This window comes from Dysgonomonas sp. HDW5A, assembly GCF_011299555.1.
Classification (GTDB): Bacteria; Bacteroidota; Bacteroidia; order Bacteroidales; family Dysgonomonadaceae; genus Dysgonomonas_A.
In genome coordinates, this window is the sequence record NZ_CP049857.1 from 4,210,018 (window position 1) to 4,267,688 (window position 57,671).

Genomic DNA, 57,671 nt, shown 5'->3' on the forward strand with positions numbered 1-57,671 from the left:
ACTGATCAAATAAGTCATATAATTCCTGACTTGTAAGGCCGTTTTCGTACTTTTTCTCAATACGAGCGATTTCATTGGCTAGTCGCCAGTGCATATCTTCCGGCGAGTGCTCATAAATATTGCCGGCAGCATCTTTTAATGCGTACTTATTGACCCAAACCTTAGCGGCCAACTCATCTCCTTTAAAGTAAGCTAGAGCTGCTTCACAGGCTTCATCAAAAGTGTAGATTTTACGTTCCATTGTGAGGATATTCTTTAATTTGAAATTTTATTCTATTGTTCTTTATTTTTCAGCAATACAAAATTACCGAGTAATAACGAATGTTACAAATTTTAAAACAATTTGTTTTCAACAATGTTCAATGTTTTCCGAAATAAAAAACAATCAACTCATTTACAGACAATTAAAAAATTAACACTGTTGGAAAGTTTTCCAAAATAAAATTACAATAAATTTGCCTCTGTAATTATTTTTCATATCAAACACCCTACAGTTATAATAAAATTATCGGATTCGGCATAACAATTTATATTATTTCTAATGAAAAAAATTAAATAAAAAACCCTGTCCAAATAAATCGAACAGGGTCATATCATTTTAACAAAACAGATTCTATCAAAGTGTAAAATCTAAATTATACCGATTTTATTTCTTTTCCCACTTTGTATTACGCATATCTCCTGTTTCAGTAAAAGCTTTATGAAAAGCAAAACAGTTATACATATCAAAAGGAGTCTGTCCTGCAGGAGCATTTGCTATATATTCGCGCAACAAAGGTCTGTAATCAGGATGCGCACATTTCTCTATGATTTCGTGAGCACGTTCTAATGGAGACTTTCCTCGAAGATCAGCAACCCCATATTCTGAAATGATAATTTTCACAGAGTGTTCACTATGGTCTTCATGAGATACTAAAGGAACAAAAGCACTAATTTTACCATCTTTTGCGGTAGAAGGTGTCACAAATACCGAAACATAAGCTCCTCTTGTAAAGTCGCCCGATCCACCAATACCGTTCATCATTTTAGTCCCCATAACATGAGTTGAATTGATATTTCCAAAAATATCAGCCTCCAACGCTGTATTTATAGCAATGATACCTAAACGACGAACTATTTCCTGATTATTTGAAATTTCAGAAGGACGAAGAACAGTTCTTTCTTTAAAGAAGTCTAGATTTTTATATATTTTCTCAATACAAGGATTACTCACAGTTAAAGAGCATCCGCTTGCAAATTTAATACGACCCGATTCCATCAAATCGATAACTGCATCCTGAATAACCTCAGTGTAAACCTCAAAATCAGGAATTTCTTTACTCTCTCCCATTGCCGCCAATACAGCATTTGCAATATTACCTACACCTGATTGAATAGGAAGAAATGATTTAGGCATACGGCCTTCAGCCATCTCTTTGATAAAGAAGTTAGCTACATTATTACCAATCTGAGTAGTCACTTCATCCACAGGAGCAAACCCTCCACCTTCGTTAGGGGTATCAGATTTTACTACAATTATCTTACTTGGATCTACTTTTATATGATCTTTACCGATTCTATCACGAACCGCATAAATAGGAATCTCTCCACGCTGAGGAGGGTCTTGTAATTCTACAATATCATGCATTCCGCGCATTTCTTTCGGATTCCATGTATTCAGTTCTACAATCACCACTTTTGCAAGACGAGCCACTGTAGGAGAAATTCCAACTCCACAGGTTGGAACTATTTCGCCATTCTCAGTCACATCACAAGCCTCAATTACTGCGACATCAACACCACCCAAAAATCCATAACGAATTTCTTGTGCCAATGAAGAAAGGTGCATATCAAAATAGGGAACTTCTCCCGAATTAATTGCATTTCTTAAATCTTTATTTGTCTGATAAGGCGTACGGAATTTAATTGCATGTGCTCTTGCCAATGCTCCATCAAGCATATCTCCGGTTGAAGCACCTGTAAACATTCCAATCTTAAACGGATTACCCTTAGCATGCTCTTCTTCTGCAAATTTAGCTAAAGCAGTAGGTACAATCTTTGGACATCCGGCATGTGTAAAACCACTAAAACCGACATTGTCATCGTTCTTGATAAGGCGTGCCGCCTCATCTGCACTCATAAATTTTAATGCCATTTCTTTATATAATTGATTATAATTTGTTCCAAGTGATTAGTATTTTCTCTCGAAGATAAGTGTGTGAACAAAAGCTCTTCTAAAATCCTCCTTTGTATCCAACTGCAAATCAAAAGATTCTTCAACAGAATCTTCGTCTTTCAAAAAATGTTCATCATCTCTAAAATTTGTTTTAGATTGACGATCGATATGCTGCTGAATAGCCGACACACCTTCATCAGCAAAGGTATATCCGGCAGGACTCGGAGAGTATATATTTTGGTATTCGGAAGTATTTGAACTTTTATCTACTTGTTGAGGTCTTGAAAAAGGTGCAGGTACCGAAGAAATAATCGGACGTGCCGGCTGCGAAAGAGTCCTTTCTTTATTTTTTTTAGCTTCTTTCTGATAAGTTCGTACAATATTTACAATTACAATAACTGCAACTATTACATATACGATTACATTTTCCATACCAATAAATCTATATTCTGTTGAGCATTTTGTACCTCACAAAGGTACGAATTATGTATCTTAATTTACAACTTTTTATCAAAAACATTTTCTTTGTCGACAATCCCCTATAATTATCTCTTATAAACAAAAAGTGAAGAGATTAACCAAGATCAAAAATAAATAAAACTCCTATAAAAGAAACAACACCTTTCTTTGTGAGTATGAATAAATTCATCCAATCAGAACCTTTAAATCCATATAAATAAATTACCTTTACATATCAGACATAAATCTTCGCGTGCATTTTCACATCAATTTATAAAATTAGGCTCATCTAGTTTGAGCAATACACAATACATGCACTGCAAGATAAAGAGTTAATACAACCCAATTATTAGAATAAATAAAATGAAATTCAAAATCTTACTTTCATTCATCGCTGCACTATATATCTTTTCTTCGTGCATTAAAGATGAACCATTAAACAAAGAAGCTGATATCGAAACTTTTTCTTTACCTGATAGTATATTGGTAAATTCAGTTATCAGTAATAACAAAGTCACCCTTCTTATAAAGAACACCAATCTCAACAAAAAATTGGCACCCCTGATTACAGTTACCCCCGGAGCCACTATAACTCCGGCATCCGGAGCCACTGTTGACTTCACAAATGACGTTACTTATACGGTTGTTTCGGAAGATAAACAACACACAAAAGTGTATACTGTCAGTGTCACTTCGTCTCTCAGTCTAAAATTTGGCTTTGAAGACTGGTTTATGGAAGGTGGACTATGGAAATATCCGGCTTTATTAGACGACATGTGGAGTTCAGCCAATCAAGGAATTATGACTGCAAAGCTAGGCAAAGTAGACCTTTACCCAACCAGATCTACAACCGACTGTTTTAGTGGAAAATATGCAGCCTTACTTGAAACTCAAAGAGGGGGAACTTTCTTGGTGGCAGGTTATGTTCCGATATTTTCAGGATCATTATTCAGAGGAGCTTTTAAACTCAATATGGCAAGCCCTCCCCAGTCAGCTCTTTTCGGACAAATACATCCGAAGGAGAGTGGAATCCCTTTAAAAATGACAGGGTATTATAAATATACGCCGGGAGATACATTAATTAACCGACAAGGGATTGTACCAAACAAGAAAGACGAATTTTCTATATATGCAGTAATATATAAAGTAACAAAAGGAAGCGAAGGTCTTTCAGAATATCTGAATGGTGAAAATGTCCTCACCTCTGATAAGGTTATATCAAAAGCAATACTTGAAGACAGATCTCCTAAAGCTCAATTCACCAAATTTGATTTACCTTTCATATATACTGAAAATATGAATTACGATTTATACAATTATAAACTGGCAATTGTATTTGCATCAAGCAAAAATGGTGATTTCTATGAAGGTGCAGTAGGAAGCACTCTCATAGTAGATAATGTAGAGGTCATATGCGATCTAAACAATTGAGGTTTCTAAGACTTTCTAAACATTTTCGACAAGCATAAAACATCAATAAATATTTTTATTTATTAATATATATTTCATGAAATCACTACAATACAAATTAATAGTCTTGATGATAGTTTCTTCTATATTCACCCTATCAAGCCAAGAAAAGACGGATAATCGTTTCGAACATAAAATCATTGCCGGTTTCAATATTGGTGCCACTGCCCCCACCTCTATACCGGCAGAAATACGTTCTATAGATGCATGGTGGCCACAGTTTACGCCACAATTGGGCTATAATGTCACATATAAGCTCAATCAAAAATGGGGATTAGGCAGTGGTATATCTCTTGATTATAAAGGAATGGGAACAAGGGCAACCGTTAAATACATCTATACAAGTATCGTAATTGAAGATGGAAGTAATGATGCTCTTGAAGGCTACTTTGTCGGAAAAAATGAAACTGTTGTAAAACTGGCATATGCAACCATACCCCTGTATGCAACATTTAATATCAACCAGAGTTGGCAATTACGAGCAGGAGGTTATGCTTCGTATTTGTTTAGCGGTAAGTTTTCGGGAACAGCTTCCGATGGCTATATTCGTGTCAATGAACCTACAGGTGAGAAAGTCGAAATAACAAAAGCTAGTTTTGACTTCAACGACAAACTTCGAAACTTTGATTTTGGTCTTATATTAGGAGCCGAAAGAAAGATCAACGACAGATTTGGAATTTATAGTAATCTAAATTGGGGTTTAACATCTATCTTCCCTTCTGATTTTAGAGCCATAGATTTTAATATGTATAACATATATCTTACTATAGGGCTAACTTATAAGCTATAAAGAGAAATAACTTCACCAAATAGAAAAAAAACGTTCCGAATGATCGGAACGTTTTTTATTTGAACATCGTTAATCTATACTTTCATAATTACCATATCATTACAAGACTTTACGAATCAATATGACCATCATACTCTATAACTATCGATCTATTTTTACATTGATTTGTCTAAGGATATCATATAAATAAACTATTTTTGCTTTATATTTATATTTATATTTATATTTATAACATTAATAGATTATGAACAACGAATTAGGACTGGACTTTAAATCCACGACTGACAAAAAATTGTTCATCGAGACCTATGGTTGTCAGATGAACGTAGCAGACAGCGAAGTAGTAGCATCGGTAATGGAAATGGATGGCTACAAAATGACCGAAAAAATAGAAGAGGCAGATGCAATATTTGTAAATACTTGTTCTATACGCGACAACGCTGAACAAAAAGTCATTCAACGCCTCGAACAACTGAATGCTATAAAACGTAAGAAAAACAAAAATCTCATCATTGGGGTATTAGGTTGTATGGCCGAGCGGGCTAAGGAAGAGCTCCTAGACAAACATCATGCTGATATTGTAGTAGGACCTGATGCTTATCTCGACTTACCTAATTTGATAGGCGCTGCTGAGAGTGGAGAAAAAGCAATTAATGTACAACTATCTAAAACCGAAACTTATAAAGATGTAATACCTTTAAAGATCGGGGGAAATCATCTCTCGGGATTTATCTCCATTATGCGTGGATGCGATAAGATCTGTACTTATTGCATTGTTCCATATACCAGAGGACGCGAGCGCAGCAGAGAACCTCAAAGCATCCTTAATGAGTTAAATGATTTAAAGGCTAAAGGCTTTAAAGAAGCCACTTTATTGGGACAAAATGTAAACTCGTATAAGTTTACTCAAGAGGATGGAACAATCGTTGATTTTCCTGCACTTCTTGAACTTGTTGCCAAAGAAGCCCCCAATATGCGCATACGTTTCACCACATCCTATCCTACTGATATGACAGATGAAACTTTAGAGGTTATTGCTAAATACGATAATCTATGTAAGTTTATCCATCTGCCTGTACAATCAGGAAGCAACAAGATTTTGGGCGTAATGAAACGCAAATACGATAGAGAATGGTATTTAAATAGAATAGAAGCAATCAAACGCATTATACCTGGGTGTGGACTTTCTACCGACATTATGTGCGGATATCATTCTGAGACTGAAGAAGATCATCAGGAAACATTATCTTTGATGAGAGAAGTAGGTTTCGATTCTGCTTTTATGTTTAAATATTCGGAACGACCCGGTACATATGCTGCCAAGAAATTAGAAGATAATGTACCCGAAGAGGTTAAAGGAAGACGTCTACAGGAAATAATAGATTTACAGGTTGAGCTTTCACGAATAAGCAACACCAATGATATGGGCAAGGTATTTGAAGTTTTAATAGAAGGATTCTCAAAACGATCTAAAGAACAACTTTTTGGGAGATCATCGCAAAACAAAGTTGTTATTTTCGACAAAAACAATCACCGTATTGGTGAGCTTGTAAAAGTCAGAATAACAGGAAGCACCTCCGCGACACTCTTTGGTGATGTAGTCGAGTGATTAACAAAAGTTAATTACAGTCAGTAAAATCTGTTCTTTAATCAAAATAGTATTACTTTAGATTATCAATCTAAACAATAACAGAAATTTCTTGTTAATTATATAACAATACAAATAAAAAGTTACTAATAAAATAAATATTACAACTATGGGAAAATCAAATTCAAACTTATTGTTTTTAGCTATTGGTGCTGCCATTGGTGCTGCAGCGGGTTATGTTGCTGCATCAGATAAAAAAGAAGAATGGATGCACGAAATCAACAAATTGGTTGATAAAGTTAAAAACAATGTGAAAGGCTCGTGCTCTAAAGTTGAAGATGAATTGGAAGAGCTTATAGAGGATGAAGAATAACAACGAAGAATATCAAAACTTTAGTGAACTTATAGATGAGTCAAAAGCAGACTTATCAAGCTATATAGAAAAACGTCTGACACTAGTTAAACTCAAAGCTTTTGAGAAAATTGCCAGTGCGTCGTCATTTATTATATATGGCCTGATGATGAGTGTTTTTGTACTCATCTTGTTCATTCTCATTCTCGTTGGATTAGGATTTGTTATTGGTGAATTACTGAATAATTATGCAGCCGGGTTTGGAGTTCTGATACTTATTACATTAGTTGCTTTATTGGGTTTAATACTCAATGCTAAAAGAATTCGAAGAGCTTTTGTGAACATAACCTTACGTACAATCAAGAAAATAGAAGTGGATGAAGACTAAATTATCACCTTTACAAGAACTTCGATTAGAAAGAAGCCAACTAAAGAATGAATGTGCCGAATACGAACAAAAATTACATGGTAATTGGCAATATGCCAAAGGTCATTTCGGTCGATTAGCTGTAGGCACAGTTCTATCTTCAGCAAAAAATGGTATTGGTGACTTATTTTCTCTTGTAACAGGAAAGAAACAAAGTTCCGAGGAAGAAGAGGTCGAGGATAAGTCATCTTCAGTAGTTACTCAAATGCTTCTCGGTGCAGCTCCTTTTATTTGGGAGATGGTGCAACCTATGATTGTAGGAATGATTATGAAAAAAGTAAAGTCTCTCTTTGGAGGAGGTGAGAAAAAGAATAAAAAGATAAAGAAAGTGAAGAAAAAAGCCTCAGATTTGGATTAACCAATTTCTGAAGCTTTCTTTTTTATATCTAGTACCCCTTATATCTACCAAGACGATAAGAAACTATACCATCTTATATACTTTTATTTTGCCACTTGCCTCGAGTTAAATATAAATAGGACAAGACCATAAGAGTTCCCCAATATACATATTCAACAGTCCAGCATACTGCAACCGATGACTTATTGTGAATAACTACCACATACATAACTCCAACATAGAGAACAATCGTAATCATCTCAAAAATTAGTGCCCAACGAGTGTTACCCGTTCCAGATATCGAATTAAACAAAACAGTACCAAGACTACATATCGGTAAAGCACAAACCAATACTATTAATGGCATAATTGTTTCTTTCACCAAAGACATATCTTTATTAGAAGCAATTAGTCCGATCCAAAAATCAGCCTTTACCAGTGTAAATAGCCCCATAAGTACTACAATACCCAGGTTTAGCAAACAAATTCGTTTAATTAAAGGCCACACTTCACCATATTTACTCATCCCCATTGTATTACTTACCAATGTATTTGCAGTGGTAGATAATGCATTCATTGGTATAAAGTAGATCATGTAGAAAGTCCGTATGATATTAGTAATCGCCAAATCTCTCTCCCCATGATTCTCTATCGCTAAAAAAAAGATAAACCAAGTAGACATGGAGATTGCATACTGAGCCATTGTAAATACAGAGATATTAAGAATACGTTTAATTACAGAGAAACGAAACTTCATTTTATGAAAGCCATACTTTCCTAAATCAACAGTTTTAAATGTATATATTACAAAAAATATAATAGATGAGATTTCTGCAATAACAGATGCCATACCGGCTCCGGCTATACCTAACTGAGGAAATCCGAAATTTCCAAAAATAAGAACATAGTCAAATATTATATTCACAACCGTCATCACTACCGCATTTAGTGTCAGAACCGAAGTTCGTGCAATTCCCACATAAAAAGCCCGAAACATAATATTTACTGATGCAAAAAAGAATCCGAATGTTCGCCATTGCAAATACTCAGAAGCAGCTTCATAAACATGATGAGACTTAATCAGTGTTGGCAGTAACGTTTTTGAAAAAACATTAGAGAGTCCATACAACAAAGCGGCAAAAACCAAGAGAAACATCATCCCCTGAAGAACTATAGTTCCTATTTGATCATAGTTTTTCTCGCCATTTCTGCGTCCTATCATTATCTGAGCCCCTATACTGAACCCAAACCCCAGCATAAAAAATGCAATATAATATATACCTGCCAGACCAGCAGCACCAAATTCAACCTCTCCTACTCTACCCAGAAATATTGTATTGGTAATTTGCATGACATTCTGCGTCAGCAAACCTAGCATTATCGGAAGACTTACCTTCCAAATATCTTTATACGAATATGCCATAACTTCAATTCGGCTAATCTAAAATAAAAAGGGATGACTAAAATATATCATCCCAATTCTTATATAAATTATTAATTTTTTAATCTATTAATTTATTTGTTTTCGTATCGGGAAATATGATCCAAGGCTTGAACGTTTTAGCTTCTTCAAAATCCAAAATAGCATATGATATAATAATGATGATATCGCCAGGCTGCACACGTCTGGCAGCTGCACCATTCAGGCAAATTGTTCCTGTTCCTCGTTCTCCCTTTATGATATAAGTCTCGAAGCGTTCTCCATTATTGTTATTCACAATAGATACCTTTTCGCCTGCTATCATATTAGCTGCATCCATTAAATCTTCATCAATAGTAATACTGCCAATGTAGTTTAAACTAGCATCAGTTACAGTAACTCTATGAATCTTCGATTTTAAAACTTCTATTTTCATTTTTTTATTTATAAGGCTCCTGACCTTTTTATTATTTCTGCAAAGGTAAACAGATTATAGTTATGAGTAGTATATAATATTGTCTATTAAACGAACTTCGCCACAAAAAACTGTAATACAACCTACTGCATAATCGTTATCTTTCCAGCCTACGATTTGCTGTAAAGTATTTCCATCTACAATTTCGAAATATTCAACCTCTAAAAAGGGTATTTTATTAATACTTTCTACAACCCAAGTTCGAACTTCTTCAACTGTTTTCTGGTTATACAGTGCTTTACTTTCCGATAAAATTCGGTATATATTGACCGCTTCATTCTTTTGATCGTCAGTTAAGCGTTGATTACGGCTACTCATAGCCAAACCACTATCTTCACGCCTTATAGGCATCGGCACTATTTCGACCGGAATATTTAATTGGCGAACCATTTGTCTGATAATAGCCAATTGCTGAAAATCTTTTTCACCGAAATATGCTCTATCCGGTTTCACAATATCAAATAAACGACTCACGACTTGAGCAACACCGTTAAAATGTCCAGGACGGAACTTACCTTCCATCACTTTATCTAATTGTCCGAAATCGAATTGGCGATTATCAGGTTCAGGGTATATTTCCTGTACAGAAGGCACAAAAACGATATCTGCACCGGCTTCTTTTAAAATTTTAGTATCCTCTTCAATTGTTCGAGGATATTTTTCCAAATCAGTCAGATTATTGAATTGTGTCGGGTTTACAAAGATGCTGACTATGCAAACATCATTCTGCTCACAGCATTTTTTGACCAGAGAAATATGTCCTTGGTGTAAGGCACCCATAGTCGGAACAAATCCGATCGTTTTCTCTTCATTTTTACTTGTAGACACTGCCTTTTGCAGATCTTTAATAGTGTATAGAGTTATCATAAACCTTTACCTAAACTAGCCTTTAAAAAGATTGTGCAAAGCAACTAAATTTTTATGAGAAATAAAATTTTAGAAAGACTTCATTTTAGAAAAATTCATGTTTAACTAAACCGCCGCGAATTTTCAATCTTCGAAAATTGCTCAAAACCAATTTTTTTTTTATTATCTTTGTAATTTCATATAATTGAAGACAGCATAAAATGAGCATAAAAAGAGTTTTATTTATTACACAAGAAATTACCCCTTATCTTCCTGAATCTTTACTAGCAAATACTTGCAGATATCTACCTCAAGCAATACAAGAAAAAGGCAAAGAAATCAGGACTTTCATGCCTAAATTCGGAAACATAAACGAACGCCGTAATCAACTACATGAGGTTATACGTCTATCGGGAATGAACCTCATTATTGATGATACAGATCACCCGCTTATAATAAAGGTAGCATCGATACAAGCTGCACGTATGCAGGTATACTTCATCGACAATGATGATTTTTTCAGCAGAAAAAACACTATAATGGATGATGATGGAAAGGAGTTTCTGGATAATGATGAACGTAGTATATTCTATGTGAGAGGTGTACTTGAAACTATAAAAAAACTCCGTTGGATTCCAGATGTTATACATTGCCACGGATGGATGACTGCTTTGACTCCGTTATACATTAAAACTGCATTTGCTGATGACCCTTGTTTCAAAGATGCTAAAGTGGTTTATTCATTGTATAATGACGATTTTAAACAACCATTCTCTGATAAGTTCGGATCTAAACTAAAATTAGCCGGAATTACAGACAAATATACTAAGGACCTGACTACAGGTGAAGAGATTAATTACGTTAAGCTGACCAATTTCGCGATGAAATATGCTGACGGCGTTATTCAAACAGCAGAAACAGTTAATCCTGCCCTATTAGAATATATAAATAACAACAAAGTCAAATTTCTTCCATATCAAGGAAATGTAGATGAATCAGCAGATGCAATAAACAGCTTTTATGATACTTTGTAAGTATACAAATTCATAAAAATGTTGAAAATTGTTTTTTTGTTTTTGCAGCTACGTATTTTTTCTGATCTTTGGGCAACTAAAATGTAATTTAAAAGCAGAATGAAAGTAAAGTCCGTATTCGCCATAGTTTCTTGTTTTATAGCATTGGCTTTTGCATCTTGTGATGATGATCTGAACTCTATTGGAGGAACGATTCAACCACCCGCAGACAGTATCTCTGTATTGACCGATACATTAGCAATAAAGGCAAGAACCATATCGATGCAGGATTCGGTATATGCCCGAACCATAAATGGAGTATTAGGACAATATGAAGATAATTTGTTTGGAACAATAAAATCGGATTACTTATGTCAATTTTACTTTCCTGAAGGAGGTAAATTTCAGGACAATCTAGTAAAAATAGATTCCGTACAGTTTGCTATCGATTTTAATAGTTATAGTGGAGATACGCTTGCTCCAATGGGATTATCAGTATATGAAGCAACCAAGGCAATTCCCGAAAACTTCTATACAAATGCTGACCCAACAAAGTATATTGGAGATAAACCAATCCTCCTAGCCAGTGAAGCTTATACAATAAGTGGAGCAAAAGTTGTTTCAAAAACTACAAATCAACGTGAAATCATAGCCGACTTAGGTATTGATTTTGGAAAAAGAATATACAATGGCTGGAAAGATAAAAAATTTACGGATAATGCTTCTTTCAACAGCTTTTTCAAGGGAACATATGTTACTACAAACTTTGGATCGGGTAGTTTAATCAGAGTACTTTATACTTCAATTGATATTTATTATAAATACAACGATGTCTTAGGTAATCACAATAATACGGCCGATACTATAAGATCTGCTACGTTCTCATTGACAGTAACTCCCGAAGTAATGCAATTAAACCACATTAAGAATAAAAATCCTGATGAATTATTTGTTGAAGGAACAGGGGCTACATACTTAAAAACTCCGGCAGGGGTATATACTGAAGTAACTTTCCCAATCAATAAGATTAGGGCAAATATGGCTACCAAAAATTTTAAAACGATTAATACTGCCTTATTTACTTTAAAAGGTTATACTGAGAAAGAATCTACAGCTAAATATGAGTTGAGTAGACCAACGACCTTATTACTGATTAATAAAGATTCTGTAGATTCGTTTTTCAGCCAAAGAAAATTATATGATGGTAAAACAACAATTATAGGTACTAGAGGAAACAATAATATTTATAATTTTGCGAATATATCTTCTCTTATCAATACATACAAAGATATGAATTTGGATAAGGATCCTGTATTTGCTGTTATACCTGTTGAAGTAGCTTATAAAACAGATGCAAATGGAACAAGCTATCTGACAGGAGTATTTAACTATCTACAGCCTGCAACCAGTATAATCAGAAATGACCCGAAAAATATGAGATTAGAACTAGTATATAGTAAGTTTTAAAAATCATAGAGAATATTCCCCCAAACAGCTACCTTTCAATTCAAAGGATAGCATAACGAAAGTTAGCAAATGCTGTTACAAAGAAATAAGAGAAAACATGCAACGTACCTACTATTCCTGATTTATTTAGGGTACTTTGCTGTTGTCTCTTTATTTGTTCATATGCACGTGTATGAAGGGGTAATATACGTACACTCCCATCCATACCGAAAATCACAAGATATACCTAACAACTCTAATAAATTACCTTTAGAGACTCATCAGCATACAGCAGCTTCATTTTTCACTGCTAACCAATTATCAAACATTACATCGGGTGAAGCTGAATCGCTTAATTTTATAGATGTACTATTAGCTACTACGACTATATTTTATCTGGAATATAAAGTTAGTCCTCTAATAATTAACCCACTAAGACAATTCAGCCTGAGGGCTCCTCCATTAGCTTAACTATACTTTATCAGTATTTATTTTTTATAGACAGTAATATATCATTCTGACTATAAAATTCTCTGTGTTATTAATCTAAATAACACAAAAAAGAACATACACATATTTAATAAGATTCTATCTGATACTCTATTACTGAGTTTGGATAATAACCTCATTATTACAATAAGGTTAACTATATGAAAGCTGCTTTTCGAGTAGCCCGAAAACTGCTATTCTCTTCATTATAAAATGGCTATTATATCTATACATTAAAAAATGAAAATTATGAAATTACAATATATACTCACCATATTATTACTCACCATCTCTCTCTTACATTTACAGGCAGGTCCCGATCACATAGCACATATCTCAGGACAAGTAATAGATTCAGAAACAAAAGAACCCATTATAGATGCTATAATTTCGTTAGAAGGAACTCGTTCGCAGACATTATCAGATGATAATGGAAACTTCCAGATAAAGAATATCCACTCAGGAAAATATATAATGCACATACAAGCATTAGGATATAGTATAGAAAGAGAAGAAATAAATCTGGCTCCTTATACCACTAAAAAGATCGTAATAGAACTCAATTCTGAAAATCACGAACTGGCAGAAGTTTCTGTGACCGCATCTCTGTCAAGATTAAAAAGAGATGTATCCCCTATAGTTGTTTCGCAACTGACACCCAAAACATTTGAGGCAACTCAATCATTGACTCTTTCTCAGGGATTAAACTTCAGCCCCGGAGTACGTGTTGAAACGACTTGCCAGAATTGCGGTTCTCAGGAAGTAAGAATTAATGGGCTCGAAGGACATTATTCCGAGATATTAATCAATAGCCAACCTGTAGTGGGAGCGCTGACTAAGACATATGGATTAGATCAGATTCCGCTTAATATGGTAGATGAGATAAATATCATCCGAGGAGGTAACTCTGCACTATATGGCTCACATGCCATAGGTGGTGTGATAGATATTATCACTAAAGAACCAGAGAATAACTATTACGAAATAAAGTATAACCTCTCTCTTATTGATGGGAAGTCAGCTGACAATATGTTATTATTTAATACTTCACTCGTTGATAAAAACAAAACATCAGGCATCAGTGTATTCGGAAATATGAGAAGTAGAAACCCTTGGGATGCTAATGGTGATGGATTTTCTGAAATAGGTAAAAACAGAGCGTCTTCGTTAGGTTTTAGTTCATTTCTGAAACCCAATAAAGACAGTAAGGTTATAGCAGAATACCGATATACTTCGGAAGAACGGAGAGGTGGAGACAGTTTTGACAAACCACCTCATGAAGCAAATATAGCCGAATACAGCGACTTTAAGATACATTCGGGATCAGCAGACTACTCACAGTATTTTAATGACAATAAACACCGTTTAAATATACATGTATCTATCCAAGATGCTTATCGTGACAGTTATTTTGGAGCAGAGCAAGAGCCTAATGGATATGGCAAGACCACTGAGTTAACCTTGATCGGGAATGCTAAGTACGAAATGAATATAGATAATCTCTTATTTATGCCTGCTAAATTTATAAGCGGATATACCCAAAGTCATGATATGCTGCGGAATGAAATTCCGGGATATAATTATAAGCAAAACCAAAATATCAATATTGGAACTTTGTATTTTCAAAATGAATGGCAAAACGAAAAGTTGTCTATAGCTATTGGAGCACGATTAGAAAAACATTCTCTTGTAGAGAATGTAAATATTATGCCAAGAGTGAATGCGCGATATAAAATAGTAGGGAACGTCAATTTACGTGGAGGATATACCGTAGGATATAGAGCTCCTGAAATTACAGGGGGAGATTTAGATATACCGATACAAGGAGGAAAAGCTACTTTATTGAGCTTTGCCGACGATATAAAGCCGGAACGTTCGCGGAGTTTCTCTGGAGGATTCGACACTAAGTTTTACAACGAAAATTTCTACTCCTACTTTTTAGTTGAAGGATTTTTTACCCGAATCAATAATGCATTCATAGATCGTGTTATTGGAGAAAATGAGACAGGAAATACATTAGTACAAAGAGAAAATGCTAATAGAGCTACTATATCGGGGATTAATTTCGAAACTTCGATACAGCCTTCTGAATGGCTTCAAATAGATGGAGGATATACAATACAAAGGGGTAGATACAAATCTCCGGAAAGATGGTCGGATGATGAAACTGTAGAGCCGACTAAGGATATGCTAAGATCTCCTGAACAATATGGATTTATCTCAGCAATGGCTACTCCTCAATCTCCATTCTCTATTGCTGTTTCAGGAACCTACACAGGATCTATGTATGTACCACATCTTGCCGGATATATCGAAAATGATGAGCTAAAGAAAACACCTCAGTTTTTTGATATGACAACAAAGATTGCTTATTCTTTTAAGCTGAACGCATATAATAAGGTCGAAATAAGCTGTGGTGTACAAAATATTTTTAACAGTAGGCAACGTGATTTTGACAAAGGAGTAAATAGAGATGCGGATTATATATATGGTCCGTCACTACCAAGAACATACTTTATTGGGCTGAAATTAAGCTCATTCTAACAAATAATAGGGTTGCATCTCATTAATATAGCCTCTATAATTAACAGAAAGATATAAATATTACGCTGTTAATATAGACTAATGAGATGCAATTTTTATTGGGTTCTATAAATTTGATGTTATCTTTGTTCTACAGAATAATACTTTATTCTGTTAATAGAAATGCTTGATACTATAATAAAAGGAATATTCATAGGACTATTAGTCTCAGCACCTATGGGGCCCATAGGTGTCCTATGTATACAACGAACTTTGAATGAAGGTAGACTTCATGGATTTATATCGGGCTTAGGAGCCTCTTTATCTGACATAGTATATGCCATAATATCAGGACTGGGAATCAGTTTTGTAATGGATTTTGTGGAAGAGAATCACTACCCATTACAAATAGCAGGTAGTTTACTTCTTCTTATTGCCGGTTATTACATTTATCAATCTAACCCTGCGAAGAAGCTGTTCAGGCAAGATGAGAAAACATCGCCTTATTGGAAAAATCTAGTCTCTTCATTTTTTATAAATCTTACAAACATAGGTATCTTGTTCTTCTTTATAGCCATGTTTGCACGCTTTAACTTTATAGATCCTAACAACTCATCAAAGAATATAGTAGGCATTTTGTCTATTGGTCTAGGAACTGTTATCTGGTGGTTACTTATTTCTACTGTTGTCGATAAAGTACGCTCTAAATTTAACCCTAGAGGCCTTAAGATATTCAATAATATACTGGGAATCATTTTGGCTTCAATAGGTGTTGTCGGGTTAGTAACTGCTGCTTACACTTTATTTGAAAGAGTATAATATTAACATCGTTTATTTAGTCAGCCTCAGTTTTTTAATTATACAACAATAATAAAAAGGACAAGAAGCCTCAAAATAAAAAGAGTGAATACAAATTATATTCACTCTTTTATTATATATATAATAATTTATTCTGCCAAATTTACAATGATAAACTCATTATTATAGAAGGATAAATACCTAATATCAGGTTAAGAATTATAGCAATCGTAGCCACAAGCACATATCTTATCGGCACTTTCAATGCAATTTCGCTCGATGGTTCTTTTGTGAACATCACGTTAGCTGCTCCAAAGTAATAGAAGATCGCAATAATCGAATTAATGATACCAAATATTACCAGAATTAAATAACCTGCATCTATCATTTGGGTAAACATAAACAGTTTTGCAAAGAAACCTGCAAATACTGGTATACCTCCTAAAGAAACCAAGGCACATGTCAATATTCCTGCCATAAGAGGATTACGTCTGGCTAAGCCATGTAAGTTTTCAATATTTTCATGTCCTTTACCTTCGCTTACCGCCATAATTACAGCAAAAGCTGCAATACCAGCCAACGAATAAGCAGCTGCATAATATAAGAGACTATTTGTAGCATTAGTGCTAGTAGATAGTAAATCCATTATCATAAATCCCGCATGGGAAATCCCTGAATAAGCCATCATTCGCTTCAAACTCTTTTGGTTTAATGCAGTTATATTTCCAACTGTAAGAGATAATATAGAAAATACCACAATCGTTATTTGGACAGCAGGTGTCATTGCTACTCCAAATAGGACTACAACTTTATAAAGAGCTGCAATTGCGGCAACCTTAACCAAAGTACTCATTAATGCAGTAACCAGTGTAGGTGAACCCTCGTATACATCTGGTGCCCAAAAATGGAATGGAACTACCGAAGCTTTGAATAAAAGACCAACCAGAATCATTATAAATCCCATATTAAACCATATAGGAAGATTAGCACCTTCTAATGTTGATACTTGAACAATAGTTTCTATATCGAATGATCCTATTGCTCCATAAACCAAAGCTATACCAAATAGTATAAAGCTAGAAGCAAAAGCTCCCATAATGAAATACTTCATTCCGGCCTCGTTACTACTCACCCTTGTCGGATTACTGGAGGCTAATACATAAGCTGCTATAGATAACACTTCGATACCAATAAAAAACATCGAAAGATTACCGAATGAAACCATTGCAATTGCTCCTGCTAAAAGAAAAATCTTGAGAGACACATAATCTGCAATCTTCTCCATTTTATTCTTATAAAACTCAGGACTCATTGCAATAATTAAAGTTGCAAGAGTAATAAACAATATAGAAAAACCTCGAGAGTAACTAGTGCTTACAATCATATTATAACTATCGGCATAGAAAAACGATTCACCCGAATAGAATTCAGCAACAGTCATTCCCAATATACCCAATAACGCCAATAGGGTTACAGGGACAAGTATTTTTCTCAAATTTAAAATCTCTAATAAAAGACAAACAATGCCTAATGCAGAGACAGCTATCAATGTACTCATTATATATTTTAGCTAAACAGTTATCTATTTAAGGTTTCAAACCTTTTATTACTTTGGTTGTATAGTAACAAACCTATGATGATTTAGAACTATACATTTAAACTACCTATTGACATACATCAAGATCTCTTGCAGGCTTGGCGAAACCAAATCTACAATCGGTTTGGAATACAAACCAAAAAACAATAAAACAGCGGCCAAAGCGATAAATACAAGACCTTCGTTTACTGTTAAATCAGCAAATACTTTATTACGTGATTCTCCAAGCATCACAAGCTGATACATGTGCAACATGAAGAATGCACCTAAGAACATAGATGTACCTATAAAAATTGTATACCAGATACTTACTTGATACAAACCATACATAATTGTCAACTCACCTACAAAGTTAAAAGACAACGGTATAGCTATAGAAGCCATTATCATTAGGAAGAATGCGATTGTAAACTTCGGTGCCAAGCCTTTAATTCCTCCCATTTGACTGATCAAAGGAGTATTGAATCGTCTGTATATAACTTCTGATCCAAAGAATAGACCTACAACACCAAAACCGTGTGCAACCATTAACAATACTGCTCCCTGAATACCATCCATTGTTAACGCATATATTCCGGCGGCAATAAAACCAACGTGAGCTAAAGATGCGTAGGCAAAGAATCGTTTCAGATTATCTTGCTTAAGAGCTACAATAGAACCATAAATTACACCGATTATAGACAGAGTCAAAACAACTGACTGCATGCTATGAGCAGCATGAGGAGCAATAGGCAACTGCCAACGGATAGCACTATAGAGTGCCATTTTAGACATAAGAGCCCCCAAAAGCAATGTACCTACAAGAGGAGCTTTTTGATATACATTTGCCTGCCAAGTGTGAAATGGGAAAATTGGAATTTTAATAGCATATGCAAAAAAGAAAGCTAGGAAAATCCATAATTGTTCAGTATCACTCAAGTTTGCATTGTATAAATCGTGCAATTGGAAACTTCCCGTTTTTGTATACAGGTATATAATCGCCCCCAGCATAAACAATGAACCGGCAAAGGTATAAATGAAGAATGTCATTGCCGATCTTCTGCGTTTCGATCTCGAACCATTTCCCCACAGTACTACAATAAAGTAGATCGGGATAAGAGACAATTCCCAAAACACATAATACAACAAGGCGTCACTACTCAAAAATACTCCGGTCATGGCAAATGCCATAAACAAAATTAAGCTATATAGTAATTTTTCGAACGGAACCGTATGCGATACAGCCGTAAGTAAAATAATAGGCAGCAGAATAGAGGTAAGCAATACCATTATGAGAGATAAACCATCTGCTTTAAGAGAAAACATTACCGACGGATTATTGATCCACTGTACACTAAAACTTGCTCCTGTATCGTGATATTCCAATAATAATGCAATAGAAAATATTGCAGTTATCACAGCAAACAACATAGCAACTTTAGGAGCCCACCTATTTCCTGAAAGATAAGTAAGAATTGCACCTACTAATAAAATGATTAATATAATAGCGATATTCATGTCTCTTTTTTAATTTTAGGTCTCAGACCTTTTTATTGCTTTAGAAATTATGACAAGTTATAGTTGTTATAATTTTGAATATATCATTAACTAGTTGAAATTACTTAAGTCAGAAATAAATAGATTACTAGCGCGCAAAATCCTACAACAAAGAATGAAAGATAAAAACCTACACTTCCGTTTTGTAAAGCTTTTGCCGGAGCCGATAAACCTTTAGCTACTAAAGCAAATCCAAATACAACTCCTGTTATTATACTTTCCACAACATTCTTAAAGAAATTTGCCATAGCATATATAGGCTTTATAAATATAGCAGTATATATCTCGTCAATATAATATTTATTGTAAAGTACTTTAGCAAAGCCTGTAATTTTATCATCCTCTTCAGGAACAGCCGATTTAGTTATGTACTTATAATAAGCGAGACTCAAACCGATAAGAGCGATAAGAGTAGAAACTCCCATGAAAACTAGCTGCTCAGTAGAGAATCCATGCTCTTCGACAGCACCACCTGAACCAGAGAATATAGGCGACAGATAATGATTCAACCAGCTATATCCAAAGGGTAAACTTATCAGACCACCCACTGTAGCCAGTACAGCTAATACGATAAGCGGCATAGTCATTATTGATGGAGACTCATGTAAATGCTTCTTTTGTTCGGCAGTACCTCTGAATTCCTTGAAGAATGTAAGATACAATACTCTGAACATATAGAAAGCTGTTAGTAGCGACGCCAACATTGCAACCACCCAAAGGATAGGGCTATTTTGGAATGCAACCAACATTATTTCGTCTTTCGAGAAGAAACCTGCAAATGGAGGAATCCCCGAAATAGATAGTGTCGAAATAAGGAATGTAATATAAGTAATAGACATTACACCTTTCAATCCACCCATTTTTCTCATATCTTGCTCACCACCCATTGCATGGATAACTGATCCTGACCCTAAGAATAAACAAGCTTTAAAGAAAGCATGTGTAATAACATGAAATACTGCTATTTGATAAGCTCCAAGTCCTAAAGCCAGAAACATAAGTCCTAATTGAGAAACTGTAGAGTATGCCAATACCTTCTTAATATCAGTTTGCATAATACCTATCGAAGCGGCAAACAGTGCTGTTATTGCACCAATGATAGCAATTAGATATTGTATATCAGGTGTAAGATCAAATAAGAAGTTTAATCGGGTAATCATAAATATACCCGCTGTTACCATTGTTGCAGCATGTATCAATGCCGAAACTGGTGTTGGACCCGCCATTGCATCTGGCAACCAAGTATATAAAGGTATCTGAGCACTTTTACCCATAGCCCCAACAAACAAACAGAATGTAGCAACACCTAATAGACCTGAAACTTCAGGGTTGGTAGTTGTAGACAGTGCTAGTTTTAATGTTGCAAAATCTACCGTTTTAAATAAATATGCTAAGGTGAAAACTCCGGTTAAGAAACCTAAGTCCCCTATCCTATTCATAATAAATGCCTTTTTAGCGGCATCATTAAATTCTTGATTTTTATACCAAAATCCAATTAACAGATATGAACACAACCCAACGCCTTCCCATCCGATAAACATTACCAGAAGATTGTTTGCTGTTACCAACACAATCATAAAGAAGATAAACAGATTGAGATATGAGAAAAAACGATCTACGTTTTCATCATCATGCATGTACCCTATCGAATAGATATGTATCAACGCTCCGATACCTGTCACAACCAGTAACCATAGCAACGAAAGCTGATCGAGAACAAAAGCAAGGTTCACCGAAAATTCGCCGAAAGCTACCCATTCACAAAGATGAACTTCTATAGCCTGTCCGGTCGAGAGAATCTGGATAAAATAAAAGAGAGAGATTGCAAAACTACCCGTTACTGCTGCAGTAGCAATAATGCCGGGTAACGATCGCCCAATCTTTTTACCTACACTCAGATTGATTAAGAAACCAACCAGAGGAAAAATTAAAAGTAATAATACTAACCCTGTTTCCATTCAAAATTACCCTTTCAAGTTTTTTAATTTATCGATATCAATAGAACCGATATTTCTATAGATTGAGACCAATATAGCCAATCCAACTGCAACTTCTGCAGCTGCTACTGCCATCGCAAAGATGACAAATACCTGCCCGCTTGCATCCTGATGATAAACCGAAAATACGGCTAACAACAAATTTGCTGCTGCAAGCATTAATTCGACCGACATCAGCATTACTATTGTACTGCGTCGATACAAAATACCAAGTACACCTACACAAAACAACAGTGTCGACAGATAGATGTAATTGTTAATACCAACTTGTTCTAATATATCCAGCATATCTTAAGCTTTTTTCTCTCTTTTAGAAATCAATACAGCTCCAATCATTGCCGTAATAAGCAAAATGGAAGCAAATTCGAATGGCACTAAATATTCGTCAAGTAATACTTGTCCTATAATCTGTACTGACTGAAAATCTACATTCGCAGTCTTATAAGATTCTATTACAATATTTGCTTTAAGGAATACGGCAAGTATAACAATTGCTGTTAAACATCCCGATACTACCGCAGCAATACGACTGACTACTTTTTTCTTTGGTTCGTGCTGATCACTCAAATTCATAAGCATCAATGTGAATAGCAACAATATCATAATAGCGCCTGTGTATACTATGATATGCACTACTGACAAAAATTGTGCATTAAGCATCAAAAAGTGACCTGCAATCGAGAAAAAACAGACAACCATATAAACAGCACTATGTATAGGATTTTTCGCAAGAACTGTCAAAATCCCAGTACCTAGAGTTATTGTTGCCAGAATATAAAAAATTATCGTTATCATTTTATTTATATTAAGGTCGCAGACCTAATTTAACTCTTTATTTAAGTATCGGTTTAAGTCCGGCATATTTTCCTGATTTTCCATCTTCGACAGAGATAACAAGTTTGTCTTTTCCGTAGATAAAACTTTGTCTTGTTACATCCGGTTTTACGTGTTTTTGAGACTTAGTCAAATAGATTGCATCTTTTGGACAGGCTTCTTCACACAGTCCACAGAAAATACAACGCAACATATTAATTTCATAGATGGCTGCATATTTTTCTTCACGATACAAGTGCATTTCGTCTTTTGTGCGTTCAGCAGCTTTCATTGTAATAGCTTCTGCTGGACATGATAATGCACATAATCCACACGCAGTACAACGTTCGCGACCTTCTTCGTCTCTCATCAATACATGTTGTCCTCTGTAAACAGGACTGTATTCACGTTTTTGCTCAGGATACTGTACTGTCACTTTTCTTGAGAAAAAGTGCTTAATAGTAATCATCATCCCCTTAAATATCGCGATAAGATAGAGACGTTCCCAAAAGGTCATTTCCTTATTAGAGGCAACCGTCTTTCTTCCCGATAATGATATATTTTCTATTGCCATAGCAAATAATTATTTAAAAATCAAAACTAAAACGCCCACAAGCAAAATATTGAATAATGCCAAAGGAAATAATATCTTCCATCCCAATTTCATTAGTTGGTCATATCTGAAACGAGGAATAGTCCATCGTACCCACATATAGAAGAATATGAAGAATGATATTTTAACCAACAGAGCTAAAACAGCTACAGTATTTGCAATATTTACACCCCAACTATCGGCAACCCATTCCATGCCCGGATAATTATATCCTCCGAAGAATAGAATTGAGATCAATGCTGAAGAGAAAAACATACTTACATATTCAGAGAACATATAGAATCCCATCTTCATGGAAGAAAATTCTGTATGGTGTCCATTCACTAACTCCGACTCGCATTCTGCCAAATCAAAAGGTGTACGATTACACTCAGCAAAAGAACATATCAGGAATATAAGTAATGTTAGAGGTTGATAAAAAGCATTCCAACCAAAGCCTGCCTGCTGTTCTGTTATTTCACGAAGGCTTAATGTTCCTGTCATCATAACCAGAGCTATCAGTGATAAGCCCATTGCAACTTCATACGAAATCATTTGAGCTCCTGCACGAATACCTCCAAGTAGCGAATACTTATTATTAGAAGCCCATGCACCTATTACTATTCCATAGATAGCGGTAGACATTACGGCGACCACATATAAAAGAGCAATATTTATATCAGCCACTTGAGGTATATATTCAACGCCGGCAATTATAAATTTATTTGCCCAAGGAATAACTGCACTTCCTAAAAGAGATACAATCATGGCTACTGCAGGTCCTACTGTAAATAGAATTCTATTAGGAGTATCGGGCATAAACTCCTCTTTCGAAAAAAGCTTAGCTCCATCTGCCAAAGGTTGCAAAATTCCGAATATACCCGCACGGTTAGGTCCGTAACGATCTTGTATAAAGCCGGCAACTTTACGCTCAGCCCAGGTCGAATACAATGCAAAAAACATTGTTACGGCGAAGACTATGAGGATAAGAATAAGTTTCTCTAATATAAATGAAATTTCCATGTTCCTATAAGTACTTTCAACTATTTATTATAAGCTTCAAACTCAAATTAGCCTTTATATATAAACTAAGCCGAGTTTTAAAAAGCTCTGTGACGTTATTCTTCTTTTACTTCTCTTATTGCTTCCAACTCTACCTTATCATAAGGGACAGCAGGCATACTGATTTTCTTTTCGTCCTGCTCACGTCCTTCAAGAATCAGCTCATCAGCATCTATATGAACCTTTTTCAATGGGCGTATATAGTTGTTGATATTAAGCACCGAAGGTTTCTCAAATTTGCGAGGACCTTCAATTACCCAATCTTCTGCATTTTTATGATGGAAACGGCAATCGTTACAGATAAACTCATCAACTTCATGATATACATCTTTACGACCAGTTACCCGTTGTACTTTGTCTCCAAACATCCAAAGGGTTACTTTACCCGAACATGTTGGACAGTCACGGTGTGCCGTATAAGGTTTATTAAACCATACACGAGACTCGAAACGGAAAGTTTTATCGGTTAACGCTCCGACAGGACATACATCAATCATGTTTCCTGAAAAATCGTTATCAATAGCCTTCGATATATAAGTTGATATCTGAGCATGGTCACCACGTCCGATAACACCATGCACACGTTCTGGCGTAAGTTGATCCGCCAATTTTACGCAGCGGTAACAAAGCACACAACGGTTCATGTGTAATTGTATGTATGGGCCAATATCTTCGGGTTCAAATGTTCTTCGGGGTTCTTTATAGCGAGTCTTGAAGTTCTTATTTCCATAAGCCAAATTTTGCAAATCACATTCACCTGCCTGATCACACACAGGACAATCTAAAGGGTGATTGATCAATAAGAATTCGCTTACAGCTTTACGAGCCTCCAACGCTTTAGGGGATGTAGCACTTTTAACCTCCATTCCATCTTGAACTGCTGTAACGCATGATGGTTGTAATTTAGGCATAGGACGAGGATCCTTTTCGCTCCCCTTACTTATCTCTACTAAACAACAACGACATTTGCCACCACAATCTTTCAGTTTAGAATAGTAACACATGGTAGGAGGTACACTAGGTCCACCAATAGCACGTGCTGCTTCCAATACAGTAGTACCAGCTTCTACATCTATTGTATGTCCATCTATTGTAATTTTCATAGGTACTTATAATGAGAGTAAATGTCTAACCTTTTCCATAGGTTCATTTACAAAATGATTTCTATTTTTTATTTTCTCAGGAAAACGTACATGATATTCAAATTCTTCACGGAAATGGCGAATTGCAGCAGCCACAGGCCATGCAGCAGCGTCACCTAGCGGGCAAATAGTATTTCCTTCTATTTTGCTTTGAATATCCCAAAGTAGATCTATATCTTCTTGACGTCCATGACCGTTTTCGATACGTTCGAGTATTTTTTCCATCCATCCTGTACCTTCACGACATGGTGAACATTGTCCGCAACTTTCGTGATGATAGAAGCGTGAAAAATTCCAAGTATTACGCACTATACATGCTGAATCATTATAGACAATAAATCCTCCTGATCCCATAGATGATCCGGTTGTAAAACCACCATCAGCTAGAGATTCGTAAGTCATCAAACGATCTTCGCCATTTGCAGTTTTAAAGATATATTGCGCAGGTAAAACCGGTACTGATGAACCTCCGGGAATGAACGCTTTTAAAGGACGGTCGTCAATCATACCACCAAGGTATTGATCGGAGTTCATAAATTCGTCTACAGTCATACCCATTTCGATCTCATACACTCCCGGATTTTTGATATGTCCCGAAGCTGAAATCAATTTAGTTCCTGTTGATTTTCCCAATCCTATTTTAGCATATTCTTCGCCAGTATTGTTTACAATCCACGACACAGCCGAAATAGACTCTACATTATTCACAACAGTCGGCTCAGCCCATAATCCGCTTACAGCAGGAAAGGGTGGTTTGATACGAGGATTACCTCTTTTACCCTCTAGTGATTCGATAAGAGCAGTTTCTTCTCCGCAAATATATGCTCCTGCTCCACAGTGTACATATAGATCGAGATTGTAGCCTGTTCCCAATATATTTTTACCTAACCATCCATTGGCATAGGCTTCTTTTATAGCTTTTTCTAGGATCTTGAATACCCACATATATTCACCACGAATGTAGATATATGATAGGTTAGCTTCTAATGCGAAACTCGATATAATTGCTCCCTCAATCAATAAGTGAGGGATGTGCTCCATCAAGAAACGATCTTTAAAAGTTCCGGGTTCCGACTCATCGGCATTTACTACCAAGTGACGAGGTTTACCTGATCTCTTATCGATAAAGCTCCATTTAAGTCCCATGGGAAATCCTGCTCCACCACGTCCTCTAATACCCGAAGTTTTAACCTGTTCTACGATCTCATCGGGAGTCATTGTTTTAATAGCCTTTTCTACAGCTCTATAACCTCCGTTTTTGCGATAAACTTCGTAATCCTTTATTCCGGGAATATCTATGTTCTCAAATAATATCTTTCTAGCCATCGCAAATCAATCTAGTTTTATTTTACCTTGTTTACAGTCTTCAACTAACGCATCGAACTTTTCTTCGGTTAAATGCTCGTGATAAAAATCACCTAATTGAAGCATAGGACCATAACCACAAGCCCCTAAACATTCTACACCTACAACACTAAACATACCGTCATCGGTGGTTTCGCCTTCTTTAATACCCAACTTATTGCAGGCATAATCCAACATATCCTCGCCTCCACGGATACTGCAACATGATGTACGGCAAAATTCGAATGTATATTTACCTCTTGGGTGTTGATTGAACATGGTATAAAATGTAACCACCTCATACACCTCAATCGGATGAACTTCCAATATCTCGGCAACCTTATTCATTAAAGGAACACTAAGCCAATTATCATGAGCATCTTGTACTGCATGAAGAACCGGCAACATTGCTGATTTTTTCTTATCTGCAGGATAGTGACTGATAAACTCATTGATCCGAGTCATCAGTTCTTCCGTTATATTTATCTCTTGATTATATTCTCTTTTTTCCATTATGCGTCTAATTCTCCGGCAATAACATTTATACTTGACAATGTAGCTACCGCATCCGAAAGCATTCCTCCTTTGATCATTTCCGGAAATGCCTGATAATATATAAAACAAGGTCTGCGGAAATGCAAACGATATGGAGTACGCGAACCGTCAGTAATCAGATACATACCCAACTCACCGTTAGCTCCTTCCACCGAATGATATACTTCTGCTATAGGAACAGGAATTTCTCCCATGACAATCTTAAAGTGATTTATCAAAGCTTCCATGCTTGTATATACTTCATCTTTAGGAGGAAGGTAATAATCAGGCACATCTGCATGATAGTCACCTTCTGGAAGATTGTCTTTTGCCTGACGAATAATCTTCAAGCTTTCTTTTACTTCCGAACAACGTACGCAGAAACGATCGTAAGTATCTCCCGATTGACCAACCGGTACTATAAAATCGAAATCTTCATACGAACTATATGGTTTTGCTACACGCACATCATAATCAATACCGGTTGCTCTCAAATTTGGACCTGTAAAGCCATAATTCATAGCCTTTTCAGCTGAAATAGATCCTACATTTACCGTACGATCCATAAATATACGGTTTCTCAGATAAGCTCTTTCGAGCTCATCCCAAGCTTTTGGAAACCCTTCAAGGAATTCGTCCAGCTTTCGCCATGCAGCCTCACTCCAATCTCTTTCGAAACCACCGATGCGTCCCATGTTGGTAGTTAAACGACCTCCACAAATTTCTTCATAGATTTCGTAAACCAGTTCACGGTACTTCATTACGTATAAGAAAGGAGAATATGCACCTAAATCGACACCTAAAATACCATTACAGATAAGGTGATCGGTAATACGTGCCAATTCCATAACAATAACACGCATATATTGTGCACGCTTAGGAACTTCTACCCCCAAAGCTTTTTCTACGGTCATCCACCAACACATATTATTGATTGGTGCAGAACAGTAATTCATACGGTCTGTCAACGGAGTAATCTGATAGAATGCTCTGTTTTCCGCTATTTTCTCAAAAGCTCTGTGTATATAACCAACAGTGGTATCGGCATCCAAAATACGCTCTCCATCCATAAGCAGTATATTTTGAAATACACCGTGTGTGGAAGGGTGCGTAGGGCCGAAGTTTAGAACCGACAGCTCGCGCCCATCTTCGGGAGTATGCTCTCTTAAGATTTTCGCAAAGCGATGTTCGGGGTGTAATAATAGGTCTGACATTTTCAGTCTTTAGCTTATATTATTTCTATTGCCATATCAGTTAACTATAACGTCCTTTAGTTTACGGCACTAACCAAAGAGACATAAAGGTCTGAGACCTTATTTGGGTTGATAGTTATTAGTTGTTCTACCAAAGAAGCGGTCGTCTTTATCACTACGTCCAGAGTCTTCTAATGGATATTCTTTACGCATCGGAAATGAAGTCATTCCATCGTCATTCAATATACGCTTTAAGTTTGGATGTCCGATAAACTTAATACCATAAAAGTCATAAGTTTCTCTTTCCATCCAATTGGCTGCAGCAAAAATATCGGTCATTGTATCAACCTCTACTTTTTCGCCATTCAAGAAAGTTTTCACCCTCACTCGTATATTATCAACCCAGTTATGTAATAAATATACAACTGCAAACTGAGCCTCAACATTATTATCCGGATAATGTACTGCACAAAGATCTGTCATGAAATTGAAACGTAAAGCTTCATCCTCTTTCATAAAACGAATTACGTCTTTTATTACAGAAGGTGCAGCTTCGAATGTTAGAATGTCTTGTTCCATTCTAAAATTCAGAACATCTGTTCCAAATTTTTCTACTATTTTATTTTGAATATCGATAGTTTCCAATGACATTATATACTGTATTTATAACAGGTCTCCGACCTTATTCAAATTTATATGACTCTAAAAGCTCCTGATACACTTCAGATCCTCTGCGATGTATAGATTCACTTTTTACGATCTCCTGCAATTGCATCACACCATCCAATATCTGTTCGGGACGAGGTGGACAACCCGGAACATACACATCTACAGGTATGATTTTGTCAATACCCTGCAGGACTGAGTAGGTATCAAAAACACCTCCAGACGAAGCACAAGCTCCAACAGCAATAACCCATTTAGGTTCTGCCATTTGCTCATATACATGACGTAAAATGGGACCCATTTTTTTAGAAATAGTTCCCATCACTAGCAACATATCGGCTTGACGTGGAGAGAAGCTGTTACGCTCGGCTCCAAAACGCCCCATATCATAGGTTGACGCCATAGTTGCCATAAATTCGATACCACAACATGATGTTGCAAAAGGAAGAGGCCACATAGAGTTAGCCCTAGCCAAACCAATTACATAATCAAATTTGGTAGCAAAAAAGCCATTCCCGGTATATCCATCCGGTGCAGGTACTATGTTTATTTTAGTTGATTCACTCATGATTCATGTTTTAAGTACTGAATAATAACGTTTGTTATAACCCTACCTGTAACAAGTTTAGTTTACAATAATTAAGGCCTTAAAACCTATTTTTCCCACTCTAAAGCTTTTCTCTTTACAATATAAAGATAGCCTACCAAGAGAAGAGCTATAAAGCCTCCCATCTTTAACAAACCAGCAAGACCTATTGTTTTAAAATTAACAGCCCAGGGGTACATGAAAATAATCTCGATATCGAAAAGTACGAAAAGAATAGCCACTAAGAAATATTTGACTGCAAAAGGAGTACGTGCATCACCAATTGAATCAATTCCACATTCAAAGTTTTGATTTTTTTTAGATGATCGGTGCTTAGGACCAAGATAGTTTGAGGCAAGTATTGTACCAAATACAAATACAACTGAAAATGCCACTTGCATCAGGATCGGTACAAAATCATATAGATTCGATTCCATAATTAGTTCTTTAGGATCTTAAAATGACAGATAGATACATTTCTCCGACAAATATAAACCTTTTCCTTTCAAATATCATCTATTAGCTCATATATTTTATCAATATAACACACACTGGCACACACAGAAAACAAAAAAGCATCATTTTGTCAAGCCCACCTTACAAATTACCTCATTAACTTTTTCTAGATAGTTTGTCACTTTATCCTATAAGTAATAAATGCTATCTATACATTAAAGAAGTATCTTAAAAAGAACAAAATATTCCCACAAACAACCCATCTTTATAATTTTTCTTTTTTCATATGGGGAGTAAGTATTTCGAAAATAGCAATACAAACAAATACAGTAACCACGATGCTATTTATTATCAAAATACTTATGAAAAAGCACACAGGGATAAATAAAAGCAACACAAGAATAGCAATTGAATGAGAGACAGATATAGTATGACTGGTTATCCATTTAAAAACCATATTGGTTAATAAATAAATGACCGGACCAAAAATCAACACATATAACGAAGTATATGTTACTGTTGAAGAAGGCTCGCTTCCAACTAATTCATCACCCACCGCACAAACAATAATTGCACCTACCAATATTACATGTACAGCATGATATTTAAGACCTAAAAGTCCGGGGTTTACAGAATGTCGTATTTTGTGGATAGCAGCTTCACTACTAACATCAAAATAGATCCACCACATTGATAAACTGCCTACAAAAGAAACAAGAGCTGCAATGATCCGTTCAGCAGTCCAAACTTCAACTTCGCTAAGTGATAAACCTGTCATTAAGATAGTTTCGCCAAAAGCTATAATAACAAACAATTGGCATCTTTCGACCAGATGATGACCATCGATAGTCCATTCTTTACCCGAATCGGAACGTCCCAAAAAGGGTAAATAAAAGCCAAACATAGGAGAGACGTAGTCTAACAGAACTGCCATTGCCCATAATAACACTCGAATATATCCGTCATTGAAACCTCCTAAAATCCAAAGAAAAGCTGAAATGCACGACCAGCCTAATATTCGTTTAAAATTAGGTGTAAGGTGATGATTATTTCCTAATAAGGATAATATTACCAGAGTTCGCCCAACTTGAATTGACACATAACAAATAGCAAAGATGAGTCCTCTATCTTCAAAAGCTTTGGGTAGCGAAGCAGCCATCAACAAACTAACGAGCATCACCCCAAACAATATTAATCTAATGGGACGTGTATCGGGATTAAACCAATTGGTAACCCATGTGGTATGTTGCCACACCAACCATACTCCAAACCAGAGTATGGTAGTCTGAATGACTCCCAGAAAATTAAGGTGATACAACAAATAATGGGAAAGTTGTGTTACTGCAAACACATAAATCAGGTCGAACAGAAGTTCTGAATAGGAAACCGAAGCATTATGATCGCCTCGCTTTCTCAGTAATTGGTGTGACTTACGTTCTTCCATATGATAATCAAATACCGGCTGTCGCTCAGTTATTCTATAGAACGAATAAGTCCTTTATTTGTTTAGCTTATAAAATAGAGAAGGCTGTCATTTTCATGACAACCTCCCCTGTTTCTTATTTATTTTTCCTTAAAGCAGTCTATATCCAACTGTAAAGAAAGCATTACGATTATATATACTAACAATTCCTTGAGAAATATTACTCAAACCATATTCGCTACCGTTAAAAAGACTTTTTTATAATATTCATAGTATACCTGTTTGATATTTATAATTCAAGATTATTGTTACCGGTGTATTTTAAGACTTTCTTGATGCCATCGAGATTATCGTTAAACTGAGCCAGCTGAGCGATAACTTGTCCGATTTCATTATCCTTACTTATTCCCGCTAATTTATTATTTTTATTAAATACTTCTTTAATATGTTTCCATCTTTCGACTTCGGAAAAAGTAAGTTGCCCGGCAATTTCTTTCAACCTCAACAAATTCGACTCACTGTCAGAAGTTAAGGTTTGTGCCTCGCTAATGTAATGAGATAGAATAAGCTCTTCAACCTCTTTCTGATTCATCAGCGGAACAATCTGGCAAACCATTTTATTCATATTCCGATACGAACCTTGCAATTTAAAAGGAGGTTCTACACGATAAGCATCTTGTGTGGCTGCACTTGATATATAATTTTGATTTACTTTAAGTACAATATCCCTTACTTTTAAGCTGCTTTTGGCGACTGCGATGAAGTCATCTACATCTTGTTGTGTATAATTACCTTCCAAATCGGGCATATCCTCACTCCTACTCTCAATATATTCAATTAAATTATAAAAGTCAGAGAAACTACGTCCGGCTATCTTTTGTAAATAAGGGTTCTCTATAATTGCATTTTCGAGTAAACTTAACTTAAATAAATGATCCGACGTACCTATCACATCTCCTAGATTATATACATCCGCACGATTGGCTAGCATATCGGGGATCTGAAATTTATCGCCACTTTCGGTATAAGGATTACCCGCCATAATGACGCAGAAACGTTTTCCTCTCAAATCGTAGGTCTTACTCTCGCCTTCAAATATACCATCCATCTTACGCTGCCCATCAGCTAGAGATATAAATTTTTGTAAAAATTCTGAGCTGCAATGCTGTATATCATCTAAATATAGCATTACGTTGTCAGCCATTTCAAAGGCAAGATTTATTTTTTTCAATTCCTCACGTGCTCCCGAGGTTTTAGCTTCTGCCGGATCAATAGATGTTATAGAATGCCCAATGGTTGGTCCATTTATTTTCACAAAATTCAAACCCATCGTTTTAGCTAAATACTCCATAAGGGTAGTTTTACCGTATCCGGGAGGGGAAACAAGCAGCAACATTCCCATCCTTGAGGTACGCTTATTTTCACCTGCTACTCCCAACTGTTTCGTCAGATTAGAACCGATCAAAGGCAGATATACTTCATTGATTAATTTATTTCTGACAAAAGAGGTCAAAACCTTAGGATTTAGCTCATGCACCTTTAATGTCTTTTTATAATCAGAGACCAATCTTTCTTTTAGCTCAGAAAAACGATTGTATGCAGGTACATTATCAAGAGTAAAAGATCTCATTTTTCTAATAAACTCATGATAATCTATCACATAGTGACCATTATCCATTACACCATGGCTTCCTCTCAACTCATTAACATCTAAGATATCAGACGCAATCGTTAATGAATACGACTGGTTCTTCAGCAACAACAGGCAGGCTGTTTCCTCTACATACTTATTATATAGGGAATAATCATCAGACAATTCGACAAAAGATTTTAGCCAGTTCTGAACTAAATAGAATCTGTCTACAGGATTAAATGATTCATTACGAACATCTTCTTCAAAATTATTCGATAATTTATTTTTATCTAAATATTCGACAAAAAATTTCCTCAAATTTTCAGATTGCTTGCTATAGCTTAAGGACATCAAATCTGAAAATTCTTCAAACAAATAATTGGCAATTTGTTGTTCGAAGCCAATAGGTACAGTAAAATATGTATTCCACGATTTAAACAGACCTATAATCCGATCTATCACATATTGATAATTTGTTGAGCCGGGGAACGCTTTCAATACAATATTAGCTGAACTTATTAGCTTTGACAGATGCTCTTTCTCCTCCGCTTTCATCATATACCAGAAAAGTTGTGCTGCAACCCTCAAACGGGGAGGATAAGCCAAGACTCCTAATTGATAATGAACAGATTCCAAACAACGGAAAATATGTAAAGCATCGTAATCGTGTACTCCTTTTAGATACGATTCTGAATAGTTTTGTTCTACTCTTTTAGATATGAAATCATTCAGATCAAAATCTTTAGATTTTTGTCTCTCCAGAAATGCCAAATACGCCAAATACTCGGATCTATATACCTTCGAATTTTCGGAAACAATTTCTTGCTCCCATAAATCTTTGTGTTTATAGATTTCATTTTCTTTCAGCTCATGATAGAAGCTCGTTCCGGTTAGATGATAGAAAAGCCTATCCTCTTTACGCACAACAGTCAAATCAAGCGATTGTCTGTTTACTGCAAACTTATAACTGCCTAATGATATTATATTTTCGCCATCAACAAACAGTTCATTTTTGTCTTTTAGTATACGCAGCGAATCTTCTAGGGAGGTTTTTAGGCTGTTTTCTAGATTTTCAGCCTTTGATACATCTCCAAGCTCTTTCAACTCTTCAATCAGTTTGCGGATCTTGTCGATCATCAGATCTGTAGAAAAGAATGCTTGTATTTCTTCTTTTGTTTTAAAAGATTGCGCTTTATTCTCTACATTCTTTAAAATGCGAAGACCGATTTGCTCCAATGCAGATGTCCGCTTATTTATCTGCTCAATCAATTGGGCTTTCTTTCCATCGAAAGCCTTTACCAGCTCGCTCCTTTTATCGGAAATTTTAATAATAAACTCATCAAAATCGGCAAACTTACTTTCCAGTTCTTCAACCTGTACACTAACCTTAGTAAAGTATTCGTCACATTTTTCAGGAGAAGTAGCCAAGTCCAGAAAGTTGACAATGCTTTGCTCCAACAAAGTTAATTGGGCACGAAAATCAGCCACCGATTCTTTGTTCTTCAACGAATCGATCTGTCTTTTGAGTTGTGCCCGAACTTCATTCAGAGAAGAAAATATGACAGATATCTTTTCCACAATACGGGTAGCCTGTGTCGTATCATCAATCTTTAGGCTATTCAGAATGTCAATCAGCAGTTCCAGTTCTGACGAAATCGATTTGCAATTAGTATCAATCTTATTGGCGTCAATAACTTTTGTAACCAATTGGACTTGTTCTTTTTCGATACGAACCTTTTCTTCATAAGGGAATAACGCCTCATCTCGAAGAAGAAATTCTACCGTTCTATCCGATAGTTTTCCATTAGTGGCAGCTAATTGCTCTTTAAGATCATTGACATTATTTAAGTCAATGTATTTGACATTAGCCAATTCAATAACTTCACCTTGCAACTTGCGTGTTTCAGCTAACGATTTAACTAACTTATCTAGTGTATCAAACTTTGCATTCTTGATACTAAACAACAAGCCTTCTACTTTCTCTTGAATAGCAATCAAAACAGCCAACGAATGTCGCTTTTGCTCCTGAACCTTTTCAAATTCATCAATAGCTGTATTAGCTATTTCTTTTATCTGAACAAGAGGCTCGGCTATCGAATATATTTCCTTGTTGGATGCCCAGAAAAAAGCATCTACAATATCGTTTGACTTCTTTACAATATCGCTGTACAATCCTTCATAAGAGTCTTCCTTATTTATAAGATAAATCACCTCCTGACATTCTGCCATTGCTTTCACAATATCCTTATTACCTATTTTATAAAGTAAGTTATCGGTCTTCTCGATATTTTCAATTAACTCTCTCTGATAGGGTGTTTTCCAGATTTGTACCTGATGATGCTTTGTTGCTTCATTTTCGGAACGAAAATATATTAACGAGCCATCCTTAAAAAAAGTAAAGCCATTACATACAATGGGAGTTTCAACTTGCTGCCTAATTATATTATACGACATCAAGACATAAATATTCCGTTCGTTTTGATAGAAAATAAACAAATAATCTTCACCATTAGGAGAGGGTATTTTTCGAATAAATTCAAGATCTGTCAATTCACTCTCAAAAACTTTGTACTCTCCATTCTGCAAATAATATCCATTAGGGAATATTACCCCATGATTATCGGGTAATAATACCCCAATATCATTTAATGCCTTTATATTATGTACCTCTTTTGTTCGGGTATTAAATACAAAGGCTCTAAAATCCTCCTGATAAGGTTTTATTCGAATTAGGATTAAATTACCCAAATCAGCATAATAATACTCAGCATCATCCAATTGCTGATCTTTGTTCTCTACAGCTTCCGAATATATACCTTTTCCTGTTTGCGTATTATCTTCTATCTTAAAAGTAATATCGCCGCCCATGGCTTCAATAAATACTTTATCCTTAATAGAAATATGTGGATAAACCCCTAAACGACGATCTTCCAGCGTGGTCTTAATCCATTTGAATTCATGCTGAGGAGCTTTAGTCACCTCATGAATACTCCTGTCATCCTGATAAATGAGTTTATTTCCTTTAATCAGCCATTTAAAAGCTTTAGCGTCAGCTACAGTTTTTCCGGTTTGAAAAATCATATACAGATAATTCTCCGTTCTTCTGTATCTTGAGAAAATAGAATCGCGATAGTATTTATAGAGATTATTGTAGTCGTTAATAAAATCTGGATTGCTGATTAGCTCCAAGGGCTGCGGTATAAACTGATTGTCTTCAAATAAGTATATACTAAAAACGTCACTTAGCTGAATATCCGAACGCAATCCGAAATGAACGTTATAGCCGAAAATACATAGATTATCAAGAGCCATAATACCTCTTGATACACAATTATTCTCGGTACTGATGCGCTGATTGGCAATCAAAGAAAAATCAGTTGTATTAAATACTTCCTTGCGGGCTTCGTTTAACTGATTCAAGCGCTTTTGAAGTTCTTCGCGCTGAGTCAGTAAACGTTTTCTTATTATCTCATATGTTCCTGCATCAAGTGTCTCAGCAGATCTATCCTCTGTGTCTTGCATATACTGTTTTTCAAATGAAATTATCTCATCGGATTAATTAAGCAGAGATGCGATGTTTTATCACATCTCTGCAAGAAAAAGACAAAGTCGTTTATGATAACTTCTTATTGGATATCCCCAATGAATTTGACATATTAAGCAGATTGCTCAAAAATCCTTTATCCTCACTCTCGGTACTTTGACTTTGCATTTTCAAGATAAGACCTGCAATACTCAGATTTTTAATATCTTCTGTTGATATATTGAATTTATTCACATAATATCTGATTCTGTCAAATAATTCACCTTCGGAACCATTTCCAATCAATGCTTTCTTTATTTGCTGAATATTTTCACTCTTATTCACCAAACTATCAAACCCTTTTGCATTTGAAACTTGCTTCACAATATTTTCGAAGAACATGGTCTCTCCACCAACGATATCGATATCAGCAGATTTCAATGCCTCTGACAATACCTGTGCCTGTGCATCGGCAATATCTTTTTGGATATTGATTTGTGCCATTTCAACATCTTTTTCTTTTTGTAACTGCAATTTGAATTCTTCGTGGTCTTTTCCTGCACCATCCAGTTTTTTCATTGCTGTCGCTTTTTCTTCTATACCCGTAGCTTCGGCTAGAGCTTTTTCTTTGGAAACTTCGGCTTCCATAAGACCTTCCTTACGTCTAGCCTCTGCTTTTGCTTCTATTCCTGCAGCTTCGGCTATCGATGTTTTCTCTATAATACTGGCTTGTCCGGTAGCAGAAGCAAATGCTTTTTCTCTTGTGATTTCAGCATCTACCAATCCATCTTTTCGCTTGGCCTCAGCTCTGGTTTCGATGCTGTAAGCTTCGGCTTTTGCTTTCTTCTCAATAATAGAAGCTTCTACAATACCTTGTTTCTCTTCAGCATCTGCTTTGGCTTTCATGATTTCTGCTTCCGCTAAACCATAAGTAGCATCTTCTTTTGCCTGAGCTTCGGCTAAAATTTTCCTTGCTTCGGCTTGTTTTGTTGACGCTTCTTTTTTTGCATCCGCATCTATCAACAATTGTTTAGCTCTTTCTTCTGCCGCTTTTTTATCAGCCTCGGCTCCTTTTACGGTTTTAATTAATTTCTCTTCCGCTTCCTGAGCAGCCATAGTTATACCTACTTGTTTCTGACGGTCTACCTCCCTGAAAGCTTCAATATCTTTGATATTTTGTTTTTCCTCAACTACTCCTTTTTCGAGCTGGACACGCTCACGGATTACATCCTGAATATTTTTCTTCTCAACTTCCAGAACACGTTCTTTTTCAATTTGAGCCAAAGTCACTATTCGTTCTCTTTCCGTTTGTTCTAATGCACGATCTTTTTCTACACGTTCCTTTTCGATTGCTTCTGTTCTTTCTTTATTTTTTTCAGCAATAATTATCTGACGGCGCTTATTTTCTTCCTGTATTGCCAAACTTTCGTCTGTTGATATTCTTACAGTTTCAGACTTCAATCGCTCTTCTTCTCTTACTTTCTGAATCTCGGCTTCTTCACGAGATTTCACATTATCTATCTCTCTCTTTTGTTTCTCTTCTTTTTCAGCTAATTGTCTTTCCAATTCGAGAATCGCTTCACGTGCTTCAACATTTTGCTTTTTTATAACTTTTTCTTCTTCTCTGCGAATTAAATTCGCATTGATATTCTGAGCAGCGGTCAACTCGGTAATCTTGCGGATACCTTCCGAGTCGAGAATATTTTCAGCACTCATATATTTCATCTCTGTTTGCTCCAGATAATCTATCGCACAGTCATCCAAAATATAACCATTCAAATCGGTACCTATAATATTTATGATTTCGTCTCTAAATTCTCTACGGGCTTCATATAATTCTATAAAATCGAACTTTTTACCTACCGTTTTTAAGGCTTCCGAAAACTTGGCTTCAAATATATTTTTAAGTGTTTCTGAGTCACTGGCACGTTCACAGCCCAGTGTTTGAGCTACATTGATGACATCATTTACTGATTTATTGACCCGAACAAAGAAAGCAACCTTAATATCTGCTCGAATATTGTCTTTACAAATCAATCCGTCATGCTGCATTCTTTCTATTTGAAGTTTTTTGACTGAAATATCCATTATTTCCATTTTATGGAAAATAGGAACTACATACATTCCTTTATTAAAGGCAACATTAGTTCCACCGACACCGGTACGAACGATAGCCTTACCTTGAGGTATTTTTTTATAAAATGATGCTAAAATGCCTAAAAGCACAAGCAAAACAAACAGGACTGAGCCTACAAGAATGATAATAATGTGTTCCATAAAGGTTTTTTATTTATTTAGTTAGAATTATTCATGTGTTGCTGATTACAAATAGGTTTGTAATCTTAATAAGTATCTTTAATTACATAGTATATATGTTTATCGGGTACTTCTTCGGTGATTATTACCGTGTCTCCATATTTAATAGGTTCTCCATTAAGACTAATAACATTTAACTTAATCGGGTTTCTATTTACCAGAAATTCAGCAGTCCCCACTTTCTGTCCCTCTATATTAGAAAGCATTTTACCTGAGCATCCAAAGAAGTCTGTAGCTTCTTCTCCCTGATAATTTATCTCTTTAAAAAGTTTTGCCATAGGAGTGGTTGCCACCTTTGTCAAAAAAAATCCAACAATGACCAAAGGTAATAATACAAAAACTGACCTCCATCCTAAATGATCAACATGAAAGAAATGTGTTGTAATGAGTGACCCTATCCATAATAGAAAAATAAAAGTGGATAATACCAACATAAAAGGCACTTGTCCTACGTTTATAAATGACAAACATTTTAACAGTATTCCCTGAGGAACTTTCTCTACTACAATATGACTATCGGTATCCACATCCGCTACATCAATTTCAATATCGGGAACTTCAACATCGACATCTACTTCCGGTGAAAAGTTAATATCCAAATCAATATCATCAAAACCAATGCCTCCGATCAGGACAAATAACCAATAAATAGCTATCACTAACATCAACACGGTCATGATCCCGTTAGGAAGTGGGTGAAATAAAGTATATAAAAAGTCTGTCATTGTACTATTTTTAGAGTATTATTGCATTCCCAATTTTCGCTTAATCTCATCAAGCTCCGAATCTACATTTTGCTCATTCGCTCCAATCGCTATATCTATTTCGTCATCAACAGAAATATTACATTTATTCAATGCAGCATAAGCCTGAAACAACGCGTCCTCTTCCGCAATTTTTTCTTTTATTCGCTCCAACATATTTAAAGTGCTGTCACTATCTATTTTAGCCATTTGCTTATTCACTTCTTGAGTAACTTTACTTATACGGATTTTCGCCTTTAGAGTTTTCAGCTCATTTTCCCACTTGGTAATATTAAACTTAAGTATTTCAATATTTTTCTGAATATCCGATGCTATATTTTCATGCTCAATACGCTGCACATCCAGTTCATTTATTTCTGAAATCAATTGCTCTTTGCGAAGCAAAGCTTCCTTTGCCAATCTTTCTGCTTGAGCTATATCAATGTCTCCATTCTGAGCTTTCGAAATCAGTATAACAGCCTTATTCCCATAATCCTGAGCCTCTGATCTTTTTTTCTCTTTTTCGTTTTTAGCACGGATGACCATTGCTTTAACCTTCGCTAAAGACTCTAAAGTTAGAGTCAGATTCTCTTTCATTTCCACAATCCCGGTCTCCGTAATTTGTACAGGATCTTCAACGCCATCTAATACCGCATGTATCTCAGCCTGACCAATTCTAAATAGTCTTTTGAATATATTCATAATCTTATTTTTTAGCGAACTCTATAATTTGCTCGTAATACTCACTCAGCAACAACCCCAAAGAATTTAAGGCTCCTTCAAACTCATTTATACCCATATTTTCTATCTGCATGGTATATCTGAATATAACTTTCGTTCCATCTTCATTCAAAACAAATCCTCCATGTATAATATCCCTATTCTTAATTAATAAAGATTTCAGAATTTCTTTATCATCATTCTTCAATGTGAAAATAAATTGTTCTATAATAAGAATAGGAGGAGCTACTCCAATAATCAAATTCTTGATTCCATCGGCTTCACTTTCTATACAGAATACGCCTTTAGCTTCATCGTGATACGTAATCGAATAGCCCAACTTCAAAATATATGTTTCTATCTTTTTAAAATACATATCATTCATTATATATAAGTAATAAACGTAGCTTGTTTCATTAAGAAATTATGAGGGCAAAATTTGTATTCTGCTAATTAATATCCTATATTTGCTAATATTTTTAGCTAAATTAGATAAATAATTTAACTATACAAACAAAAAATATATTTTTTTATGAGTAAAGTTGGAAAAAATATAAAAAAAATAAGAAATGTAAAGGCTTTGAGTCAACAGGCATTTGCTGATTTATTTCAACTGACAAGAGGAAATATATCTTCATATGAAGAGTTTAGAGCCGAACCCAAAATAGAAATCATTGTAAACATTGCTAAATATTTTGGCATTCCGTTAAATGACTTTATTTTGAAAGAATTATCAGTCAACGAACTCCTGCATTACAATACAGAGCTGGTATTAGAAACCGAGAAACTAAAGAAAACCCACCACTTTATAGAGGTTCCTTATGTATCTTCGTTAGATATTGTTGATTATGAAGCACATTACAATGACGAGAACTTCATACACAATCTTCCCCATATTAGTATTCCGAGCAGTGCCAAGTCTAAATTGATAGCTATTGAGATACAAGATTCGGAATCGCTGCCTTTAGGTTTTAACTTTAAGAATGGAGATATTCTAATTTATGAGCAAGTAATAAGAGAAAATATTCATAGAATAGAAAACAAACTCGGATTAATGGTCGATACTGATGGTATAAAATCAGGTGTATATAAAGAACATGAAGGCAAAATATTTTTATCGCTTAATGAATGGGTAAAGTATCCTTTTGAAATAGACTCACCTGCTCATTATTGGTTGCTCAGGGCATTATTTACTCAAATTATATAATAGAAAGAACAATCCAAATGGATTGTTCTTTTGTTATAATCAATTATAAATCGACGTTTATTAAAGGAACCGAAAACTCAAATATCAATCTTCGTGATCGATATATTTAGCCAATCCCCCGTGCGAAGTTTCTTTATACAAACTTGGCAGATCATGTCCTGTCTCTTTCATTGTACGAACTACTTTATCAAAACTCACCATATGTTTTCCATCTGATAACATGGCATATGAACATGAGTCTAAAGCCCGTACCGCTGCAAAAGCATTTCGCTCAATACAGGGAACCTGCACTAATCCGCAAATAGGATCACAAGTTAAACCTAAATGATGCTCAAGTCCCATTTCAGCTGCATATTCAATTTGAGCAGTAGACCCGCCGAATAATTGAGCTCCCGCAGCAGCTGCCATGGCACAAGCTACTCCTATTTCACCCTGACAGCCAACCTCTGCTCCTGATACCGATGCATTATTTTTAACGAGAGTCCCTATTAAGCCGGCAGTTATCAAAGCCCGTATAATCTTTTTATCACTAAAATCATGATGACTTGTGTGTAAATGGTATAAAACAGCAGGCAATACACCGCATGAGCCACAAGTTGGAGCTGTAACCACTTCCCCACCCGATGCATTGGTTTCTGACATAGCTAAAGCATAAGCAAATAGCTGTGCTCTGCTTTTCATCGACCCTTGATATCCTTTTGATTTCACATAATACATAGAAGCCTTTCGCTGCAAGCCTAAGCCTCCGGGCAATACTCCTTCTTCATCCAAGCCTTTTAATACCGCCGCCTTCATTACGTCCCACACATGACTCATATAATCAAAAATTTCGGGACCTTCTACATCTAAAACATATTCCCAAAAAGTTTTTCCCGTTTTTTGACACCAACCTAAAATTTGTGTCATTGTAGTCATATCATATAATGATTCTCTGGAGGTTTTAGTATTTTCATCTGCTAGATCGCCTCCACCAATACTATAAATAGTCCAACTATCTGTTATTTTCTTCTCAGCAGATAATGCATGAAGGATCATTCCGTTAGGATGAAAAGGCAGCTCTGTCTCGGGTTTCCATATAATCTCGACATTTTTAGGGGCAAACATAGCTTCAATAGCCACGTCTGTCATATGTCCTTTACCTGTAGCAGCCAAACTTCCATATAATTCAACCTGAAAAGATGTTGCATTTGGATTCTTTTCGTTAAAAATCTTAGCAGCATTACCAGGTCCCATCGTATGACTACTCGATGGACCAAACCCTATTTTGAAAATACTTTTTACAGATTCCATAAAGCGTCTATTTTGTTAGCAAAATTAATCATAAGATTATCACTTTGCAAGATGAATCAGATGTTATATAGTATACAACAGACTTTTTATTTACAAAAAGAAAGGATAGCTTAAAGCTATCCTTTCCGATATGTATATATGCTATATGAAATATTATTGTTCAGGTAAACTCTTCCACTTTCTTAAGATCACTTGGATGAAAAACCACATAGAAACAAAAGTCAAACATATATTAGCCCAAATAAACTCTATTATATGCTCATCCATGAAAAGGTAAGTTTCGTATAAGCCATTATTGTTATAGGTATAATCATTATAAGAGTATTGATTATGCCCTATAATATAGATAGCCATAAAAATAAGTGCAGGCACAGCAGGCACAAACCAGACGAGATGATTCATATATATATCAGATCTGCCTTTCGCCTTTCTATTTATATTCTTTCTCAATACAGATATCAATTCTAAAGAAAAGATTGCCAGTAAAACAAAGATATAAAATAGAGGACCAAGTATATCCACGCGAAATGGACTTGATATTGCAAAAGATAATATCCCATTAATAAACAAAATCAGACCTATTGATATTAATGCTATAAGCCATGATTTTCCGGTAGTAGACCTAAAAGAGAATACCAATAAAGAAATAGACAGCGCCATTGTTATGCTAATCATAAAAAATGCCAGACTTTCCTCTTTATCAACATATGCATTCATTATTTTATTATAAGAGCGTTCTAATTCATCATAAGAGACGTAATAACCATTAGGAGTGTTATCTCTTGAATTATAGTAATAACTATACTCATTTTTAGCCTCTTCATCTTCGTAATTATAGGATGTAATTAAGTTAAAATCCCCTACCGGGTATTTCGATGGATTATACACCAACTGCAACCACTGATCTTTAGTTAAATTAGTTTTCAGATTGTGCTTATTTTGCAATGCGATGAAATTATCCATTAATCGACTTATTTCCTCTTTATTTTGTTGTCTCAACCATTTTTTGACAGTATCTGCATCACGTATTGTAAAATCAGATTTCGAAGAAATATAAAACTGATTCAGAGAACCATAATTCAATAACGACAGTTGAGCAAAATCAGGATAATCGGGATAGTACAAATCATTCGATTCTGCATATTCTACGGGATCAACGTATTCTGTTACAGGTGCTGAGCTATCCAAATTTTCAGAGTGTTTATCCGGTGCAGATTTCATATAATAATCAGAAGGTAAATCTGTAGGATATTCCTGATAATAACTAGTTTTATCTGTAGGGATCAATATTCTAATCAGATTAAGAGTTTCAACAGCTTTAATCATTTCCTGCTTACTTACGTAGGATCTAACTTTTGAAGCAGAACCTTGATAATAAGAGAAAGGGAATAATATGAATCCACAAATAATAACGAATGACAAAACCCACTCTAAATACAATCCCCCGCTACTTTTAGGGTAAAACGATTTGAATGCATTATTTTTAGAATAAAAAACTAACCATATAATAAATAATAAAATAGCAGTCAGGACTGCTCCCATATAGATCAGTGCCGCTCCGGAAAAAGAACTGCTGTAACTATATCGATCTGAAAAATCTATTTTTGTTAGAAAATATCCTGCAAGAAAAAATAAAATATTAATTACAACCGCTCCCAAAAAGGCTGGAACGATCTTTATATTCCATAAAAGAGGATAATTTAAGAGGAGATATTGTTGGATTTTCTTTAACATTGTCTAAGTATTTAAGTACTGTAATAATAAATAATAAGAATATGAAACCTGGTCTCTTCTTTATGACAGGAAGAAACGGCGTGTAGAGTTAGATATATTTCTGAAATAATTCAATGGTATATGATTATCTACAATAACCTGGAGAAATCGTTCTTGTGAAATATTTGCAGGGAAAATAGCAATATAGGTTCCCCCTTTTATTTGTAAAGTTTCCAGTTCCAGATTAGAGAATACAGTACGAAGCTCTTCTTGGCTCCAGTCACTTTCAAATTCGACAATAAACTTTGCGACCTCTTTAAATTCAGCAACACCTTCTTTTACATCTGCATTTTGAGGTTGTCCCTTTTTTAAGAAAATAACCCTATCCGATGTTTTTTCGACTTCATACAATTGCTGAGAACTCAAGACTATCCCCAATGGACGGAATGGTGATTTTGCAATATCTCTAAAATCATCTAAGACGACTTGTTGAGCCAAAATATCAAGATTAGCAAGAGGCTCATCAATCAACAGAAGTTTAGGCTTACGAAGTAACATTCTTGCTAACTCAAACCTCATCTTATAACCTGATGACAGACTATTCCAATTCAGATTACGATATCCCCTCAATCCCATTCGTGCTATAACAAGCTGAACCAGGTTTTCGTTTTCCTCTCCTAAGATTCCATAGGAAGCCGCAGTAAATTGCAAATTAGATAATAATGTTCCATGCCAATCTTTAGTTCGTTGCGGTATATATATCAACTGGGAACGAAGATCATAATTATCTTTATATTCAAATAAATAATCGATTTTGCCATTTGTTGGAGCTAATTCACCACACAGTGAGCGTAATAATGTTGTTTTCCCATTACCATTCTCTCCTACCAATCCAATTATTTCGCCCTCAGAGATATCGAAGCTAATTGGTCCTAAAGCAAAATAAGATTGAGTATAAGCTTTTATTAAATTCTGAACAATAAGTAGTTTTTCACCCTGACTATTCCCTTTTTTCTGTAAAAAAGCAAAAAGATCGTCCAATAAAATTTTAAATCGTTCCCGTATTTCTGGAATATTAGTTTGATTCAGCTCTAGCCAATCGAGTAAATACACTGTCTTTTTGTAATAAGACAAATCTTCTGTATCTAATGCCAAATCAATTATTTTTTTCAGAAGATTTGGATAATCTTCATATTCTAACAATTGGTATATGTTTTTGTAATGAGTTTCAAAAAGAGACATAGTTGTAGTGTGAATTAAAATATTAACAGCTAAGATATATACTTTCTATAAATAACTAACGAAGAAGTTGCTTTTTTATGATTTACGACTGCATTCCTTCCATAAACAATTTTCAGAATTGAGCTACTCTTGTTCCTCCATTTGCAAATTATAATTATCTAATTTCGATTTTTTCGTGGAAAAATAAAACAATAAGCGAATTGTATGATTAAGATTATATACATTTCCGGCTGCTGTTTGCTGAAAAATAGGGAAATATCCTAAATCATACGCCACACCCTTTCCTAATGAATGACGAATACCGACAAATAAGCGGATTTGATCTAATGGATTATTTACGATCTGCTTACCAAATTGGAGTAAAATTTCATTACTAAACATAAGTTGTGGTACAGATGTATTTTTAGATATAGGCAAACGGAAAGTATATAAATACCGAATACGTTCTGAAAATGTTCTACCTACAGTTTGATCTCCTTCAACTCTTTCCCGCCAACGCGATTCTATTCTGAAACGTTGTGTAACATTAAATTTCCATAGACTAGATACTACAACCAATTGTTGATCGAAGCGGTATTCCAGTATAAAATTCTTATCCCTGAGTTGAGGTCTGTATAGCCAAAGATTTCCATATGCCATCGCAAGAGAAATATTATCACTGAACCAATATCCTGCTCCCAGCCGCGCAAAATAAAAACCCGGTTCTTTAAGAAATTCATCTCTTCGGATAATTAAATCGGCTGTCATTCCCCAATTATCGGAAAAACGATGGGTAGTAAGAAGTCCTGTCCAAGTATGCATACTATGATTTATCTGTTTAGTTGGAACATTATTCTCTTGTGAGTGAACAGCCAATTCCATCAAAAAAAAAGTAAGTGTAATAAATAATATTCTATGCTTCATGAGAAAATTTGTAATTATCAATATAACATTTCCTTTTATTGATTGTTTTAAGATCTAAGACCTCTTATTCCTTAGCAAGTATACACCTATAATTTGTTATAACTTAACATAAAGCATTGTTGTTGCTTTTCAATTTATTAATTCGCTATTTTTTTTTATGCTCTTAAATAATTCTATTCGAAGATAATATTTATAACGTATGATTTTCATCTTAGAAGCAACAGAAATAATAATAAACTTAACATTTCTATAAAAATTAAACATATAAAGGAGTAACATGAAAAATCACTTTTATTCGTATCATACATATCCTATCTGAGGTTGTTATTAGTGGATATAAGAGAAAAGAGTTTAAGCCTATAAAAAGATGCTGGCTAATTGAACGAAGTTTTAATCGGATTGGTTATAAGAGAAGACTATATCGGAATTATGAAATGAAAGAACTTTTGATCCTGCTGAGGAAATCGTCAAAGCTACAACTCTAAAATTATTATATTCAGCTTAAACATAACCTGATAGAGATTTCACTAAGATTATTCATTTGTGATTACTCATTAAATATTGAACTTATCCAAACATCATCATGAAAAAATTATCATAATGAACATTATTCTTTACAATATGTTTTAATTTTAGTTAAAAACCATCATCATTAAGTCAGTGTGAGTTCTCTTCTTGATTAGAGATTTGCTCTTAGATAATACAGCCTTATTAGGCATTACGTTTTATGATTTATATAAGATTAGTATCAAAAATATACTACTAATAAGGATTCGATTAACTAAACAATAAAAATCAAATGAGAAAATTAATCTGTATTTTAACTACCGCATTACTGTGTATTCCACTCAGCAGTAAATCTCAAAGCATGTCAAGTGAAAAGACATCATCACCCAAACATTTCGATCCCAAAGGCAAAGACCCGTCAAAGTTTACCATTAGTAAATGGGAAGAACTAAAAAGCACTCTTCCTTTTGAAGACAAGCAGGATTTTGAAGAACAAAAAAAGGGTTTTATTGCTGCACCCGACTTTAAGCAGATCATGGCAGAAGATGGTCATACTGCATGGGATATGGGTAGATATGACTTCCTTCTGGATGGAAAAGATTTTTACAGCATCAATCCATCGCTCCAGAGACAAGCTATTTTAAATATGAATTACGGATTATATGAAGTGATACCCGGTATTTATCAGATTAGGGGCTTTGATTTAGCCAATATCAGTTTTATAAAAGGAGATACAGGCTGGATTATTTTTGATCCCCTTACATGTAAAGAAACAGCTGCAGCAGCTCTAAAATTTATTAATGAACAACTTGGTGAAAGGCCTGTTGTAGCAGTCGTTTATTCGCACTCTCACGGTGACCATTTTGGTGGGGTTAGAGGTGTAGTTGATGAAGCTGACGTAGTAAATGGAAAAGTAAAAATAATAGCTCCTGAAGGATTTATGGAACATGCTGTTGCTGAAAACGTTTATGCAGGCACGGCAATGAGCCGGCGTCTATTTTATCAATATGGAGTATTATTACCTGCAGATCCTCATGGCCATGTAGATCAGTCTATTGGTAAGAATGTATCAGCTGGTAATTTAGGTCTTATTGAGCCCAATATAATTATTACTAAAGATATTGATACATTAACTATTGATGGCGTTAAGATGGTATTTCAAAGTACTCATGGTACAGAAGCCCCTGCTGAGATGAATACTTATTTCCCTGACATGAAAGCTTTCTGGGCAGCAGAGAATATAACAGGAACAATACATAATATTTATACATTAAGAGGTGCCCTTGTGAGAGATGCTTTGGAGTGGTCTAAAAAAATCAATGAAGCATTATGGCTTTTTGGACCGGATACACAAGTAATGTTTGCCTCACATTCGTGGCCACGTTTCGGTAATCAACGTGTTCAAGAGGTAATGAAAGGGCAGCGTGACACATATGCTAACTTGAACAATGGTGTCTTATTCTTAGCTAACCAAGGAGTGACGATAAATGAGGTACACAATGTCTATCAAGTTCCACTAAGTTTGCAAAATCAATGGTATGCACGCAGTTATCACGGATCAGTAGAGCATAATAGTAGAGCAGTCATCAACCGATATTTAGGCTATTGGGATTGTAATCCTGCGACGTTAATCCCCTTATCACCTGCCGAATCTGCTCCATTGTATGTAGAGATGATGGGTGGAGCTAACTCTATTATCAAAAAAGGAAAAGAGTTATTTGATCAAGGTAAATATCTCTATGCGGTTGAGATACTTAATAAATTAGTATATGCCGAACCTAAAAATCAAATTGCTAAAGACTTACTAGCCGATTGTTATGAACAAATTGGCTATCAAAAAGAAAGTCCAAGTGTCAGGAATAGTTTTCTCGCAGGAGCTTATGAACTGCGTAATGGTATTCCTCAAGGAGCTTCGCCTAAAGGAACTGGTCCGGATATGATTAAGGCGATGGGAGTGAACTTATGGTTAGATTTTCTTGGAATCCGTGTGGATAGTAAAAAAGCTGAAGGTATGCATTTTGTTATTAATCTGATTTTACCAGATATAAATGAAAAATACATTGTTGAAATGAGCAATGCTACCTTGACAAATATCCAAGGTTTTCAATCTCCAAATCCTGATTTAACACTAACGGTCAATAGAAACGACCTGAGTTTAATAATGATGGGAGTGAAAAATTTTGACGATTTAATAGCTTCCGGCATTGTTCAAGCTAAAGGAGATACAAAAATTATCAGCCAATTAGCATCCGTGCTGGATCAATTTGAAATTGGTTTTGAGATTTTACCAGGAACCATATCTAAGAAGACTGACCAACCGAAAAATCCTTCTTTTAAACAGGATCAACCTGCTGTTATCGGAGCCGATTAATAGATCATTTCTAAGTGAGAAAATGATAAGAAAAAGTATCCGATAATCATTAGATTATCGGATACTTTTTCTTATTGCTTGTTTAAAGTTAGGTCATATCATAAATCATTATTCAAAATCGATATAATTATTTGTTTTTCCACTATTAATATCATTTGAATCTCTGTCTTCGCAATTCAAACACAAGGAAATATACAAAGTTAATATTTGTCAGCAAAAGCTAGGATTTTATATATAACAATTCCGATGTTTAATTTAACTGTTGGTATACTTCTCAATTATTATTTACACTTAATACATCCACATCCATAGATTCAAATTCAGAATTGTTGCTTAAGAACTCGGGGACAATTTTTTTCATTGTTGCAACAAGCTGATACTTATCTTCTTTTTGTGCAATAGAAATAATAGATTCGATTTGAGGTAAAATATCCTGAAAGTGGTATTCGCGTACCTTAGCTTTCATTATCTTCTCATGAGTTGTTTGTTCAGTAATCTCTGAATCATTTAGTAACTCTTCATATAGCTTTTCACCGGGGCGTAATCCCGAAAATTCAATTCGGATATCTTTTTCGGGAATAAGCCCTACCAGTTTAATCATTTTTTCGGCAAGGTCATATATCTTAACAGGCTGTCCCATATCAAATACATAGATGTATCCGGATTTTCCGATAACAGACGCTTCTAATACCAAACGACAGGCCTCAGGTATTGTCATAAAATAACGGGTTATCTCGCGATGGGTAACAGTTATAGGTCCCCCACTCTCTATTTGTTTTCTAAATAGTGGAATTACAGACCCATTACTGCCTAAAACATTACCAAAGCGAGTGGTTACGAATTTTGTCCTGAATTTATTCTTATATAAGTCATTGGCACAACTTTGAACGTATATTTCGGCTAGACGTTTTGTGGCACCCATAATATTGGTTGGATTAACAGCCTTATCTGTAGATATCATGATAAACATTTCAACTGCATTTTCGATTGCCAGATCTACTACTAGTTTTGTTCCATGAACATTGGTAAGTACAGCTTCACACGGGTGTTTTTCCATTAAAGGAACATGTTTGTATGCTGCAGCATGATAAACAATATTAGGACGATATTCCGTGAAAACTTGTGCAAGTTTACTTCTGTTACGAACATCACCTACAATTGCAGTATAATTGAGGTTAGGATACTTCTTCTGCAATTCTATATCCAAGTCATACAAGGGAGTCTCTGCCTGATCCAAACATACTATATATCGAGGTCCTAAATTTGCTAATTGTCTGACAATCTCACTTCCTATCGAACCAGCAGCCCCCGTTACTAATATTGTTTTATCCTTTACATTTTCTCCAATTATTTCTAAACTAATATTTATTTCGGATCGCCCCAACAGATCTTCAATTTGAATAGGACGTATACGATTTACAGCATCCGTCAGTTGAGACATGTTATCTATATTAGTTTCTTGTGTTATATAGATATGAGTATTTGAACTAAATAACTTTTCAACATAGGCAACATGATCTTTCAGGTCGGATTCTTTCGTAAATAATACATCTTTAATCTTATATTTATTAAGATCATCAGGTTTTTTGAGAACAAAAACAGGAAGATCAATTACTTTCTTCAATTGAGAATCGGATTCGACAGTAAGGAACCCTATTATTTTAAATTTATGCGAACTTGTTCTTAGTAATTGTGCGGCAGCAATAGTGGCTTCATCTAATCCCCAAACATATACAGGAATAGCCAGTTTATATTCATATCTCTGAATCAATATTTGATAGCTACATACAACAATGATACGAAAACTATAAAGCCCAACCAGTGATGCTAAAAACAGTGTGGTACAATAGGCCAGAGAAACACCGCCCGACAACCCCATTACTTTGTGAAGAGTGAGAAAGAGTAGAGAGTCAGCAAATAATGTAGCAATAAGTATACGTTGAAATTCGTAAACAGTAGAATAACGAACAATTCCTCTGTATGTTTTAAATACCCAAAAAAACAAAAGATTGAAAAAGATAGCAACACCCAGATATTCAACAAAGCGAGGATGATACACTATCGTGATTTTATTATATATCTTAAGAGTTAGGAAATACGAAATCACTGTAGCACATAAAATATTGCTGATATCAATGAACAATATAAACCACCTGCTTAACAAGCGGTTTTTGAGAAATTTATTATATATAATTCTTCCTATTTGATTAATCATGAGAGTTCTTTATAACTTTAATAATAGTTTGATTGAATCAGTTACTCTATATAAATCATTTGAACTTAGGTTTGTTCCTGATGGCAGGCATAAACCATTTTTAAATAATTGCTCGCTCGTTCCATCCCCAAAAAATGGATAATCTTTAAATACGGGTTGTAGATGCATTGGTTTCCAAAGTGGTCTTGATTCTATATTAGCATCATTGAGTATCTCATATAGCTTTTCTCTGGTTATACCATTCATTTTTTGTGGATCAACCAAAATAGATGTCAACCAATAATTGGAAAAATAATCGGAAGAGGGCTCTGTTTGAAAACTGATACCATCCAATCCTTCTAGCTGTTCTCTATAAAATTGATTATTTTCTCTTCTTTGTTTAACTCGCTCTTGTAGTACCAACATTTGACCACGTCCAATACCTGCCACAACATTACTCATTCTATAGTTATATCCTATATGTGTATGTTGATAATGAGGTGCTGCATCACGGGCTTGAGTTGCCAGGAAACGAGCTGTTTTTATATATTCTTCGTTATGTGAAACCAAAGCTCCACCACCTGATGTTGTGATAATCTTATTTCCGTTAAATGACAGAATAGATATATCTCCGAGTGTTCCGCAATGTTGATGTTTATACTCCGAACCTAATGCTTCGGCAGCATCTTCAACAATCGGTATTTCATATTTGACTGAAATTGCTTTTATTTCAGCCATATTTGCCGGCATTCCATAAAGGTGGACAACGATGATAGCTTTAGGTTTCTTCCCTTTGGATAGGCGGTCTTTGAGAGCCCTTTCTAAATGCTCGGGCGACATATTCCATGTCTCCTTTTCACTATCAATAAAAATTGGGGTTGCTCCTTGATAAACTATCGGATTGGCAGATGCCGAAAATGTAAAGCTTTGGCAAAGAACCTCATCTCCGGCTTTTACTCCTAAAATAATTAATGCGAGATGTAGTGCTGCTGTACCAGCACTTAATGCTGCAACTGAGACTCCGTCATGAAGATAATCAGCTAATTGCTTTTCAAAAGCATCCACATTAGGTCCCATTGGTACAATCCAATTAGTATCAAATGCTTCTTTTACAAAATCTAGCTCACGACCTCCCATATGTGCCAGAGAAAGCCAAATACGATTATTGCTCATATCTTTTCTAAATATTTTATGACCTTACAAGGCACGCCTGCGGCAACTACATTGTCAGGAATATCGTTTGTGATTACCGATCCGGCTCCAATGATGCACCATTGCCCAATCTTAATACCTGGTATAACAGTCGATCCAGCACCTATTAAAGTACCTTCTCCAACTTCGACTCCCCCACATAAGTTTACTCCGGGAGCAATGTGTACAAAATCGTGGATATTGCAGTCATGATCTACAGTGGCTGCTGTATTTATAATCACATGTTTTCCTATTTGTGAACAAGATTGTATAATTGAGCCTTGAACGATAACAGTTCCATCACCTATGGATACATTCCGTGATATCACAGCATTCGTCGATATTGCTTTATCATAGGTAACTTCGTTGAGATCTGTAGCAATTTTTTTCCGTATCGAATTATTACCGATACTGATGATCAATGGTGATTTGATTTCCGGAGAAACAGGTATTCCCATAAAATCTTTGATTGTTTTATTATCATCATATAACTCTTCAACAGTAATGTCATTTAATTGAAGAATGTCTATAATTACCTTAGCATGGCCACCTGCACCAAACAGATATACTTTTTTCATCTTTCTTGATTTCCTTCAAATTTTTCTATTGTAACACTTTTTTCGGAAGTAATCCCTTCCGACTTAAATACTTTTACTATCGTAAGACATATTATTTTAATGTCTAACAACAGAGATATATGATCAACATACCAGACATCAAGCCTGAATTTTTCTTGCCACGAAATAGCATTTCTACCATTTACTTGTGCCCATCCTGTAATTCCAGGACGAACCTCGTGTCTACGTACCTGATCCTCATCATATAACGACAGATACTCTATCAATAGAGGACGGGGTCCCACCAAACTCATATCTCCTTTAATAACATTGAGTAATTGAGGTATTTCATCTAAGGAAGTTTTTCTTACAAATCTGCCAATAGAGGTCAATCTATCCTCATCAGCTAGAAGATTTCCATTAGAATCTTTTCGATCATTCATTGTTTTAAACTTAACAATTTTGAATACCCTATTGTTCTTACCAGGACGTGTTTGAAAGAAAAAAGGTTTTCCATTATTAGCTATTGTAAAAAATAGAATTAGAATTAAGAACATGGGTAACAGTATGATAAATGCTACTAATGAGAAAATTAAATCCAAGACAGGTTTAAAAATATTTTTATACATCGCCTAACAATTTGTTATAAAATTTAATCCACTCATTAGTAATTGTCTGTCCCGAAAAATTATCAAGAACATATTGTCTGCCATTCTTTCCCAGCAACATTCTCTTCTCTTTATTTATGACTAGAGTTTCCATTAATAAGTATAATCCATCCACATTACTAACCTCATGTCTGAGGCCTGTTTTATCGTTTATTATGGTTTCTCTAAGCCCATATGTATCGCTACAGATTATAGGTTTCTCTAATAAGGAGGCTTCGATCACGCTAGTGCCAAATCCTTCCCGATAGCTTGGTAAGCAAAATATATCACATGCTTGTATCATCTTCTCGGCTATTGTTGTTGGTCCTCCAAAATATATAGAATCTATATTTTGATATTTAAGTCGAGTAATACTCTCTATATTCTCTTCATCAAATCCAATAAGTAATAAGCGTATATCTTGATATTTTTCTTTCAGTTTAAGAAATGCATCTATAAGATCAAAAATACCTTTGTCCTTATTTAGACGCCCTAGAAACATAAATACTATTTCATGAGGCTCAATACCCAATTCTTTTCTCATATATTGTGATACCAGATCATCAGGAACAAACCTGTTAGTATCTACTCCACTAATAGAGCCTTTTCCTAATACTTTGGAATCTTTCGCCTTTATAATTTTATTTTGTATCAGATATTCTCTCTGTGACTGTCCATCAACCAATATACAAGTAGAATTGGTCGCTATACATATGTCCATGAACTTAAGTAATGCTCTCATGAATCCCTTTTGAGTATGCCAAACCTGTCCTGTGAAAATGTGGATGCGATTCTTTATTCCGCTCAATCTGGCAGCAGTCATGGCTATCAATCCCGCCTTTGGTGTAACAGAATGGACTGCATCAAAATTGTTTTCTTTTAAATATCTACGAAGCAGCAATAGTGCCTTTGTATCCTGCACTATATTTATTTTTCTAAAGAGTGGAATACTTTTTATTTCGACTAAAGGTATATCCTTGAGAGTATCCATATTTTCATTAACCAGATTGGCTACTAAATAAATATCATAGTCACGAGACAGCTCTCTTATGTGATTATATAAGAAAGCTCTTACTGTTATAGGAGATGATACTACAAAGCATATTTTCTTTTTCATAAAAGACAAACATTAATTTTGAGATACTGATTATCGATACATTGATCAGATTACTTTCAATTTTGTTAGAATTAGAAAAACAGACCGAAACAAGTTCTTTTTCTTATTCTTCAATGGGTGATTCAGGTATATTAAGTCCAGCTCGTATAACTTATTTTTCATTTCCTTATATTCGGATAGTTTACACTTGTCTTTAGAAAGTTGATAAAATAACGAGACATTCAAGAAAGTTAATCTTTCCTCAATTAATGAAATCGATCGCTTGTCATCACAGTCATATGCCAACGATTTGATATGCTCCATAACCGTTATGAGGTCTGATCGCAATTTCAACCTTTTTGAACGATCGGTATTTCGGGTTATTGAACTCTGATTCTGAAAGAAACATGCAACAAGTAGCGATGTTGAAGCAAATCTCTTTGCTTTTAGAAACACTCTTGTATTAAATTCATAATCTTCGATGTATATTCTCTCCAGGAAAAAGAGATTATGCGAAATCAAAAATTCTCTTAAATAGATTTTATTACAAGCCGAATCCATACAATTTGTTTTCGAATAATAATCTACTCCGCTATAAATACCCGAATTTGTAAATATTTTGCTGTACGTAATCTTCCCATCCTCATTAACGCCCTGGGCTCCAAATTCTAAGACATCTACACTTAATTGGATACACTGGTTTATTAACATTCCCAAAGTATTATCTAAATAATAATCGTCTGAATCAAGAAACAACAGATATCTACCCTGAGCTTGTTCGATTCCCGTATTGCGAGCCCCCCCCAGTCCTTTATTCTTTTGGCTTATGATTATAATATTGTCTTTATCTTTTGCATATTCTTCCACAATAAACCTGCTGTTATCAGGAGACTCATCATCTATGACTACAACTTCAAAGCGATTGTGATCAATATTTTGTCTATATACAGAATCTAAACAAGACCTAATATATTTCTCTACATTGTATATGGGTATTATTATACTTAATTCTTTCATCATATTCTTAGATCAATATATTATTACATTCATTATGAAGGTAAAAGAGAAATATGCTAATAAAACAAACCCAATTTTAACCTGTTGATTATTTACCAGATTTTCTTTTAAAAGGGGATAAATAACTATCAAGGCGAGTATAAACCAAGATAGATAGGCAAACCTGTTTGAATAACTGGCTCTAATTATAAGTATCCAGAAGGCATTGGATAGAAGATATATAGTATAAAGGCAATTATATATTCTATCCTCAAAATGCAGCTTATTGATATAATACCATCCGGCAAATGCTCCGATACTGCTATAAAGAAGAAAATCCCAGCGAAACCTTGTTGCTGCAATGATACTACTATTACCTTCATTAGTCAGGTAACTAATTCGATCATCAATATTTAAGTTTGAAAAAAGATTCTCCCAAAAATGACCTAGAGAGACTGACAATAGAATACATAATACCCAAAACATAAGTATCCTGTTCGGTTTATGATATAATTGAGCTACTATAAAACAGATTGTAGGGAGTAATATTGATTTATGAAAACCAATAGCGACTATTATCCAAAGTATTTGAAATAACCGTTTATCACGGGATATAGCCAGAATAAACAAGCTTGTAGATAAACCGTTTCGTATACCATTAGTTCCATAAGCCCAAAAGGAAAATGAAATAATCAATGCCAGGAATGCATAAAAAGCATATTCTCCAAACCATTTCTTTGAAACAATGTAGAGGGGAACAATATATATAATAGCACAAAGAAGAAAGTACGATTGAACATTCATTATTTTGGAACATAAAAACGAATAGGCATCAAACAGAACATCTCCTGTAATGGGTATAAATTGTGATCCCTGTTTTGTCATATTAAAAAATGCAGCATATGATACCATATCAACAAATACCTCATTAATAGGGCGTAACCCTATATAAAAGATGGAGAAGAACAATACAAAGAAGTTCATGTTCCTTATATAAGACAGATTTTTGCGATCATCAATATCCAAAGTAAAACTATGTAGTATTGTAAATAGCACAACAAGTAGCATTACATAAAAATATATGGATGCATAAATATTTGCAGATATAAAATCAATAGTCATCATCCTACATCATTTTAGTATTGATGAAATCTACCAAATGCCGACAAATCTCATTTATATTGTATTTTTCTCGTACCTTAATTGCTTCATTCTTTAATCTGTTTCGCCTCTCCTTGTCATTCATCAATTGCTTTAATTCGGAAGTAAATAGCTCCCGATTTTTCAATGGAA

At 35.0% G+C, this 57,671-nt stretch carries 51 protein-coding genes (2 of these 51 only partly in view); 13 read left to right on the top strand and 38 right to left on the bottom strand.

Annotated features, from left to right (window positions below; all coding sequences use genetic code 11):
- The 3 genes from G7050_RS17400 to G7050_RS17410 form a co-directional block, all read right to left on the bottom strand.
- Window positions 1-241 carry the start of an adenosylcobalamin-dependent ribonucleoside-diphosphate reductase gene (locus tag G7050_RS17400; RefSeq protein WP_166117529.1) on the bottom strand. 2,297 nt of this gene lie to the left of the window's left edge, so 241 of the gene's 2,538 nt are visible here — the first part of the coding sequence; its start codon is at window positions 239-241; the stop codon falls past the left edge of the window.
- A gap of 405 nt (window positions 242-646) precedes the next feature.
- Entirely contained in the window at window positions 647-2,134 is a 1,488-nt protein-coding gene (locus G7050_RS17405) for an acetyl-CoA hydrolase/transferase family protein (RefSeq protein ID WP_166117530.1), read from the bottom strand.
- A 36-nt stretch (window positions 2,135-2,170) separates the two neighbouring features.
- A complete protein-coding gene (locus G7050_RS17410; RefSeq protein WP_166117531.1) occupies window positions 2,171-2,587 on the bottom strand; it encodes a hypothetical protein in 417 nt (138 codons plus the stop codon).
- A gap of 390 nt (window positions 2,588-2,977) precedes the next feature.
- Here G7050_RS17410 and G7050_RS17415 point away from each other — a divergent pair, with 390 nt between their 5' ends.
- The 6 genes from G7050_RS17415 to G7050_RS17440 all read left to right on the top strand — a co-directional run bounded on the left by G7050_RS17415 (window position 2,978) and on the right by G7050_RS17440 (window position 7,599).
- Window positions 2,978-4,045, top strand: coding sequence for a PCMD domain-containing protein (locus G7050_RS17415; RefSeq protein ID WP_166117532.1), 1,068 nt, complete (start codon window positions 2,978-2,980; stop codon window positions 4,043-4,045).
- 76 nt (window positions 4,046-4,121) lie between these two features.
- Window positions 4,122-4,874 (top strand): porin family protein, encoded by a 753-nt coding sequence (locus tag G7050_RS17420; RefSeq protein ID WP_166117533.1) that lies wholly within the window; start codon window positions 4,122-4,124, stop codon window positions 4,872-4,874.
- Between the two features lie 244 nt (window positions 4,875-5,118).
- On the top strand, window positions 5,119-6,483 hold the full coding sequence (gene miaB / locus G7050_RS17425; RefSeq protein ID WP_166117534.1) for a tRNA (N6-isopentenyl adenosine(37)-C2)-methylthiotransferase MiaB: 1,365 nt from the start codon (window positions 5,119-5,121) through the stop codon (window positions 6,481-6,483).
- Window positions 6,484-6,631: 148 nt separating this feature from the next.
- The gene (locus G7050_RS17430; RefSeq protein ID WP_050709251.1) at window positions 6,632-6,835 is read left to right on the top strand and encodes a YtxH domain-containing protein; all 204 of its coding nucleotides are present in this window, start codon (window positions 6,632-6,634) and stop codon (window positions 6,833-6,835) included.
- Entirely contained in the window at window positions 6,825-7,202 is a 378-nt protein-coding gene (locus G7050_RS17435) for a phage holin family protein (protein WP_166117535.1), read from the top strand. The genes G7050_RS17430 and G7050_RS17435 overlap by 11 nt, the downstream gene beginning before the upstream one ends.
- Entirely contained in the window at window positions 7,192-7,599 is a 408-nt protein-coding gene (locus G7050_RS17440) for a hypothetical protein (RefSeq protein ID WP_166117536.1), read from the top strand. Before G7050_RS17435 ends, G7050_RS17440 begins: the two co-directional genes overlap by 11 nt.
- Before the next feature lie 73 nt (window positions 7,600-7,672).
- Here G7050_RS17440 and G7050_RS17445 read toward each other — a convergent pair whose 3' ends face one another.
- The 3 genes from G7050_RS17445 to panC all read right to left on the bottom strand — a co-directional run bounded on the left by G7050_RS17445 (window position 7,673) and on the right by panC (window position 10,340).
- Window positions 7,673-9,001, bottom strand: a complete 1,329-nt coding sequence (locus G7050_RS17445) for an MATE family efflux transporter (protein ID WP_255499207.1) — start codon at window positions 8,999-9,001, stop codon at window positions 7,673-7,675.
- A gap of 79 nt (window positions 9,002-9,080) precedes the next feature.
- Complete coding sequence (gene panD / locus G7050_RS17450) at window positions 9,081-9,434, bottom strand: aspartate 1-decarboxylase (protein WP_166117537.1); 354 nt, start codon at window positions 9,432-9,434, stop codon at window positions 9,081-9,083.
- Between the two features lie 60 nt (window positions 9,435-9,494).
- Window positions 9,495-10,340, bottom strand: coding sequence for a pantoate--beta-alanine ligase (gene panC / locus G7050_RS17455; protein WP_166117538.1), 846 nt, complete (start codon window positions 10,338-10,340; stop codon window positions 9,495-9,497).
- 200 nt (window positions 10,341-10,540) lie between these two features.
- Here panC and G7050_RS17460 point away from each other — a divergent pair, with 200 nt between their 5' ends.
- The 5 genes from G7050_RS17460 to G7050_RS17480 all read left to right on the top strand — a co-directional run bounded on the left by G7050_RS17460 (window position 10,541) and on the right by G7050_RS17480 (window position 16,609).
- Complete coding sequence (locus G7050_RS17460) at window positions 10,541-11,353, top strand: glycogen/starch synthase (protein ID WP_166117539.1); 813 nt, start codon at window positions 10,541-10,543, stop codon at window positions 11,351-11,353.
- Window positions 11,354-11,452: 99 nt separating this feature from the next.
- Complete coding sequence (locus tag G7050_RS17465) at window positions 11,453-12,799, top strand: DUF4270 domain-containing protein (protein ID WP_166117540.1); 1,347 nt, start codon at window positions 11,453-11,455, stop codon at window positions 12,797-12,799.
- Between the two features lie 69 nt (window positions 12,800-12,868).
- Window positions 12,869-13,249, top strand: a complete 381-nt coding sequence (locus G7050_RS17470; protein WP_166117541.1) for a hypothetical protein — start codon at window positions 12,869-12,871, stop codon at window positions 13,247-13,249.
- Window positions 13,250-13,516: 267 nt separating this feature from the next.
- Entirely contained in the window at window positions 13,517-15,811 is a 2,295-nt protein-coding gene (locus G7050_RS17475) for a TonB-dependent receptor (RefSeq protein WP_166117542.1), read from the top strand.
- Between the two features lie 162 nt (window positions 15,812-15,973).
- A complete protein-coding gene (locus G7050_RS17480; protein WP_166117543.1) occupies window positions 15,974-16,609 on the top strand; it encodes a LysE family translocator in 636 nt (211 codons plus the stop codon).
- A gap of 142 nt (window positions 16,610-16,751) precedes the next feature.
- On the opposite strand, the gene G7050_RS17485 is transcribed toward G7050_RS17480, so the two are convergent.
- The 20 genes from G7050_RS17485 to G7050_RS17580 form a co-directional block, all read right to left on the bottom strand.
- Window positions 16,752-18,146: an NADH-quinone oxidoreductase subunit N gene (locus G7050_RS17485; protein WP_166117544.1), complete on the bottom strand. Its 1,395-nt coding sequence runs from the start codon at window positions 18,144-18,146 to the stop codon at window positions 16,752-16,754.
- Window positions 18,147-18,248: 102 nt separating this feature from the next.
- A complete protein-coding gene (locus G7050_RS17490; protein ID WP_166117545.1) occupies window positions 18,249-19,682 on the bottom strand; it encodes a NuoM family protein in 1,434 nt (477 codons plus the stop codon).
- Between the two features lie 104 nt (window positions 19,683-19,786).
- A complete protein-coding gene (nuoL, locus tag G7050_RS17495) occupies window positions 19,787-21,679 on the bottom strand; it encodes an NADH-quinone oxidoreductase subunit L (protein ID WP_166117546.1) in 1,893 nt (630 codons plus the stop codon).
- Between the two features lie 6 nt (window positions 21,680-21,685).
- Window positions 21,686-22,006, bottom strand: a complete 321-nt coding sequence (gene nuoK, locus G7050_RS17500; protein WP_166117547.1) for an NADH-quinone oxidoreductase subunit NuoK — start codon at window positions 22,004-22,006, stop codon at window positions 21,686-21,688.
- 3 nt (window positions 22,007-22,009) lie between these two features.
- A complete protein-coding gene (locus tag G7050_RS17505) occupies window positions 22,010-22,513 on the bottom strand; it encodes an NADH-quinone oxidoreductase subunit J (protein ID WP_166117548.1) in 504 nt (167 codons plus the stop codon).
- A 37-nt stretch (window positions 22,514-22,550) separates the two neighbouring features.
- Window positions 22,551-23,105: an NADH-quinone oxidoreductase subunit I gene (locus G7050_RS17510; protein ID WP_166117549.1), complete on the bottom strand. Its 555-nt coding sequence runs from the start codon at window positions 23,103-23,105 to the stop codon at window positions 22,551-22,553.
- A 9-nt stretch (window positions 23,106-23,114) separates the two neighbouring features.
- Window positions 23,115-24,146, bottom strand: coding sequence for an NADH-quinone oxidoreductase subunit NuoH (nuoH, locus tag G7050_RS17515; protein ID WP_166117550.1), 1,032 nt, complete (start codon window positions 24,144-24,146; stop codon window positions 23,115-23,117).
- A gap of 95 nt (window positions 24,147-24,241) precedes the next feature.
- Window positions 24,242-25,288, bottom strand: coding sequence for a 2Fe-2S iron-sulfur cluster-binding protein (locus tag G7050_RS17520; RefSeq protein WP_166117551.1), 1,047 nt, complete (start codon window positions 25,286-25,288; stop codon window positions 24,242-24,244).
- 6 nt (window positions 25,289-25,294) lie between these two features.
- Window positions 25,295-26,653, bottom strand: coding sequence for an NADH-quinone oxidoreductase subunit NuoF (gene nuoF, locus G7050_RS17525; RefSeq protein WP_166117552.1), 1,359 nt, complete (start codon window positions 26,651-26,653; stop codon window positions 25,295-25,297).
- Window positions 26,654-26,659: 6 nt separating this feature from the next.
- Complete coding sequence (nuoE, locus tag G7050_RS17530) at window positions 26,660-27,184, bottom strand: NAD(P)H-dependent oxidoreductase subunit E (RefSeq protein WP_166117553.1); 525 nt, start codon at window positions 27,182-27,184, stop codon at window positions 26,660-26,662.
- On the bottom strand, window positions 27,184-28,419 hold the full coding sequence (locus tag G7050_RS17535) for an NADH-quinone oxidoreductase subunit D (protein WP_166117554.1): 1,236 nt from the start codon (window positions 28,417-28,419) through the stop codon (window positions 27,184-27,186). The genes nuoE and G7050_RS17535 overlap by 1 nt, the downstream gene beginning before the upstream one ends.
- Window positions 28,420-28,518: 99 nt before the next feature.
- Complete coding sequence (locus tag G7050_RS17540) at window positions 28,519-29,049, bottom strand: NADH-quinone oxidoreductase subunit C (RefSeq protein ID WP_166117555.1); 531 nt, start codon at window positions 29,047-29,049, stop codon at window positions 28,519-28,521.
- A gap of 31 nt (window positions 29,050-29,080) precedes the next feature.
- Complete coding sequence (locus tag G7050_RS17545) at window positions 29,081-29,632, bottom strand: NADH-quinone oxidoreductase subunit B (protein ID WP_166117556.1); 552 nt, start codon at window positions 29,630-29,632, stop codon at window positions 29,081-29,083.
- A gap of 86 nt (window positions 29,633-29,718) precedes the next feature.
- Entirely contained in the window at window positions 29,719-30,087 is a 369-nt protein-coding gene (locus G7050_RS17550; RefSeq protein WP_166117557.1) for an NADH-quinone oxidoreductase subunit A, read from the bottom strand.
- A gap of 284 nt (window positions 30,088-30,371) precedes the next feature.
- Window positions 30,372-31,550, bottom strand: coding sequence for a low temperature requirement protein A (locus G7050_RS17555; RefSeq protein WP_166117558.1), 1,179 nt, complete (start codon window positions 31,548-31,550; stop codon window positions 30,372-30,374).
- Window positions 31,551-31,818: 268 nt separating this feature from the next.
- Window positions 31,819-36,684 carry a DNA repair ATPase gene (locus G7050_RS17560; RefSeq protein WP_166117559.1) on the bottom strand — a complete coding sequence of 1,622 codons (4,866 nt, stop codon included), beginning with the start codon at window positions 36,682-36,684 and terminating at the stop codon, window positions 31,819-31,821.
- A gap of 91 nt (window positions 36,685-36,775) precedes the next feature.
- A complete protein-coding gene (locus G7050_RS17565; protein WP_166117560.1) occupies window positions 36,776-38,962 on the bottom strand; it encodes a flotillin family protein in 2,187 nt (728 codons plus the stop codon).
- A gap of 65 nt (window positions 38,963-39,027) precedes the next feature.
- On the bottom strand, window positions 39,028-39,726 hold the full coding sequence (locus G7050_RS17570; protein WP_166117561.1) for an OB-fold-containig protein: 699 nt from the start codon (window positions 39,724-39,726) through the stop codon (window positions 39,028-39,030).
- 18 nt (window positions 39,727-39,744) lie between these two features.
- On the bottom strand, window positions 39,745-40,446 hold the full coding sequence (locus G7050_RS17575) for a PspA/IM30 family protein (RefSeq protein WP_166117562.1): 702 nt from the start codon (window positions 40,444-40,446) through the stop codon (window positions 39,745-39,747).
- 4 nt (window positions 40,447-40,450) lie between these two features.
- On the bottom strand, window positions 40,451-40,849 hold the full coding sequence (locus tag G7050_RS17580) for a YbjN domain-containing protein (RefSeq protein ID WP_166117563.1): 399 nt from the start codon (window positions 40,847-40,849) through the stop codon (window positions 40,451-40,453).
- Window positions 40,850-40,996: 147 nt separating this feature from the next.
- Between G7050_RS17580 and G7050_RS17585 the strand changes: the two genes are divergently transcribed.
- Window positions 40,997-41,671 (top strand): helix-turn-helix domain-containing protein, encoded by a 675-nt coding sequence (locus tag G7050_RS17585; RefSeq protein ID WP_166117564.1) that lies wholly within the window; start codon window positions 40,997-40,999, stop codon window positions 41,669-41,671.
- 84 nt (window positions 41,672-41,755) lie between these two features.
- Here G7050_RS17585 and G7050_RS17590 read toward each other — a convergent pair whose 3' ends face one another.
- The 4 genes from G7050_RS17590 to G7050_RS17605 form a co-directional block, all read right to left on the bottom strand.
- Window positions 41,756-42,961, bottom strand: coding sequence for an L-serine ammonia-lyase (locus tag G7050_RS17590; RefSeq protein ID WP_166117565.1), 1,206 nt, complete (start codon window positions 42,959-42,961; stop codon window positions 41,756-41,758).
- 153 nt (window positions 42,962-43,114) lie between these two features.
- Complete coding sequence (locus G7050_RS17595; RefSeq protein WP_166117566.1) at window positions 43,115-44,695, bottom strand: hypothetical protein; 1,581 nt, start codon at window positions 44,693-44,695, stop codon at window positions 43,115-43,117.
- A 60-nt stretch (window positions 44,696-44,755) separates the two neighbouring features.
- Complete coding sequence (locus tag G7050_RS17600) at window positions 44,756-45,877, bottom strand: ATP-binding cassette domain-containing protein (RefSeq protein ID WP_255499208.1); 1,122 nt, start codon at window positions 45,875-45,877, stop codon at window positions 44,756-44,758.
- Between the two features lie 162 nt (window positions 45,878-46,039).
- A complete protein-coding gene (locus G7050_RS17605; RefSeq protein WP_166117568.1) occupies window positions 46,040-46,819 on the bottom strand; it encodes a DUF2490 domain-containing protein in 780 nt (259 codons plus the stop codon).
- An 868-nt stretch (window positions 46,820-47,687) separates the two neighbouring features.
- On the opposite strand from G7050_RS17605, the gene G7050_RS17610 reads away from it, so the two are divergent.
- Window positions 47,688-49,697 carry an alkyl/aryl-sulfatase gene (locus G7050_RS17610; RefSeq protein ID WP_221412814.1) on the top strand — a complete coding sequence of 670 codons (2,010 nt, stop codon included), beginning with the start codon at window positions 47,688-47,690 and terminating at the stop codon, window positions 49,695-49,697.
- A gap of 274 nt (window positions 49,698-49,971) precedes the next feature.
- Here G7050_RS17610 and G7050_RS17615 read toward each other — a convergent pair whose 3' ends face one another.
- The 8 genes in view from G7050_RS17615 to G7050_RS17650 are tightly spaced (at most 45 nt apart) and all read right to left on the bottom strand, a layout consistent with a single transcriptional unit that may run on beyond the window.
- The gene (locus G7050_RS17615; protein ID WP_166117570.1) at window positions 49,972-51,912 is read right to left on the bottom strand and encodes a UDP-N-acetylglucosamine 4,6-dehydratase family protein; all 1,941 of its coding nucleotides are present in this window, start codon (window positions 51,910-51,912) and stop codon (window positions 49,972-49,974) included.
- A gap of 9 nt (window positions 51,913-51,921) precedes the next feature.
- Window positions 51,922-53,064: a DegT/DnrJ/EryC1/StrS aminotransferase family protein gene (locus G7050_RS17620; RefSeq protein ID WP_166117571.1), complete on the bottom strand. Its 1,143-nt coding sequence runs from the start codon at window positions 53,062-53,064 to the stop codon at window positions 51,922-51,924.
- Window positions 53,061-53,660: an acetyltransferase gene (locus tag G7050_RS17625; RefSeq protein WP_166117572.1), complete on the bottom strand. Its 600-nt coding sequence runs from the start codon at window positions 53,658-53,660 to the stop codon at window positions 53,061-53,063. Before G7050_RS17625 ends, G7050_RS17620 begins: the two co-directional genes overlap by 4 nt.
- Window positions 53,657-54,268 (bottom strand): sugar transferase, encoded by a 612-nt coding sequence (locus G7050_RS17630; protein ID WP_166117573.1) that lies wholly within the window; start codon window positions 54,266-54,268, stop codon window positions 53,657-53,659. Before G7050_RS17630 ends, G7050_RS17625 begins: the two co-directional genes overlap by 4 nt.
- Window positions 54,261-55,403 carry a glycosyltransferase family 4 protein gene (locus tag G7050_RS17635; protein ID WP_166117574.1) on the bottom strand — a complete coding sequence of 381 codons (1,143 nt, stop codon included), beginning with the start codon at window positions 55,401-55,403 and terminating at the stop codon, window positions 54,261-54,263. The genes G7050_RS17630 and G7050_RS17635 overlap by 8 nt, the downstream gene beginning before the upstream one ends.
- Window positions 55,404-55,448: 45 nt before the next feature.
- Entirely contained in the window at window positions 55,449-56,402 is a 954-nt protein-coding gene (locus G7050_RS17640) for a glycosyltransferase family 2 protein (RefSeq protein WP_166117575.1), read from the bottom strand.
- 9 nt (window positions 56,403-56,411) lie between these two features.
- Window positions 56,412-57,503 carry an EpsG family protein gene (locus G7050_RS17645; protein ID WP_166117576.1) on the bottom strand — a complete coding sequence of 364 codons (1,092 nt, stop codon included), beginning with the start codon at window positions 57,501-57,503 and terminating at the stop codon, window positions 56,412-56,414.
- Window position 57,504: 1 nt separating this feature from the next.
- Window positions 57,505-57,671, bottom strand: partial view of a glycosyltransferase gene (locus G7050_RS17650; protein WP_166117577.1) — the 3' end only. It continues 913 nt past the right edge of the window; the window shows 167 of its 1,080 coding nt (coding positions 914-1,080); the start codon falls outside the window, past its right edge; it ends in the stop codon at window positions 57,505-57,507.

Bases quoted from the DNA above. Each gene is read 5' to 3' on its own strand.
- G7050_RS17405 (WP_166117530.1), bottom strand. From the start codon at position 2,134: ATGGCATTAAAATTTATGAGTGCAGATGAGGCGGCACGCCTTATCAAG.
- G7050_RS17410 (WP_166117531.1), bottom strand. From the start codon at position 2,587: ATGGAAAATGTAATCGTATATGTAATAGTTGCAGTTATTGTAATTGTA.
- G7050_RS17415 (WP_166117532.1), top strand. From the start codon at position 2,978: ATGAAATTCAAAATCTTACTTTCATTCATCGCTGCACTATATATCTTT.
- G7050_RS17420 (WP_166117533.1), top strand. From the start codon at position 4,122: ATGAAATCACTACAATACAAATTAATAGTCTTGATGATAGTTTCTTCT.
- miaB (WP_166117534.1), top strand. From the start codon at position 5,119: ATGAACAACGAATTAGGACTGGACTTTAAATCCACGACTGACAAAAAA.
- G7050_RS17430 (WP_050709251.1), top strand. From the start codon at position 6,632: ATGGGAAAATCAAATTCAAACTTATTGTTTTTAGCTATTGGTGCTGCC.
- G7050_RS17435 (WP_166117535.1), top strand. From the start codon at position 6,825: ATGAAGAATAACAACGAAGAATATCAAAACTTTAGTGAACTTATAGAT.
- G7050_RS17440 (WP_166117536.1), top strand. From the start codon at position 7,192: ATGAAGACTAAATTATCACCTTTACAAGAACTTCGATTAGAAAGAAGC.
- G7050_RS17445 (WP_255499207.1), bottom strand. From the start codon at position 9,001: ATGGCATATTCGTATAAAGATATTTGGAAGGTAAGTCTTCCGATAATG.
- panD (WP_166117537.1), bottom strand. From the start codon at position 9,434: ATGAAAATAGAAGTTTTAAAATCGAAGATTCATAGAGTTACTGTAACT.
- panC (WP_166117538.1), bottom strand. From the start codon at position 10,340: ATGATAACTCTATACACTATTAAAGATCTGCAAAAGGCAGTGTCTACA.
- G7050_RS17460 (WP_166117539.1), top strand. From the start codon at position 10,541: ATGAGCATAAAAAGAGTTTTATTTATTACACAAGAAATTACCCCTTAT.
- G7050_RS17465 (WP_166117540.1), top strand. From the start codon at position 11,453: ATGAAAGTAAAGTCCGTATTCGCCATAGTTTCTTGTTTTATAGCATTG.
- G7050_RS17470 (WP_166117541.1), top strand. From the start codon at position 12,869: ATGCTGTTACAAAGAAATAAGAGAAAACATGCAACGTACCTACTATTC.
- G7050_RS17475 (WP_166117542.1), top strand. From the start codon at position 13,517: ATGAAATTACAATATATACTCACCATATTATTACTCACCATCTCTCTC.
- G7050_RS17480 (WP_166117543.1), top strand. From the start codon at position 15,974: ATGCTTGATACTATAATAAAAGGAATATTCATAGGACTATTAGTCTCA.
- G7050_RS17485 (WP_166117544.1), bottom strand. From the start codon at position 18,146: ATGAGTACATTGATAGCTGTCTCTGCATTAGGCATTGTTTGTCTTTTA.
- G7050_RS17490 (WP_166117545.1), bottom strand. From the start codon at position 19,682: ATGAATATCGCTATTATATTAATCATTTTATTAGTAGGTGCAATTCTT.
- nuoL (WP_166117546.1), bottom strand. From the start codon at position 21,679: ATGGAAACAGGGTTAGTATTATTACTTTTAATTTTTCCTCTGGTTGGT.
- nuoK (WP_166117547.1), bottom strand. From the start codon at position 22,006: ATGCTGGATATATTAGAACAAGTTGGTATTAACAATTACATCTATCTG.
- G7050_RS17505 (WP_166117548.1), bottom strand. From the start codon at position 22,513: ATGATAACGATAATTTTTTATATTCTGGCAACAATAACTCTAGGTACT.
- G7050_RS17510 (WP_166117549.1), bottom strand. From the start codon at position 23,105: ATGGCAATAGAAAATATATCATTATCGGGAAGAAAGACGGTTGCCTCT.
- nuoH (WP_166117550.1), bottom strand. From the start codon at position 24,146: ATGGAAATTTCATTTATATTAGAGAAACTTATTCTTATCCTCATAGTC.
- G7050_RS17520 (WP_166117551.1), bottom strand. From the start codon at position 25,288: ATGAAAATTACAATAGATGGACATACAATAGATGTAGAAGCTGGTACT.
- nuoF (WP_166117552.1), bottom strand. From the start codon at position 26,653: ATGGCTAGAAAGATATTATTTGAGAACATAGATATTCCCGGAATAAAG.
- nuoE (WP_166117553.1), bottom strand. From the start codon at position 27,184: ATGGAAAAAAGAGAATATAATCAAGAGATAAATATAACGGAAGAACTG.
- G7050_RS17535 (WP_166117554.1), bottom strand. From the start codon at position 28,419: ATGTCAGACCTATTATTACACCCCGAACATCGCTTTGCGAAAATCTTA.
- G7050_RS17540 (WP_166117555.1), bottom strand. From the start codon at position 29,049: ATGTCATTGGAAACTATCGATATTCAAAATAAAATAGTAGAAAAATTT.
- G7050_RS17545 (WP_166117556.1), bottom strand. From the start codon at position 29,632: ATGAGTGAATCAACTAAAATAAACATAGTACCTGCACCGGATGGATAT.
- G7050_RS17550 (WP_166117557.1), bottom strand. From the start codon at position 30,087: ATGGAATCGAATCTATATGATTTTGTACCGATCCTGATGCAAGTGGCA.
- G7050_RS17555 (WP_166117558.1), bottom strand. From the start codon at position 31,550: ATGGAAGAACGTAAGTCACACCAATTACTGAGAAAGCGAGGCGATCAT.
- G7050_RS17560 (WP_166117559.1), bottom strand. From the start codon at position 36,684: ATGCAAGACACAGAGGATAGATCTGCTGAGACACTTGATGCAGGAACA.
- G7050_RS17565 (WP_166117560.1), bottom strand. From the start codon at position 38,962: ATGGAACACATTATTATCATTCTTGTAGGCTCAGTCCTGTTTGTTTTG.
- G7050_RS17570 (WP_166117561.1), bottom strand. From the start codon at position 39,726: ATGACAGACTTTTTATATACTTTATTTCACCCACTTCCTAACGGGATC.
- G7050_RS17575 (WP_166117562.1), bottom strand. From the start codon at position 40,446: ATGAATATATTCAAAAGACTATTTAGAATTGGTCAGGCTGAGATACAT.
- G7050_RS17580 (WP_166117563.1), bottom strand. From the start codon at position 40,849: ATGAATGATATGTATTTTAAAAAGATAGAAACATATATTTTGAAGTTG.
- G7050_RS17585 (WP_166117564.1), top strand. From the start codon at position 40,997: ATGAGTAAAGTTGGAAAAAATATAAAAAAAATAAGAAATGTAAAGGCT.
- G7050_RS17590 (WP_166117565.1), bottom strand. From the start codon at position 42,961: ATGGAATCTGTAAAAAGTATTTTCAAAATAGGGTTTGGTCCATCGAGT.
- G7050_RS17595 (WP_166117566.1), bottom strand. From the start codon at position 44,695: ATGTTAAAGAAAATCCAACAATATCTCCTCTTAAATTATCCTCTTTTA.
- G7050_RS17605 (WP_166117568.1), bottom strand. From the start codon at position 46,819: ATGAAGCATAGAATATTATTTATTACACTTACTTTTTTTTTGATGGAA.
- G7050_RS17610 (WP_221412814.1), top strand. From the start codon at position 47,688: ATGTCAAGTGAAAAGACATCATCACCCAAACATTTCGATCCCAAAGGC.
- G7050_RS17615 (WP_166117570.1), bottom strand. From the start codon at position 51,912: ATGATTAATCAAATAGGAAGAATTATATATAATAAATTTCTCAAAAAC.
- G7050_RS17620 (WP_166117571.1), bottom strand. From the start codon at position 53,064: ATGAGCAATAATCGTATTTGGCTTTCTCTGGCACATATGGGAGGTCGT.
- G7050_RS17625 (WP_166117572.1), bottom strand. From the start codon at position 53,660: ATGAAAAAAGTATATCTGTTTGGTGCAGGTGGCCATGCTAAGGTAATT.
- G7050_RS17630 (WP_166117573.1), bottom strand. From the start codon at position 54,268: ATGTATAAAAATATTTTTAAACCTGTCTTGGATTTAATTTTCTCATTA.
- G7050_RS17635 (WP_166117574.1), bottom strand. From the start codon at position 55,403: ATGAAAAAGAAAATATGCTTTGTAGTATCATCTCCTATAACAGTAAGA.
- G7050_RS17640 (WP_166117575.1), bottom strand. From the start codon at position 56,402: ATGATGAAAGAATTAAGTATAATAATACCCATATACAATGTAGAGAAA.
- G7050_RS17645 (WP_166117576.1), bottom strand. From the start codon at position 57,503: ATGATGACTATTGATTTTATATCTGCAAATATTTATGCATCCATATAT.